40 protein-coding genes and 1 pseudogene are annotated in these 42,888 nt (G+C 66.9%); 12 read left to right on the top strand and 29 right to left on the bottom strand.

Features of this window, described 5'->3' with window-relative positions:
- Positions 1 to 121 precede the first annotated feature (121 nt).
- The 6 genes from AC3WOS_RS23820 to rfbB form a co-directional block, all read right to left on the bottom strand.
- Positions 122 to 430 carry an H-NS histone family protein gene (locus AC3WOS_RS23820; RefSeq protein WP_492719176.1) on the bottom strand — a complete coding sequence of 103 codons (309 nt, stop codon included), beginning with the start codon at positions 428 to 430 and terminating at the stop codon, positions 122 to 124.
- A 76-nt stretch (positions 431 to 506) separates the two neighbouring features.
- The gene (locus AC3WOS_RS23825; RefSeq protein ID WP_492719178.1) at positions 507 to 1,601 is read right to left on the bottom strand and encodes an MraY family glycosyltransferase; all 1,095 of its coding nucleotides are present in this window, start codon (positions 1,599 to 1,601) and stop codon (positions 507 to 509) included.
- Between the two features lie 205 nt (positions 1,602 to 1,806).
- Entirely contained in the window at positions 1,807 to 2,661 is an 855-nt protein-coding gene (rfbD, locus tag AC3WOS_RS23830) for a dTDP-4-dehydrorhamnose reductase (RefSeq protein WP_492719180.1), read from the bottom strand.
- Positions 2,658 to 3,203 carry a dTDP-4-dehydrorhamnose 3,5-epimerase gene (gene rfbC, locus AC3WOS_RS23835; protein ID WP_492719182.1) on the bottom strand — a complete coding sequence of 182 codons (546 nt, stop codon included), beginning with the start codon at positions 3,201 to 3,203 and terminating at the stop codon, positions 2,658 to 2,660. The genes rfbD and rfbC overlap by 4 nt, the downstream gene beginning before the upstream one ends.
- Positions 3,200 to 4,102 (bottom strand): glucose-1-phosphate thymidylyltransferase RfbA, encoded by a 903-nt coding sequence (gene rfbA, locus AC3WOS_RS23840; protein WP_492719184.1) that lies wholly within the window; start codon positions 4,100 to 4,102, stop codon positions 3,200 to 3,202. Before rfbA ends, rfbC begins: the two co-directional genes overlap by 4 nt.
- Positions 4,099 to 5,172 (bottom strand): dTDP-glucose 4,6-dehydratase, encoded by a 1,074-nt coding sequence (rfbB, locus tag AC3WOS_RS23845; protein ID WP_492719186.1) that lies wholly within the window; start codon positions 5,170 to 5,172, stop codon positions 4,099 to 4,101. Before rfbB ends, rfbA begins: the two co-directional genes overlap by 4 nt.
- A gap of 144 nt (positions 5,173 to 5,316) precedes the next feature.
- On the opposite strand from rfbB, the gene AC3WOS_RS23850 reads away from it, so the two are divergent.
- Positions 5,317 to 6,171, top strand: coding sequence for a symmetrical bis(5'-nucleosyl)-tetraphosphatase (locus AC3WOS_RS23850; RefSeq protein ID WP_492719188.1), 855 nt, complete (start codon positions 5,317 to 5,319; stop codon positions 6,169 to 6,171).
- A gap of 85 nt (positions 6,172 to 6,256) precedes the next feature.
- Here the strand turns inward: AC3WOS_RS23850 and AC3WOS_RS23855 are convergent, their stop codons facing one another.
- The 6 genes from AC3WOS_RS23855 to AC3WOS_RS23880 all read right to left on the bottom strand — a co-directional run bounded on the left by AC3WOS_RS23855 (position 6,257) and on the right by AC3WOS_RS23880 (position 11,055).
- Positions 6,257 to 7,036, bottom strand: coding sequence for a lysophospholipid acyltransferase family protein (locus tag AC3WOS_RS23855; RefSeq protein ID WP_492719189.1), 780 nt, complete (start codon positions 7,034 to 7,036; stop codon positions 6,257 to 6,259).
- Between the two features lie 138 nt (positions 7,037 to 7,174).
- Positions 7,175 to 8,485: a dihydroorotase gene (locus AC3WOS_RS23860; RefSeq protein WP_492719191.1), complete on the bottom strand. Its 1,311-nt coding sequence runs from the start codon at positions 8,483 to 8,485 to the stop codon at positions 7,175 to 7,177.
- Complete coding sequence (locus AC3WOS_RS23865) at positions 8,482 to 9,447, bottom strand: aspartate carbamoyltransferase catalytic subunit (RefSeq protein WP_492719193.1); 966 nt, start codon at positions 9,445 to 9,447, stop codon at positions 8,482 to 8,484. The genes AC3WOS_RS23860 and AC3WOS_RS23865 overlap by 4 nt, the downstream gene beginning before the upstream one ends.
- Positions 9,440 to 9,964 carry a bifunctional pyr operon transcriptional regulator/uracil phosphoribosyltransferase PyrR gene (pyrR, locus tag AC3WOS_RS23870; RefSeq protein ID WP_492719194.1) on the bottom strand — a complete coding sequence of 175 codons (525 nt, stop codon included), beginning with the start codon at positions 9,962 to 9,964 and terminating at the stop codon, positions 9,440 to 9,442. Before pyrR ends, AC3WOS_RS23865 begins: the two co-directional genes overlap by 8 nt.
- A 5-nt stretch (positions 9,965 to 9,969) precedes the next feature.
- Positions 9,970 to 10,356 (bottom strand): Holliday junction resolvase RuvX, encoded by a 387-nt coding sequence (gene ruvX / locus AC3WOS_RS23875; RefSeq protein ID WP_492719196.1) that lies wholly within the window; start codon positions 10,354 to 10,356, stop codon positions 9,970 to 9,972.
- Between the two features lie 39 nt (positions 10,357 to 10,395).
- On the bottom strand, positions 10,396 to 11,055 hold the full coding sequence (locus tag AC3WOS_RS23880) for a YqgE/AlgH family protein (protein WP_492719197.1): 660 nt from the start codon (positions 11,053 to 11,055) through the stop codon (positions 10,396 to 10,398).
- 210 nt (positions 11,056 to 11,265) lie between these two features.
- Between AC3WOS_RS23880 and AC3WOS_RS23885 the strand changes: the two genes are divergently transcribed.
- Positions 11,266 to 12,717 carry a cryptochrome/photolyase family protein gene (locus AC3WOS_RS23885; protein ID WP_492719199.1) on the top strand — a complete coding sequence of 484 codons (1,452 nt, stop codon included), beginning with the start codon at positions 11,266 to 11,268 and terminating at the stop codon, positions 12,715 to 12,717.
- Positions 12,718 to 12,738: 21 nt separating this feature from the next.
- On the opposite strand, the gene AC3WOS_RS23890 is transcribed toward AC3WOS_RS23885, so the two are convergent.
- The 6 genes from AC3WOS_RS23890 to AC3WOS_RS23915 all read right to left on the bottom strand — a co-directional run bounded on the left by AC3WOS_RS23890 (position 12,739) and on the right by AC3WOS_RS23915 (position 23,130).
- Positions 12,739 to 19,089, bottom strand: coding sequence for a hybrid sensor histidine kinase/response regulator (locus AC3WOS_RS23890; protein ID WP_492719201.1), 6,351 nt, complete (start codon positions 19,087 to 19,089; stop codon positions 12,739 to 12,741).
- A 34-nt stretch (positions 19,090 to 19,123) separates the two neighbouring features.
- Positions 19,124 to 21,436: a methyl-accepting chemotaxis protein gene (locus AC3WOS_RS23895; protein ID WP_492719202.1), complete on the bottom strand. Its 2,313-nt coding sequence runs from the start codon at positions 21,434 to 21,436 to the stop codon at positions 19,124 to 19,126.
- A 95-nt stretch (positions 21,437 to 21,531) separates the two neighbouring features.
- A complete protein-coding gene (locus AC3WOS_RS23900) occupies positions 21,532 to 22,089 on the bottom strand; it encodes a chemotaxis protein CheW (RefSeq protein ID WP_492719204.1) in 558 nt (185 codons plus the stop codon).
- A 1-nt stretch (position 22,090) separates the two neighbouring features.
- The gene (locus AC3WOS_RS23905; protein WP_492719206.1) at positions 22,091 to 22,456 is read right to left on the bottom strand and encodes a response regulator; all 366 of its coding nucleotides are present in this window, start codon (positions 22,454 to 22,456) and stop codon (positions 22,091 to 22,093) included.
- An 18-nt stretch (positions 22,457 to 22,474) separates the two neighbouring features.
- Entirely contained in the window at positions 22,475 to 22,885 is a 411-nt protein-coding gene (locus AC3WOS_RS23910; protein WP_492719208.1) for a response regulator, read from the bottom strand.
- 92 nt (positions 22,886 to 22,977) lie between these two features.
- Entirely contained in the window at positions 22,978 to 23,130 is a 153-nt protein-coding gene (locus tag AC3WOS_RS23915; RefSeq protein WP_128143240.1) for a rubredoxin, read from the bottom strand.
- Positions 23,131 to 23,226: 96 nt separating this feature from the next.
- On the opposite strand from AC3WOS_RS23915, the gene thiD reads away from it, so the two are divergent.
- Entirely contained in the window at positions 23,227 to 24,084 is an 858-nt protein-coding gene (thiD, locus tag AC3WOS_RS23920; RefSeq protein ID WP_492719210.1) for a bifunctional hydroxymethylpyrimidine kinase/phosphomethylpyrimidine kinase, read from the top strand.
- A 15-nt stretch (positions 24,085 to 24,099) separates the two neighbouring features.
- Entirely contained in the window at positions 24,100 to 25,389 is a 1,290-nt protein-coding gene (gene hemL, locus AC3WOS_RS23925) for a glutamate-1-semialdehyde 2,1-aminomutase (protein WP_492719212.1), read from the top strand.
- A gap of 75 nt (positions 25,390 to 25,464) precedes the next feature.
- On the opposite strand, the gene AC3WOS_RS23930 is transcribed toward hemL, so the two are convergent.
- Together AC3WOS_RS23930 and AC3WOS_RS23935 are read right to left on the bottom strand one after the other, a co-directional pair.
- The gene (locus AC3WOS_RS23930; RefSeq protein WP_492719213.1) at positions 25,465 to 26,775 is read right to left on the bottom strand and encodes an ABC transporter ATP-binding protein; all 1,311 of its coding nucleotides are present in this window, start codon (positions 26,773 to 26,775) and stop codon (positions 25,465 to 25,467) included.
- Between the two features lie 32 nt (positions 26,776 to 26,807).
- Complete coding sequence (locus AC3WOS_RS23935; protein WP_492719215.1) at positions 26,808 to 28,535, bottom strand: ABC transporter permease; 1,728 nt, start codon at positions 28,533 to 28,535, stop codon at positions 26,808 to 26,810.
- Between the two features lie 208 nt (positions 28,536 to 28,743).
- On the opposite strand from AC3WOS_RS23935, the gene AC3WOS_RS23940 reads away from it, so the two are divergent.
- Positions 28,744 to 29,241 (top strand): hypothetical protein, encoded by a 498-nt coding sequence (locus AC3WOS_RS23940; RefSeq protein WP_492719217.1) that lies wholly within the window; start codon positions 28,744 to 28,746, stop codon positions 29,239 to 29,241.
- A gap of 12 nt (positions 29,242 to 29,253) precedes the next feature.
- Here AC3WOS_RS23940 and corA read toward each other — a convergent pair whose 3' ends face one another.
- The 9 genes and pseudogenes from corA to mpl all read right to left on the bottom strand — a co-directional run bounded on the left by corA (position 29,254) and on the right by mpl (position 37,840).
- Positions 29,254 to 30,222, bottom strand: coding sequence for a magnesium/cobalt transporter CorA (corA, locus tag AC3WOS_RS23945; protein WP_492719219.1), 969 nt, complete (start codon positions 30,220 to 30,222; stop codon positions 29,254 to 29,256).
- Between the two features lie 106 nt (positions 30,223 to 30,328).
- Complete coding sequence (locus AC3WOS_RS23950; RefSeq protein WP_492719221.1) at positions 30,329 to 30,763, bottom strand: DUF4124 domain-containing protein; 435 nt, start codon at positions 30,761 to 30,763, stop codon at positions 30,329 to 30,331.
- Between the two features lie 41 nt (positions 30,764 to 30,804).
- The gene (gene mtgA, locus AC3WOS_RS23955; RefSeq protein ID WP_492719223.1) at positions 30,805 to 31,548 is read right to left on the bottom strand and encodes a monofunctional biosynthetic peptidoglycan transglycosylase; all 744 of its coding nucleotides are present in this window, start codon (positions 31,546 to 31,548) and stop codon (positions 30,805 to 30,807) included.
- Complete coding sequence (gene aroE, locus AC3WOS_RS23960) at positions 31,545 to 32,363, bottom strand: shikimate dehydrogenase (protein ID WP_492719225.1); 819 nt, start codon at positions 32,361 to 32,363, stop codon at positions 31,545 to 31,547. The genes mtgA and aroE overlap by 4 nt, the downstream gene beginning before the upstream one ends.
- Entirely contained in the window at positions 32,363 to 33,220 is an 858-nt protein-coding gene (locus AC3WOS_RS23965) for a TonB family protein (RefSeq protein WP_492719246.1), read from the bottom strand. Before AC3WOS_RS23965 ends, aroE begins: the two co-directional genes overlap by 1 nt.
- Positions 33,221 to 33,301: 81 nt before the next feature.
- A pseudogene (locus AC3WOS_RS23970) lies at positions 33,302 to 35,302 on the bottom strand (ribonuclease catalytic domain-containing protein); the annotation flags it as partial.
- Entirely contained in the window at positions 35,299 to 35,898 is a 600-nt protein-coding gene (locus AC3WOS_RS23975) for a chorismate--pyruvate lyase family protein (RefSeq protein WP_492719227.1), read from the bottom strand. The pseudogene AC3WOS_RS23970 and the gene AC3WOS_RS23975, both read right to left, overlap by 4 nt.
- Entirely contained in the window at positions 35,895 to 36,473 is a 579-nt protein-coding gene (locus AC3WOS_RS23980) for a YqiA/YcfP family alpha/beta fold hydrolase (protein ID WP_492719229.1), read from the bottom strand. The genes AC3WOS_RS23975 and AC3WOS_RS23980 overlap by 4 nt, the downstream gene beginning before the upstream one ends.
- The gene (gene mpl / locus AC3WOS_RS23985) at positions 36,470 to 37,840 is read right to left on the bottom strand and encodes a UDP-N-acetylmuramate:L-alanyl-gamma-D-glutamyl-meso-diaminopimelate ligase (protein ID WP_492719231.1); all 1,371 of its coding nucleotides are present in this window, start codon (positions 37,838 to 37,840) and stop codon (positions 36,470 to 36,472) included. The genes AC3WOS_RS23980 and mpl overlap by 4 nt, the downstream gene beginning before the upstream one ends.
- A 114-nt stretch (positions 37,841 to 37,954) precedes the next feature.
- Between mpl and AC3WOS_RS23990 the strand changes: the two genes are divergently transcribed.
- From AC3WOS_RS23990 to AC3WOS_RS24020, 7 genes are all read left to right on the top strand, one after another.
- Positions 37,955 to 38,614, top strand: coding sequence for a hypothetical protein (locus AC3WOS_RS23990; protein ID WP_492719233.1), 660 nt, complete (start codon positions 37,955 to 37,957; stop codon positions 38,612 to 38,614).
- Complete coding sequence (locus AC3WOS_RS23995) at positions 38,611 to 39,159, top strand: TlpA family protein disulfide reductase (RefSeq protein ID WP_492719235.1); 549 nt, start codon at positions 38,611 to 38,613, stop codon at positions 39,157 to 39,159. Before AC3WOS_RS23990 ends, AC3WOS_RS23995 begins: the two co-directional genes overlap by 4 nt.
- Before the next feature lie 84 nt (positions 39,160 to 39,243).
- Positions 39,244 to 39,681: a type II 3-dehydroquinate dehydratase gene (gene aroQ / locus AC3WOS_RS24000; protein WP_182153969.1), complete on the top strand. Its 438-nt coding sequence runs from the start codon at positions 39,244 to 39,246 to the stop codon at positions 39,679 to 39,681.
- 90 nt (positions 39,682 to 39,771) lie between these two features.
- Positions 39,772 to 40,239, top strand: coding sequence for an acetyl-CoA carboxylase biotin carboxyl carrier protein (gene accB, locus AC3WOS_RS24005; RefSeq protein ID WP_492719237.1), 468 nt, complete (start codon positions 39,772 to 39,774; stop codon positions 40,237 to 40,239).
- Between the two features lie 112 nt (positions 40,240 to 40,351).
- Positions 40,352 to 41,749, top strand: coding sequence for an acetyl-CoA carboxylase biotin carboxylase subunit (accC, locus tag AC3WOS_RS24010; protein WP_492719239.1), 1,398 nt, complete (start codon positions 40,352 to 40,354; stop codon positions 41,747 to 41,749).
- On the top strand, positions 41,746 to 42,684 hold the full coding sequence (gene prmA / locus AC3WOS_RS24015) for a 50S ribosomal protein L11 methyltransferase (RefSeq protein WP_492719241.1): 939 nt from the start codon (positions 41,746 to 41,748) through the stop codon (positions 42,682 to 42,684). The genes accC and prmA overlap by 4 nt, the downstream gene beginning before the upstream one ends.
- Positions 42,685 to 42,696: 12 nt before the next feature.
- Positions 42,697 to 42,888: MJ0042-type zinc finger domain-containing protein (locus AC3WOS_RS24020; protein ID WP_492719243.1), on the top strand; the 192-nt coding region annotated here is incomplete at its 3' end.

Below are 42,888 nucleotides of genomic sequence, written 5' to 3' on the forward strand. Positions count from 1 at the left end.
GGTGGGGTGGGGGCGCCACCCGACATACTAAGTGCGATGTCCGCGCCAGGCAAGCCCTGGCACAGGAACGGACGCGGGCGCGCAGGCCGGCCTGGCCCCGGGCGCCGGGCGCCGAACAGGCTTACAGGCGCAGCAGGTCGAGCGACTTGCCCGCGTCGACCCAGTCCTTGACCCACTTGGGCTGGCGGCCGCGGCCCGTCCACTGCTGGCTGGCGTCGGCCGGATTGCGGTAGCGCGGCGCCACGGTGCCCGTCTTGGCGCGCACGCCGCTGCCGATCAGTTCCTGCAGCGGCACACCCACGCTGTGCGCGATGGCCAGGATCTGTTCCCTTGCCTTGGCGCGGTCGGTATCGGCGCGCTGTTTCAATTCGCGCTTGATCTGTTCCTGCAATTGGCGCAATTCAGCGGCCGACAGATTTGATAAATCCATAGTTATTCCCTGTGAAATTAAATAAAGAATTTAAACTGCACGCATGCAGGGAATATACTACATTACAACAAATTTGCTAGTGCTTCTTATGCCGTATCATCCAGCGCGGCGCTTTAAAGCGGACAATCCGGACATACAACCAGACGTAACTGATAATGAATAAAATACAGAAACACATTAACACCCAGGTATAACGCCAGAATATCGTGGCCGGCACCACCGCCATCAGCGAAAACAACCACAGATAAGGCGAGGTGAGCGAATTGCGGCGCATCAGGGCGCGCGCATCCTTGCGCCCCACGGCCCATTGCACGATGCGGCGGAATATCAGGCTATGTAAATGGATACCGTCCGGCATGGCGGGAGACTTTCCACGAACAAACATTCTGCGATAAGCGGAAAACAGGGTTTCAAATGCCGGATAAATCAACAGCAAGGCCGCATACCAGGTCGACACCTGGGGATTGCGCATCACCAGCAGCAAGGCCAGTTCGCCCAGCATAAAACCGATGAAATAGGCGCCGCCATCGCCGAGGAAGATCAGGCCGACGGGATAATTCCACACCAAAAAGCCGGCCGTGGCGCCGGCCACCATCAAGGCCGCCACCAGCACGAACATGTCGTTGACTTGCAAGGCCACATAGCCGAGCGAGAGCAGCATGCAAATGGTGACCACGCTGGCCAGGCCGTTGAAGCCGTCGATGATGTTGACGGCATTGGCGATGCCGGCCACGGCCAGGATGGTCAGCGGCAAGGTCAGCCACATATACGGCAGCGGCCAGGCGGAAAACGCCCAGTCGATGCGGTCGATACGGGCGTCGAGCAGGAAATACCCGAGCAGGGCCGCCGCCATGGTCAGCACCAGGCGGCGCCCGGCGCTGACGCGGCCCGTGTAATCCTCCGCGATACCGCCAATAAATGCCACGGCCGAGCAGCCCAGCAGCGCCAGCAGCCAGTTGCCCATCAACGGCACGCGCCAGATGGAAATGCAGGAACTGAGCGCGACGGCGACAAAGATGGGCAAACCGCCGATGCGGGCCACGGAATGGACGTGGACTTTCTGCACACCCAGGAAATCGGTGTCGAGCGCCGGCCCGTGCAAGCGAGCTTCTTTGATGACCAGCAGCGTCAACAGCGTGGACGCGATGAAGCTCAGTAAAAAGGAGAACATGTATTTTTTTATCTATACGAAAATATCGGGTGCGCTCGATACCCGATACCGGCCGGGACGCGGCAATGCGCCCGGCCTGCCGGTAATGATCAGTACGCCAACGGCGACGATAGCGGCGATTGTACTGGATTACCGCGGGCGGACCAGATTCTAGCAAGGGGCGGCCCGTCCGGGGCCATCCCTTACGTCTGGATACACGGCCGCTCTATTGCAGGCACAGGCGCAGCGCTTCCTGCCAGTGCGGCAAGCGGCAATGGGCCAGCAGGCGCTCGGACGACAGCACGGAATGGGCCGGGCGCCGGGCCGGCACCGGATACTCGGCACTGGCGATGGGCAGCACGCGGCAGGCGATGCCGGCCGTGTCGAGGATGGCGCGGGTGAAGTCATACCAGGTGGTCTGGCCCTGGCTGCTCAAGTGATAGACGCCGCCATGCTGCTGCCACCACGGGCTGCCGCCGGCGCTGGCCTGGGCCAGCATCAGGGCCGTGGCGTCGGCGATGGTGCGGCTCCAGGTGGGCGCGCCATGCTGGTCGTTGACCACCCGCAGCTCGTCGCGCTCGCGCGCCAGGCGCAGCATGGTGAGCAGGAAGTTCTTGCCGCGCATGCCGTAGACCCAGCTGGTGCGGAAGATCAGGTGCCGGATGCCGGCCGCCGCAATCGCTTGCTCGCCGGCCAGCTTGCTGGCACCGTACACATTGAGGGGGCCGGTGGCGTCGCCTTCGCGGCGCGGGGCGGGATCGCTGCCGTCGAACACGTAGTCGGTCGAATAGTGCACCATGGCCGCGCCCAGCAGCTTCGCTTCCTGCGCCATCAGGGCCGGCGCGTCGGCGTTGATGCGGTGGGCCAGCTGCGGCTCGCGCTCGGCCTGGTCGACGGCCGTGTAGGCGGCCGGGTTGACGATCAGCCCGGGCCGCACGGCCCGGATCACATCGCGCACCTGGTCCAGGTCGGCCAGGTCCATGCGGGCGCGATCGACGGCCACCACCTCGCCGATGCCCTGCAGGCTGCGCTCGAGCTCGTAGCCGACCTGGCCCGTGCTTCCCGTCAGCAGGATCTTCATGCGAACACGTCCGCGTCGGCCAGCAGCTTGCCGGCCTGGTCCTTGCCCGACAGCAGGGGCGCACCGTCCAGCGGCCAGTCGATGCCGATGGCCGGGTCGTTCCACAAGATGGCCCGCTCGTGCTCGGGAGCCCAGTAGTCGGTCGTCTTGTAGAGGAATTCGGCCGCTTCGCTGGTGACGACGAAGCCGTGCGCGAAGCCGGGCGGTATCCACAGCTGGCGCTTGTTCTCGGCCGACAGTTCGGTGCCGTACCACTGGCCGAAAGTGGGCGAGCTCTTGCGCACGTCCACCACCACGTCGAACACGGCGCCGGCCGTCACCCGCACCAGCTTGCCCTGCGCTTGCTGGATCTGGTAGTGCAGGCCGCGCAGCACGTTGCGGGCGGAACGGGAATGGTTGTCCTGCACGAAGGGCGCCGTCACCCCCGTCAGTTCGGCAAAGCGGCGGGCGTTGTAACTTTCAAAGAAAAACCCGCGGTCGTCGCCGAACACGCGTGGCTCCAGCACCAGCATGCCTTGCAGCGGCGTGGCTATCACGTTCATCGGCGCACCACCTTGTCATCGAGAATCTGCAACAGGTACTGGCCATACTGGTTCTTCTTCAGCGGCTCGGCCAGACGGAGCAGCTGGGCGGCGTCGATATAGCCCTTGCGGTAGGCGATCTCCTCCGGGCACGCCACTTTCAAGCCCTGGCGGCGCTCGATGGTGGCGATGAACTGCGACGCCTCGAGCAGCGATTCGTGGGTGCCCGTGTCGAGCCAGGCCATGCCGCGGCCCAGCACTTCCACGTCGAGCCGGCCCGCTTCCAGATAGGCCCGGTTGACGTCCGTGATTTCCAGTTCGCCGCGGGCCGATGGCTTGATCGAGGCGGCGATGTCGCACACCTGGTTATCGTAGAAATACAGGCCCGTGACGGCATAGTTGGACTTGGGCTGGAGCGGCTTTTCCTCGATACTGACGGCCTGGTGCTCGCCGTTGAATTCGACCACGCCATAACGCTCCGGGTCTTGCACGTGGTAGGCGAACACGGTGGCGCCCCGGTCCTGTGCGGCCGCGTGGCGCAAGCGCGCTTCCAGGTCGTTGCCGTAGTAGATGTTGTCGCCCAGGATCAGGGCCGACGGGCCGTCGCCCACGAATTGCTTGCCGATGATGAAGGCCTGGGCCAGCCCGTCCGGCGACGGCTGCACGGCGTACTGCAGCTCGAGGCCCCACTGGCTGCCATCGCCCAGCAGGTCGCGGAAACGGGGCGTGTCCTGCGGGGTGGAGATGATGAGGATGTCGCGTATGCCGGCCAGCATCAGGGTGGTCAGCGGATGGTAGATCATCGGCTTGTCGTAGATGGGCAGCAGCTGCTTGGACACGCTCATCGTCACCGGATAGAGCCGGGTGCCGGAGCCGCCGGCCAGGATGATGCCTTTACGGTGTTGGATCGATACGCTCATTGGGCACCTTCGCGGTTGAAGTAATTGGTTGCCACCCAGCTCGCATAGCTGCCGGATTGCACGTCGGCCACCCAGTCCTGGTGCGCCAGGTACCACTGCACGGTCTTGGCGATGCCGCTCTGGAAGGTCTCGGCCGGTTTCCAGCCCAGTTCACGCTCGAGCTTGCGGGCGTCGATGGCATAGCGGCGGTCGTGGCCGGGACGGTCCTTGACGTAGCTGATCTGGCTGCGGTAGCTGGCGCCGTCGGCACGCGGCTTGAGCCGGTCCAGCATGTCGCACAGGGTATGGACCACGTCCAGGTTGGTCATCTCATTCCAGCCGCCCACGTTGTAGGTCTGGCCCGGGCGGCCGGCCGCCAGCACCCGGCGGATGGCGGCGCAGTGGTCGCTCACATACAACCAGTCGCGCACCTGCAGGCCGTCGCCGTAGATGGGCAAGGGCTTGCCGGCCTGGGCGTTGGCGATGATCAGCGGGATCAGCTTTTCCGGGAAATGGTAAGGGCCGTAGTTGTTGGAGCAGTTGGTGGTCAGCGTCGGCAGGGCGTAGGTGTGGTGGTAGGAGCGCACCAGGTGGTCGGAAGCGGCCTTGGAAGCCGAGTACGGGCTGTTGGGCGCGTAAGCCGTCGTTTCGCTGAACGGCGCGTCATCCGGTCCCAGCGTGCCATACACTTCGTCGGTGGACACGTGCAGGAAGCGGAACGCGGCCTTGTCGTCCCCTTCCAGCGCGCTCCAGTAGGCGCGGGCCGCCTCGAGCAGGCTGAAGGTGCCGTTGATGTTGGTCTGGATGAAAGCGCCGGGGCCGTGGATGGAGCGGTCGACATGGCTTTCCGCCGCGAAGTGGACGATGGCGCGCGGCCGGTATTGCTGCAGCAAGGCTTCGACCTGGGCCTGGTCGCAGATGTCGCCGCGCACGAACACATGGCGGTGGTCCTGTTTGAGCGCGGCCAGGTTGTTGAGGTTGCCTGCGTAAGTCAGCTTGTCGAAATTGAGAATGGGCTCATCCGATTGCGCCAACCAGTCCAGTACGAAGTTTGAGCCGATGAAGCCGGCACCGCCTGTCACAAAAATCATCGAGTAAATATCCTGTGCTGAGTACCACATTAGTCATAGACATGATTTTATGTGAAACTGTAATGGGCCGGGCGAAATTCGCTTGCCGGCCAAGAATTGCAGAATATACATCATCCTGCCGTGACGCGAAAGACTGTACACTTTATGAAAACCTATGTCATCGGCGATCTGCAAGGCTGCCACGGCCAGACCGTGGCCCTGCTCGAACGCATCGCCAGCCGCGAAGCGGACGCGGCCGAAGCGCCCGCCATCCTGTTCGCAGGCGACCTGATCAATCGAGGCCCCGATTCCCTGGCCACGCTGCGCCACGTGAAAGCGCTGTGCGAAGCGAGCGACGGCCGCGTCAACAGCGTGCTGGGCAACCACGACCTGCATTTGCTGGCCGTGGCCTACGGCATCCGGCCCGAGCATGCCAGTGACACCCTGGGCGCCATCCTGGCGGCGCCCGACCGCGAAGCGCTGATCGACTGGCTGCGCCGGCGGCCCCTGATGCTGCAGGCCGAAGGCCATCTGCTGGTGCACGCGGGCCTGCTGCCGCAGTGGAGCGCGCAGCAGGCGCTGGCGCTGGCCGACGAAGTGGCCGCCATGCTGCGCGGCCCCGACCTGGCCGCTTTCCTGGCCCAGATGTACGGCAACCAGCCGGAGCGCTGGGACGACAGCCTGCGCGGCGCCGACCGCCTGCGCTGCGTGATCAACGCCATGACGCGGCTGCGCTTTTGCACGGCCGACGGGGTGATGGATTTCAAACTGAAGGAAAGCGGTACGGCCGATCCGGCCTCGGGCCTGATGCCGTGGTTCGACGTGCCGGGCCGGCGCAGCGCCGACCACACCGTCATCTTCGGCCACTGGTCGGCCCTGGGCTTGCTGCGGCGGCCCCATTTGATCGGCCTCGACAGCGGTTGCGTGTGGGGCGGCCAGCTGACGGCCGTCTGCCTGGACGACCACGCCCTGCTGCAGGTGGATTGCCCGTCCTACCAGCAGCACGCGGGCAAGCAGTAAGGCGGCGCGCCCGGCGGGCGCGGGCTGCTTTCAGGCGCGACCAGTCGTCAGGCGCGGGCCAGGCGCCGGGTGCGGGACGCAGCCGTCAGGCGCGCGCAGTCGTGCCGGGCGCGTGCCCATCCGCTGCCGTGGCCACGCCCAGCGCGCCGGCCACGGCCCGGTGGGCCGCCTCGGCCAGTTCGCGCCGGTGGGCGCCCACGCTGGCCAGCGCCGGCAGCGCATGCACGCGCGCCTGCACGGGCGCGCCGTTCAGGATGGCGATGATGCTCTCCACAAAACTCATCTCGCCCACGAAATCGACGGACGGGTGGGATGCGCCCTGCCCGTCCACATAGGACAGGGCGAACGGCTGCACGGCCGCCTTGGCATCGATGGCCGCTTCGAACAGGTTGGCGTGGAACGGCAGCAGCGTGCCCTGGGCCGCCGTCGTCCCTTCAGGGAAGAAAGCGACGCGCTCGCCGGCCTGCAGGTTATGCACCAGCCCCTTGAAGATGTGGCGCAAGTCACGCCGGTTGCCGCGCGCGATGAACACGGTGCCGGCCTGGTGCGCCAGCCAGCCGGCCAGCGGCCAGGAGCGGATCTCGGCCTTGGCCACGAAGCGGCAGGGATAGAGGGCGTTGATGACGAAGATGTCCAGCCACGACACGTGGTTGGCCACCACCATTGCATGGTCGAGCACGGGCGCGCCGCCGGCGGCCTGTTCCACCGTCACATTGCACATGGCCAGCAGCTGGCGCGACCAGCGCCGGATATGGCCATTACGGGCCGGACCATCGATCCAGGGAAACACCAGTGCGCAGGTCGCCATGCCGGCCAACATATGCAACACCACCCGCACCAGGCGGAACACAAGCAGAATTTTCAAATAACACCGCGTCGTCAAAAGAGGCGAAGAAGCCATACCGCTTAAATGGTGTTACGTCCCCATTTTTTGGGTTGCCCGCCAATAAAATGGGGACGCAACAAAATGGGGACGTACCCCATTTTTTCGGAGCTTAGGCGCTTAGCGTGGGCCGCCGCGCTGGTAGGCCACGTGGCCGGCCACGATGGTGGCCTGCACCTGCCCGGCCAGCTCGTAGCCGAGGAACGGCGTGTGCTTGCCCTGGCTGGCCAGCGCCGCCGCGTTCACCGTCCAGCGCGCCGTGGGGTCGAACAGGCAGACGTCGGCCGCGCTGCCCACGGCCAGCGTGCCGCCGGCCAGGCCGGCCACGCGGGCCGCGTCGGCCGTGATCTTGGCCACGGCCCGCACCAGCGGCCGCACGCCGCCGTCGGGCTGGCCGGCCGCGTAGTCGTCGGCCCACTTGATGGCCAGGGACAGCAGCAGTTCCAGGCCCGTGGCGCCGGGCGACGCTTCGCCGAACGGCAGCAGCTTCTCGTCGTCGTCCACCGGCGTGTGGTCCGAGCACAGGGCGTCGATGGTGCCGTCGAGCAGGCCGAGGCGGATCGCGTCGCGGTCGCGCTGGCTGCGGAACGGTGGCGTGACGCGCGCGTTCGGATCGAAGAAGCCGATGTCGGCGTCCGTCAGGTGGATGTGGTGGGCGCCCACGTCGCAGGTGACGGGCAAGCCTTCGCGCTTGGCCGCGCGCACCAGGTCCAGGCCGGCGGCCGAGGACATGCGGCACAGGTGGACGCGGGCTCCGGTGGCGCGCATCAGCTCGAAAATGGTGTGCAGCGCGATCGTTTCCGACATCACGGGCACGCCCGACAGGCCCAGGCGCGACGCCAGCGGACCGCTGGCGGCGATGCCGCCGCGGCCGATGTGGGCGTCCTGCGGCCGCAGCCACACGGTGTATTCAAACGTCTTGGCGTACTGCAGTGCGCGCAGCAGCACGGTGGTGTCTTCGATCGGTTCCTCGGCCTGCGAGAAGCCGATGCAGCCCGCTTCCGTCAGCTCGGCCATCTCCGTCAGGGCCTGGCCCTTCAGGCCCACCGTCAGCGCGCCCAGCGGGTGCACGTGGGCCTGGTTCAGGGTCTTGGCGCGGTGCTTGAGCATTTCCACCAGCCCCGGCTCGTCGAGCACGGGGTCGGTGTCGGGCGGGCACACCAGGCTGGTGACGCCGCCCTGCATGGCCGCTTGCAGTTCCGATTCCAGCGTGGCCTTGTATTCGTAACCGGGTTCGCGCAGGCGGGCCGACAGGTCCACCAGGCCGGGCGCCACCACCAGGCCGGCGGCGTCGATGGTGCGGTCGGGGGTGAAGCCGTCCGGCGCGCGTCCCACCGCCACCACCTTGCCGGCGGCGATGTACAGATCGTTGATGGCGTCGATGCCGTTGGCCGGGTCGATCAGGTGGCCGTTCTTGATATGTAATTTCATCCTTGGGTTCCTGCCAAAATGCTCATCACTGCCATCCGTACCGCGATACCGAACGTCACCTGCGGCAAGATCACCGCCTGCGGGCCGTCGGCCACGGCCGAGTCGATTTCCACCCCGCGGTTCATGGGACCGGGGTGCATGACGATGGCGTCCGGCTTGGCCAGCGCCAGCCGCTCCGGCGTCAGGCCGTAGCTCTTGAAGTATTCCTGCGCCGACGGCAGCAGGGCCCCGCTCATGCGCTCGTTCTGCAGGCGCAGCATGATGATCACGTCCACGCCCTTCAAGCCTTCTTCCATGTTGGTGAAGGTGCGCACGCCCATCTGCTCCAGGCCGCCCGGCAGCAGCGTGTGCGGGCCGATGGCGCGCACTTCCGGCACGCCCAGCGTGGTCAGGGCGTGGATGTCGGACCGGGCCACCCGGCTGTGCAGGATGTCGCCCACGATGGCCACCGTCAGGTTGGTGAAGTCCTTCTTGTAGTGGCGGATGGTGTACATGTCGAGCAGGCCCTGGGTCGGGTGCGCGTGGCGGCCGTCGCCGGCGTTGACCACGTGGACATGGGGCTGGCGCGTGTCGATCAGGTGCTTGGCGATCAGGTAGGGCGCGCCCGACTGCGCGTGGCGCACCACGAACATGTCGGCGTGCATGGCCGACAGGTTGTCGATGGTGTCGAGCAGCGATTCGCCCTTGCTGGCCGACGACGCCTGGATGTTCAGGTTGATCACGTCGGCCGACAGGCGCTTGGAGGCGATCTCGAAGGTGGTGCGGGTGCGCGTGGAGTTTTCAAAGAACAGGTTGAAAACGGATTTGCCGCGCATCAGCGGCACCTTCTTGACATCGCGGTCGGAGATGCCGACAAAGGAGGAGGCGGTGTCCAGGATGTGGTTGACGATGGACTTAGGCAAGCCCTCGATCGTCAGCAAGTGCTGGAGTTCGCCGTGTTTATTCAGTTGCGGATTAAGCATGGTCGTCATCTATGGTTAGCGTAAATTGTCCGTCGCCGGCGCGCTGCAGCACCAGCGCCTGCTGCTCCTCGAGCGCGACGCTGGCGGCCACGAAGTCGGCCGCCACCGGCAGCTGGCGCCCGCCACGGTCCACCAGCGCGGCCAGCATGACGCGCGCCGGACGGCCGTAGTCGAACAGTTCGTTGATGGCCGCGCGCGTGGTGCGGCCCGTGTAGAGCACGTCGTCCACCAGCAGGATGGTGGCACCATCCACGTCGAACGGGATCTGGGTCGACTTGACGCCCACGTGCAGGCCCTTCTTGGCGTAGTCGTCGCGGTAGAACGAGACGTCGACAAAGCCCAGGCGGGCCGACAGGCCCAGGTCGTCGGCCAGCCGCTCGGCCAGCCAGGCGCCGCCCGAGTAGATGCCGACGATGGCCGGATCGGGGGCGCCGGCCAGGCCGGTTTTCACGTGCTGCAGCAACCTGGCGTACAGCGCTTCCGCATCGAGCTGCGGGGAGTTGGAGGTAGTAGGCATGGTGTTCAAAGAGCGTCGAAATATTGTTGCAGGATGATGGCGGCGGCGCGGTCGTCGATCACTTCGCCCCGTTTGGCCGCGATCACGGCGGAGGAATAGCGTTCATCGACCAGTTCCACGGGCAGGTTGAAGCGCCCGTGCAGCTGGTTGGCAAAGCGGCGGCAGCGGGCCGACATCTCGTGTTCCGTGCCGTCCGGATGGCTGGGCAGGCCCACCACCAGCCGCGCCGGCGTCCATTCCGCGATCAGCGCGCCGATGGCGGCGAACCGGGCCCCGTTGTCGACGGCGCTGATCACTTTTAAAGGCTGGGCCTGGCAAATCATGGTGTTACCCATGGCCACGCCAATACGTTTGATGCCGAAATCGAAAGCGAGGATGGTGGCCGCGCTCACAGCACCGGCTCCGCCCCGGCGACGGTGCAACGGCGGGCGTCACGCATGGCCGGCCTCGGAGGTGAGCATGAGGGGATCGATGCCGAGCAGCTTCATGGCCGCCACGTAGCGGTCCTCGATGGGCAGGTCGAACAGGATGTGGGCGTCGGCCCCCACCGTCAGCCAGCCGTTGCGGGAGATTTCCTCCTCCAGCTGGCCCGGGCTCCAGCCCGCGTAGCCGATCGACACCAGCATGCGCTGCGGGCCGGTGCCGGCCGCCACCGCTTCCAGCACGTCGATCGAGGTGGTGAAGGCCACTTCGTCCGTCACCGTCAGCGACGACGAATAGCGGGTGCCCGGCGTGTGCAGCACGAAGCCGCGGTCGTCCTGGACCGGGCCGCCGAACATGATGGGCTCGTCGATGATGGGCGCGCCGGGCGCCGCTTCCAGCTTCAGGTCGATGCGGTCGAACAGCACCTGCATCGTCATGTCCGTGGGCTTGTTGATGACCACCCCCAGCACGCCGTTCTCGTTATGCTCGCACACATAGACGACGGTGCCGCCGAATATGGGGTCTTGCATGGAAGGCATTGCAATAAGGAAATGATTCGCCAGGTTGAGGGCAGCACTGGCGCCGCCGCCGGTCTGGGCCAGCGGATCGGTGGCTTCTTGTATCATGCCGGGCAAAGCCAGAGTCTTGCCAATTTTGCTTTTTGTCATACGCGGTGCTCTCTCTGCTGGGCTGCTTGCGGGTCTTTCAAAGCGGTGTTTTGCTGTAACATTCGCACGGATAGAGCATTTGCCTGCTAAGTCTCAGATAGCGATAGTTTACACTGAATTGTCGCCGCAGCCATGCCTGGCCTGTTTCCCCGTGCAGTATCTTGATGGTAGGCACGAATTTCCACCGCCGCCTTGCGCCCCGACACGCCTATGCCACACAAGCCCGCCCTGGTCTGGTTCCGCCGCGATTTGCGCAGCTTCGACCACGCCGCCCTGCACCACGCGCTGCACGAACACGACACCGTTTATTGCGTCTTTGTCTACGACAGCACCATCCTGGACGCCCTGCCCCGCAGCGACCGCCGCGTCGATTTCATCCACGCCAGCGTGGCCGAACTGGCGGCCGGGCTGGAACAGCTGGGCGGCCACCTGATCGTGCGCCACGGCGACCCGGCCGTGGTGATTGCGCAACTGGCGGCCGCGCTGGACGCCGGCGCCGTCTATTGCAACCATGACTACGAGCCGCAGGCCATCGCCCGCGACGCCGCCGTGGCCGCCACGCTGGCCGCGGCCGGACGGCGCCTGCGCAGCTACAAGGACCAGGTGATTTTCGAGCGCGACCAAGTACTGTCGCAGGCCGGCACCGTGTTTTCCGTCTACACGCCCTACAAGAACGCCTGGCTCAAGCGGCTGCACGGCGAACCGGGCGCGCTGGCGCCCTACCCCGTCGATGCGCTGGCGGAGCGGCTGGCGCCCGGCGCGTCCGTGCTGCCCACGCTGGCGCAGCTCGGTTTCACGCCCAGCAACCTGGGCCAGCTGGCCATCCCCACCGGCATGGCCGGGGCGGCCCGCCTGTTCGACGACTTCCTGCCGCGCCTGGCCGGCTACGGCGCGGCGCGCGACTTCCCGGCCGTCAAGGGGCCGTCCTATCTGTCGCTGCACCTGCGCTTCGGCACGCTCTCGATCCGCCACCTGGTACGCACGGTGACGGAGCTGATGGCGCGCGGGAGCGGCGGCGCCGGCGCCCCCGTATGGCTGGCGGAGCTGATCTGGCGCGAGTTCTACGCCATGATCCTGTACCACCATCCGCACGTGACCACGCGTGCCTTCAAGCCGGCCTACGACGCCATCGCCTGGGAAACGGGGCCCGAGGCCGACGCCGCGTTCGCGGCCTGGTGCGCCGGGCGCACCGGCTATCCGCTGGTGGACGCGGCCATGGCGCAGCTGAACCAGACCGGCTATATGCACAACCGGCTGCGCATGGTGACGGCCTGCTTCCTGATCAAGGACCTGGGCATAGACTGGCGCCGCGGCGAAGCGTACTTCGCGCAGCAGCTGAACGACTTCGACCTGGCGTCCAACAACGGCGGCTGGCAGTGGGCCGCCTCGTCCGGCTGCGACGCCCAGCCTTATTTCCGCATCTTCAATCCCGTGACGCAGTCGGAAAAGTTCGACCCGGCCGGACGCTTCATCCGGCGCTACCTGCCGCAGCTGGACGCGCTCGATGAACGGGAAATCCACGCGCCATGGCTGCTGCCGCCCATGCTGCTGGAGCAGAAAGGCATCCGTCTGGGCCGCGACTATCCGGCGCCGCTGGTGCAGCACGACGCGGCGCGCCAGCGCACGCTGGCGCGCTACGGCGTCGTCAAGGCGCCGGCCTAGCCAGTCACGCCGGCCCGGCCGTCAGGACTGCAGCAGGCCGGCGATCGCGTCCAGCAGCACGGGCTCCTGGAACGGCTTGCCAAAGTAGGCGTTCACGCCCAGCTGCAGCGCGTAGTTGCGGTGCTTGTCGGCGCTGCGCGAGGTGATCATGATGATGGGGACGGCGCGCGTGCGCTCGTCGCCGCGCACGTTGCGGGTCAGGTCGAAGCCGTCCATGCGCGGCATCTCGATATCGACCAGCATCAGGTCCGGCACCTGGCCCTGCAGCTGTTCCAGCGCATCCACTCCGTCCTTGGCCAGCATCACGTGGTAACCCTCGCGCTCGAGCAGGCGCTGGGTCACGCGCCGCACCGTCATCGAATCGTCCACCACCATGATGACCTTTTCCCGCGCCTGCACCAGCCCGGCGGCCGGCGCCGCCTGGCGCGCCCGCACGTTCGGCTGGTGCGCCAGGTGCTGCGCCATCGCCACCGGGTTGAGGATCAACACGATCTCGCCGGAACCGAGCACCGTGGCGCCGGCGATGCCGGCCATACGGGCCAGCTGCGGCCCGATGTTCTTGATCACCACCTCGCGGTTGCCCAGCACCTCGTCCACCTGCACGGCCAGCCGCTCGTTGCCGTTCTTGAGCAGCATCACGGGGCTGGAACGCAGCACGGGCGGACGGCCCGCCGCCTCGCCCAGCAGTTCAGGCAGGTAGTGCAGCACGGCCTGCTGGCCCAGCATCGTCACATGGCCGTGGCGGTAGGCTTCGGCCAGCGGGCCCTCCTTCATCTGCAGCACCTGCTCGACCAGGATGGACGGCATGGCATAGGTACGGCCGCCGGCGCCCAGCAGCACCACCTGGGTCACGGCCAGCGTCAACGGCAGGCGGATGGTGAAGCGTGCGCCCCGTCCCCGCTCGCTGACGGTGTCGACCCGGCCGCCCAGCGCCTGGGCTTCGGAGCGGACGATGTCCATGCCCACGCCGCGCCCGGCCAGCTCGGTCAGCGCATCGGCCGTGGAAAAGCCCGGCTCGAAGATCAGCTCCACGGCCTGGGCATCGCTCACGTCCTCGTCCTCGCCCAGCAGGCCGTTGCTGCGGGCCTTGGCGCGGATGCGCTCCAGGTCCAGGCCGGCGCCGTCGTCGGAAAAGGCGATCACCACTTCATTGCCTTCCTGCGTCACCTGCACCAGCAATTCGCCCGTCTCGTTCTTGCCGGCGCCGGTGCGCGCGGCGCGCGGCTCGATGCCGTGCGCGATGGCGTTGCGCAGCAGGTGTTCGAACGGCGCGGCCATGCGTTCGAGCACGCTGCGGTCGATTTCCACCGTGCCGCCGCGGATGTCGAGGTTGACGCGCTTGTCCACTTCCTTGGCGCTCTGGCGCGCCACCCGGAACAGGCGCTCGGATATGCTGGCAAAGGGCACCATGCGCACCCGCATCAGGTCGCGCTGCAGGTCGCGCGTCTGGCGCGCCTGCTGGGTCAGGTCGCCGCTGGCGTTGTCCACGCTGCGCGTCAGGCTGTCGTGGAACGAGGCCACGTCGTTGACGCTTTCGGCCATCATGCGCGTGAGTTCCTGCAGGCGCGTGAAGCGGTCGAATTCCAGCGGATCGAATTCGCGCTCGCTGGAAATCGACATGCGCGAGGCGATCTGCGATTCGGCCTGCATCTCCACCTCGCGCAGCTGGCGTCGCAGGCGGGTGAGGTTTTCCGAAAAATCGAACAGCGAAGCGCGCAAGGTGGCCACCTCGTTTTCCAGCTTGGAACGCGAGATCGACACTTCGCCGGCCTGGTTGACCAGGCGGTCCAGGATGTCGGCGCGCACCCGCACCAGCGGCGACTTGGCGGCCTGCGCTTCCTCGTCGGCGCCGGCTGCGGCGGGCAGGGCCGGCGCGAGCGGTGCGGCCGGTGCCACCGGTGCCACGGTCGGCGCGGCCAGCGCTGCGGCGGGCGATGCTGTGGCGGACGCCGCGCCAGCCGTGGCGGCGGGTGCGGCGCCAGCTGCGGCGGCCAAAGCCTCTGCCGCTTCGGCCGCCGCCAGATCGTCCGCAGTCAGTTTTGCCGCTGCCTGGCCGGCAGCGGCCGGAGCGACGGCTGCCGGGGCGGTGGCCGCGACGGCCGCCGCTTCCTGCCATGCGGCCGGATTTTGCAGCTGCTCGAACAGCAGCAGCGCGTGGTCGTAATGGGCCAGCAATTCCTCGAACGCGTGGGGCGAAGCCGAACCGGCATGCACCATGTTTTCGATATGGGTTTCGATTTCGTGCGCATGCTGGCCCAGGCGCATGGCGCCAGCCATGCGCGCGCTGCCCTTGACCGTGTGCAGCACGCGTAGCAAGCTCTTGGCGTGGCTGGTGTCGGCCGGCGCATGCTGCCAGGCGCGCAGCGACTGGCCAACCTGCGGCAGCAGATCGGCGCCCTCTTCCAGGAACACGGGCAACAGGTCGGGGTCCAGCTCGTCGTGGAACACGGCTGGCGCGGCGGCCAGCAGTTCCGGTTCAGCCGGCGCGAGCGCGATGATTTCCGCTTCCAGTTCCGGTTCTGGCACTGGTTCAGGCGCCGACGCCAATTCGGGTTCCGGTGCTGCTTCAGGCTCCGATACCAACCCGGGTCCCGGTGCTGGTTCAGGCGCCGATGCCAGTTCGGGTTCCGCTACTGGCTCGGGCGCCAAGGCCAATTCCGGTTCTGCCGCTGGCATATCGGGCGGTGCTGGCGAGAGCAGTTCGGCCTTCGCCTCGGCTTCCGCCGCCATCGCACTATCGGCCGCTTCCGCCTCGGCGGCGACGGCGGCCAGCGCCTGCGCCGCCAGTTCGCTCTCCTCGTCGGATGGAAGCGCCGCTGCTGCCGGCGCCTCGCCGATGGCTGGCGCTGGCACCAACACCGGCTCAGCTTCCGGCTCGCCCAGCTGGGGCGGCGCCATCTGCGTCAGCGGCGGTTCGGCGAACGTGTCGTCGAAGGCGGCGTTGAACAAGTCGTCGATGTCGTCGGCCTGTGCCTCGTATTTCTTGCGCGGCGGCTGCGGCGCTTCGGCCGCTTCCGGAATGGTGCCGCTCAGGCCATCGTAGGCGTCGCGGAACAGCTGGTCGAGCGGTCCGGCATCGCCGGCCTTGGCCGGCGCCGTGCCGGCGGAGATGTTGTCCAGTGTTTCGGCCAGCAGCGTATCGAGACGGGCTTCGATGTCGTCGCTGGCGGCCGGCGGCGTGGCGGCCAGCACTTCGCGCAGGTCATGCAGCGCCAGGATCAGCTCCGGCTGGGCAGAGGGCATGTCGCCCTGCGCGAAGCTTTGCAGCATCTGGCGGATGCGTTCGATCGTAAAGTCCAGCAGGTCGTGCTGCACCTGGTCCAGGTGCGGCGCCGGCGGCTGCAGCGACTGCAGCGTCATTTCCAGCGCGTGCGCCAGTTCGCGCAGGATGCCGAAGCCGACCGTGCCCGAAGTGCCAGTCAGCGTATGGGCCGCGTGCAGGGCGTCGTGCGACACGGGGCGGCGCGGCTCGTGGCGCCACTCGCCGAAGTCGCGCGCCAGCAGGCGCACCAGTTCGTCCGTTTCGGCCAGGTAGATGTTGTACAGCGGCAGGGGGATATCGATGCCGCCGATGTGCTTGATGTTGTCGTCCGCCGGCACCAGCGGCGCGGCGATGGTCGGGAATTCGATCACGTTGCCCGTCATGGGCGCGCGGCCCGGCGCAGCGGCGCGGCGCGGCGCGTCGGCCCCGGCGCCGGGCGCGGTACTTTCCGGCGCGACGGTGTCTGGTGCGGTGGCAGTATCGGCTGCGATGGGCGTTTCCGCTTCCGCGCCGCGGGCCGCATCGCTGGCCGCTGCCGTGGCGTCGGCAGCCTGTTGCGCTTCCGCCTCCGCCGCAGCCGCCGCCATGATGGCTGCTTCTGCCGCTGCGGCGGCCTGCGCTGCCGCCGCTTCTTCCGCTTCGGCCGCCGCTTCGGCCGCCGCCCCAGCCTCTCCAGCCGCTGCGTCCACCTGTGCGTCAGGCGTCAGGGTTGCGGCGGCCTGTTGTTCCGCCGCCGTGTCGGCCGCCAGTTCGGCCGCCTCGATTTCTTCGGCCAGGCCGGTCGCTTCTGCCACGGCGGCAAATTCCAGCGCCTCCATCGAGTCTTCGGCCCGCTCCGCGCGCGCCGTCGTGCCGCCAGCTTCGGGCGCGACGGCCGGCGCTTCCGGCTCGTCGCCTTCGCGTACCCGGTCGGCGGCGGCGATCAGCGCCTCGCCGCCGCCGGACGGCGTAGCGCCGGCAGCCAGCTGTTCGACCCAGGCCCCCAGCTCGCGCGCGGCCCGCTCCAGCAGGGCAAACAGCGTCTCATTGGCCGGCCGCAGTTCGGCCAGCCATACGTTCATCACTTTCTCGATGCTGTGCGCGGCGTCGGCAAACCGGTTCAGGCCGACCATCCGGCCGCTGCCCTTGAGCGTGTGGAAGCAGCGCCGCAGCATGGTCAGGTTGTCCACCGCGCCCGCCTCGGCGCGCGGCAACGCCAGCGTGGTGTGCACGAACTGCAGCACTTCCTGCGCCTCGGCGATGAAAATTTCCAGCAGCTCCGCTTCGACCGCGGCTTCGCTGTCCGGCGCCGGCGCTTCGGCCACCGGCAGCGGCGGCGGCACGGGCGGCGGCATCTGCTCGTCCAGCACGGGAATCGATTCGGCCGCCGCCATCTTGCGGAACGGGACGGCGCGGAAGGTGCCATGTCCGGCGTCAAAGGTGAAGCGCTCGCGCGCCCCGGCCGGATTCTGCGCCAGCATGTCGACGAAGAAGCCGAGCGCGCCCACGTTCTGCGCAATGTCGTCGAGCGCCTTCGGTTCCAGCGCAGGATCGCCCTCGCCCTGGGCCAGCGCGGCGATCGCGCCCTGCACCTGGCCGGCCGCCTCCATCGCGTGGTCCTGGTCGAGGATGGCGAGCGCGCCATGCAGCTGGTGCATCACCCCCACCAGCTCGTGCAGCGACGGACGCCTGGATGGATCGACGTAATAATCGTCGAGCACCTTTTCCACCTGGCGCAGGCCGGTCTTCATTTCCATCGCCAGCGCCACCACCGTGTCGTCCTGCTGCATCTGGCGCGCCAGGCCGCCCTGCCACTGGGCCGGCGCGGGCGGCACCTGGCCCGAGACCAGCGCCTGCAGGCGCGCGCCTATGGTATCGGCGTGGGCCGCGAAGTCGCCCGTCAGGTGACGGATCTGCTGCAGGCCGTGTTCCGCGAACAGCAGCGCGGTGGTCATCTCCAGCGCCAGTTCCTCGCTGCGTCCGGCCGTCACCGCCCTGGCAGCCACTTCGGCCAGCTGGCGCAGCAGCACGCCCAGCGCGGGCAGGTTCAGGGCCGGGCATTCGTCGGCCGCCTGGGCCAGCGCGCTGCCGAAGGCGGCGTCCAGCGCCGGATCGAGTTCCGCATTGGCCAGCCGGTCCCAGCTCGCCTTGGCCTGGGCCATGGCGCTGCGCGCCCGTTCCAGCGCGGCCGCGTCGATCTGGCCGTAGCGCGGCGTTTCGTAATCGGCCGGCACCAGGCCGTCAAGCATGAAGATGCGGCGCAGGCGCTGGGCCAGCGGCGGCGCACTGGCCGCGTCCTGGGCCGCGATGAAGAACAGGGCGTCGCGCAGCATCGCTTCCGGCTGCGCCGCCTCGCCCTGGCTCAGGCGGCGGATCTGCAGGTTGATCAGGCCGAACAGCTGCTTGACGGGCACACTGCCGGCCAGCTTGCCCTCGGCCACCAGCTCGGCGAAGCTCTGCATGGCCAGCCAGAAGGCGCGCGCGCGCGCATCGTGCTGGGCGTCGGCCACCAGCACCACGGCATCGCGCAGGGCGGCCGCGTGTTCGCGCTGCTGCGCCGGGTCGGCGCTTTTCAGGTACGACAGCAGCGCCTTTTCATAGCGCTGGCGCCAGGCCGGATAGTCGGCCGGCGGCACTGTGGCCGCCAGCGGCATGGCCGGCTGGTGCGACAGGTCGGGGAAGAACAGGTCGGCCGGGTGGATGCGCTCGGCGCCCAGCATGCGCAGCAGGTCGCGGTAATACGGGTACAGCCGCAGCGGCTGCGACGGCGCGCCGTCCAGCAGCTCCTCCAGGTATTCGACCAGCGCCTGGTATAGCCGCGCCACCGCTTCCACATGGTCGGTGCTGCACTTGAGGGTACCGTCCTTGAAGCGGTCCAGCGCCAGCTCGGCCAGCGCCGTCAGCTTGGCCACGCCGTCCACGTCCACCATCTGCAGCGCGCCGTGGGCCTGGTGCAGGTGCGACTTGGCGTGCTGCAGCTGGGTGGCCTGGTCTTCCGCCGCCCGCCCGCCCGCCTCGAACAGGGCGGTCCGGGAACGCGCCAGCGCCTCGCGGATTTCCACCATGACCCAGGACAGCGGTCCGGTATCGAGTTGCGCGGTTGCTGCGTGCGGAAGATCAGTCATGCTCATGCTTGTCTCGGCCTTTCAATGGGGAGCGCAGGGGTCAGTGCGCGATACGGAAGCGCGACACCGAATTTTTCAGTTCCTGCGCCAGCACCGACAGCTTGTGAATCGATTGCGCCGTCTGCTGGGTGCCGTCCTGGGTCTGTTCCGTCACGGCCAGGATGTGCTGGATGTTCTGCGCCACGCCGGTGGCCGACGTGGCCTGCTGGCCGGTGGCCTGCGAAATCTCGGAAATCAGTTCGGCCAGCCGGTTCGACACCTGCGAAATGTCGTTCAGCGCGGCGCCGGCCGCGTCGGACAGGCGTGCCCCTTCCACCACGCCCTGGGTCGATTTTTCCATCGCCGCCACGGCGTCGTGGGTATCGGTCTGAATCGTGCGCACCAGCGCGCCGATCTGCTTGGCCGCCTCGGCCGAGCGTTCGGCCAGCCGCTGCACCTCCTCCGCCACCACCGAGAAACCGCGCCCGGCCTCGCCGGCCGACGCGGCCTGGATCGCCGCGTTCAGCGCCAGCACGTTGGTCTGTTCCGTAATGTCGGAAATGAGCTCGGTGATCTCGCCGATCTCCTGCGACGATTCGCCCAGGCGCTTGATGCGCTTGGACGTTTCCTGGATCTGTTCGCGGATCTCGTGCATGCCCTTGATGGCGTTTTCCACTGCCGTCGAGCCCTGGCGCGCCGCCGCCACCGACTGGCGCGCCACGTCGGCCGATTCGCTGGCAGAACGCGACACGTCGGTGATCTCGTGCGCCATCTTGACGACGGTGGCGCTGGCGTCCTGGATCTCGCGCGACTGCTGCTGCGATGCCAGCAGCAGGTCGCTGGAAATGGTCTGGGCGTGGGTCGAGGCGCGCGTGACCTGCTCGGCGGTGGTGGTGACGCGGCCCACCAGCCCGCGCAGCTCCTCCACCGTGTAGTTGACCGAGTCGGCGATGGCGCCCGTGATGTCTTCCGACACCGTGGCCTGCACCGTCAGGTCGCCGTCGGCCACTTCCTGCAGCTCGTTCATCAGGCGCAAAATGGCGGCCTGGTTCTGGTCATTCATGGCCTTGGCCTCCTCCTCCTTGCGCTGGGCCTGCTGGCGCATGGCTTCCGCTTCCTGGCGCCGGCGGTCGGCGCCGCGGGTGCGGTTGTAGGAATCCTGCAGCAGCACGCGGCCGATGGCCGCCGCCGACACCAGCGTCAGCATGCCGCCGGCCACCATCAGCCAGAACGTCAGGTCCAGCGCGTCCTGGTCGGCGCGGTAAGCCTGCTGCAGCGCGACCAGGCGCTGGCGCAATCCCTCGTTGTCGCTGAAGATCAGCTGCTCGGCGCTCTTGGCGGCCGTGAACTTGTCGAGCCGGTCCAGGATCGAGCTGACCAGCTTCTGGTATTCGTTGAACCGGGTCTGCAGGGCCGTCAGCTTGTCGCGCAGCTCGCCGTCGCGCGCGGCCGGCAGCCCCAGCGCGGCGCTGCCGTTCAGGAATCCGTCCAGGGTGTTGCGGAACACGGTGCTGTCGCGTCCCAGCTGGAACGCCGTCTCCGAGCTGATGCCGCCGGCCGTCATGAATTCGCTCACGCCGCGGCTCATGCGCTGGCTCAGCATGGTCAGCTTGCCGATGGCGGCCAGTTCGCGCGCGCTGCCGCCGTGCTGCACCTTGTAGGCCGAAATGTCCTCGGCCTTGGCCAGCAGTTCGGGCGACATGGCGTTGATGGCGTGCAGCGTCTGGTCCACGCCGCTCAGGTCCGCCTTGAGCTGCAGGATGGTGCCGGCCGCCTTGTCCGACGCGGCCCACTGCTTGCGCGCGGCCGCCACCAGCGGCCCCAGGCCGGAACGGGTGGCGCCGATGTCGCGCCCCTGGTAGCTGCCGCCTTCCTTCATCAGGGTGAAGTCCTGGTTCAGTTCATTGCGGCTCTGGTCCAGCTGGCGGAACGCTTCGGCGCTGCCCTGCACGGCGTTGGGCGCGGCCTTGCCGATGCGCTGCGAGTGCATCAGCGCGTCGCTGGCCACCTGGGTGCGGGTCGAGCGGCTGGCGCTGTTGATGGTGTTGAGGGCCACGAACAGCACGCTGGCCGCCAGGCTGACGGCCAGCGTGGTGCTCAGGATGCTGAGCTGGCGCTGGGGCGGCAGGTGGCCGATCAGGGGCAGCTTGAAACCGGGGCCGCTGTCGGCCGGCGCCGGCGCCGGCGCTGCGCCAGCGACGGCACCGCCGCGCCGGCGCAGGGCGTCGCGCAGGCGCAGCGGCGCGGCCGTATCGGCTTCGGGAGCGGCCGTGCCGGACACGCCGAGGAACTGCGAATCGCCGGCATCGGCAAATTCCGAGTTGGGCGCCAGGTCCTTGCCTGCAGCGGCCTTGTTGCGCGCGAATATACCCATGTTGAATCCCATACCGCCGTCTCCCGATTGCCTGAGTGTGCTGCCTGTGATGTGTTTGGTGTTGTCGCACCGACTTGTCGCCCCGGCTTGCGCCGCTATAGCCCCACTTGCAGGAAGCGCGGATCGCGCACCAGCTGGGCCAGGTCGACGCGGGTCCAGTGCTGCCCCTCGCCGTCCTGGAAGCGCTGGCCGCACCAGGGCGGCGCGCCGTCCGGCGTGGCGGCCGGCGTCATGTCGTCCAGCTTGCGCAAGCCCAGCACCCGCTCCACCAGCAGGGCGCAGTTAAATCCCAGTCCCGGCGCGAAGGTGACCATGCGGCTGTCGCTGCCGGCCGTCACGGCGCCCTGGCCACGGAAGCAGGCCAGGTCGATGATGCCCGTCAGGCCGCCGCGGATGCTGGCCAGGCCCAGATACCAGGGCTGGGCCAGCGGCACCGGCGTGACCGGCTGCAGCGGCGCGATCTCGCTGACCTGGGTCAGGTCCAGCAGACAGGGCTGGCCACCGAGCAGCACGCCCAGCTCGCGCCCGCCGGCGGCCGCGCCGCTCTTGGCCGCCTGCATCCGCTCGAGCAGCTGCACCTGGTACTGGCGCAACCGGCTGCGCCGCTCGGCGCCGCCTTCCGGGTTTTCGTGTTCCTGGCCGGGGCGCGCCATGTCAGCCCAGCGCCGCGATCTTGGCCAGCAGTTCGGCCGCGTCCACCGGCTTGACCAGGTAATCCTTGGCGCCCTGGCGCAGGCCCCAGATGCGGTCGGTCTCCTGGTTCTTGCTGGAGCAGATGATCACCGGCACATCCTGCAGTTCCGGGTCGCGCGCGATCGAGCGCGTGACCTGGAAGCCGTTCGCGCCCGGCATCACCACATCCATCAGGATCAGCTGCGGCTTGTCGGCCTTGATCCTGGCCAGCGCCTCCTCGCCGTTTTCGGCGGTGGAGACGGAAAAACCGTGCTTGACCAGGATATCGGTCAGGTAGTAACGCTCGGTGGGCGAGTCGTCGACGATCAGTATGCGTTGTATGGCCATGCTTCCCCCTGCTGCTTGCTAGGTGTTGGACGGGACCGGCGCCGCGCCGCCCGTGTGCTCGCGCACGGCGGTCAGCAGGCTGTCCTTGGTAAATGGTTTGGTCAGATAGGCGGCCGAGCCGACCATGGCGCCGCGCGCGCGGTCGAACAGGCCGTCCTTGGACGACAGCATCAGCACCGGCGTGGCGTGGAATTTGGCGCTCTTCTTGATCAGGGCGCAGGTCTGGTAGCCGTCCAGGCGCGGCATCAGGATGTCGCAGAAGATCAGGGCCGGATGGTGATCGTTGATCTTGGCCAGCGCGTCAAAGCCATCCTCGGCCAGCACCACCTGGTAGCCGGCCTGGGTCAGGAAGATCTCGGCGGAGCGGCGGATCGTGCTGCTGTCGTCGATCACCATGATTTTCAATGCGGTAGCTTGCGGCGTCGTCATAGTCTGTTCGCTGAAAAGTTGCTACACGATAACACACAGTAGCGGTACCTGGCGCACCGCGGCGCCGCCGCCGGCTAATTAGAGTACAGGATCTACAACGCCACCATTTCGAAATCGTCCTTGCGGGCGCCGCATTCGGGGCAGGTCCAGTTCATCGGCACGTCGGCCCAGCGGGTGCCGGGGGCGATGCCTTCGTCCGGCAGGCCGGCCGCTTCATCATAAACCCAGCCGCAGATCAGGCACATCCAGGTCTGGAACTCCTGCGTTGTTTCATTGCTACTCACGTTGCGTCACCCTTCAATCTAGTAAAATGCCGAATTAGGTATCTTAATCTACCCGCCGTGCAAAACCAAACTTCTCCCCTGATATTGAGCTTCGGCGCCTGCGACCCGGTCGGCGCCACCGGCGTCCAGGCCGACCTGGCCACTTTTTCCGCCCTGAGCTGCACCGGCCTGCCCGTCACCACCGCGTTGCTGATCGGCGACAGCGCCCGCATCGAGGACGTGCAGGAGACAGACCCCGACTGGGTCTGCGACCAGGCCCGCGTGCTGCTGGAAGACATGACCATGGCCGCCTTCAAGGTGGGCGCGCTGACCAATGTGGAACAGGTGGCGGCCATCGCCGAGATCCTGTCGGACTATCCGGACGCGCCCCTGATCCTCGACCCGTTCAGCTCACGGCTGCCGGCGCCCGGCGACGAGGCCCAGGAAGAACTGCTGACCGTCACGCGCCAGCTGCTGGTGCCGCAGGCCACGCTGCTGATGCTGTCGCAGGTGGAGCTGGGCCGGCTGGCCGAAACCTGGCGCGAAGGCGAGGACGGCACGGTCGACGCGGACGTCGAATACCTGCTGGCCCTGGGCTGCGAATACGTGCTGGTGACGGGCACCGCGGCCCGCGCCGGCCAGGCCGACGGCCTGTACGCCAACACCCTGTACGGCGCCGGCGGGCGCATCAGCCACGACCCCTGGCAGCACCTGGCCGGCCCCTACATCGGCGCCGGCAGCACGCTGTCGGCCGCCATCGCGGCCCACATGGCGCGCGGCGCCGAGGCGGCGCAGGCCGTGCAGGCAGCGCAGCACTACACCCAGGCCGCGCTGGCGCACGCCCAGCGCTACGGCATGGGCAAGCTGGTACCGAACCGATTTTTCAGCCTGAGCGCGGCCCCCGGCGCGCCCGGCCCTTCCCTCACCCTAGACTGACCTGACAGAGCCACCATGACCATCTCGCACAACGACCAGCTGTTTGCCCGCGCCCAGAAAACCACGCCCGGCGGCGTCAACTCGCCGGTGCGCGCCTTCCGCTCCGTGGGCGGCACGCCGCGCTTCATCACGCACGCCGAAGGCCCCTACTTCTGGGACGCCGACGGCAAGCGCTACATCGACTACATCGGCTCCTGGGGTCCGGCCATCGTCGGCCACGCCCACCCGGACGTGGTGCTGGCAGTGCAGCAGGCGGCCGCGCGCGGCCTGTCGTTCGGCGCGCCGACCGAGGCCGAGATCGACATGGCCGAGGAAATCTGCAAGCTGGTGCCCTCGATCGAGCAGGTGCGGCTGGTCTCGTCGGGCACGGAAGCGACCATGAGCGCGCTGCGCCTGGCGCGCGGCGCCACCGGGCGCGACAAGATCGTCAAGTTCGAAGGCTGCTACCACGGCCACGCCGACTCGCTGCTGGTGAAGGCCGGCAGCGGCCTGCTCACCTTCGGCAACCCCACCTCGGCCGGCGTGCCGGAAGACTTCGTCAAGCACACGCTGGTGCTCGACTATAACAACGTGGAACAGCTGGAAAACGCCTTCGCCGAAATGGGCGACCAGATCGCCTGCGTGATCGTGGAACCGGTGGCCGGCAACATGAACCTGATCCAGGCCAGCCCCGCCTTCCTGCAAGCGATGCGCGCGCTGTGCACCAAGCATGGCGCGGTGCTGATCTTCGACGAAGTGATGTGCGGTTTCCGCGTGGCCCTGGGCGGCGCCCAGCAGCTGTACGGCATCAAGCCGGACCTGACGGCGCTGGGCAAGGTGATCGGCGGCGGCCTGCCGGTGGCGGCCTTCGGCGGCAGCGCCGCGCTGATGAGCAAGATGGCGCCGCTGGGCGCCGTCTACCAGGCCGGCACGCTGTCGGGCAACCCGGTGGCGGTAGCGGCCGGCATGACCACGCTCAAGCTGATCCAGCAGCCCGGCTTCCACGAGCGGCTGGGCGCCACGGCCAAGCGCCTGGCCGACGGCCTGACGGCGGCGGCCAGGGAAGCGGGCGTGACGTTCTGCGCCGACGCCATCGGCGGCATGTTCGGCCTGTACTTCAGCGCCACGCCGCCGCACAACTACGCCGAGATGATGGCCGGTGACCGCGAGCGCTTCAACGTATTCTTCCACGCCATGCTGGACGAAGGCGTCTACTTCGCGCCAGCCGCGTTCGAAGCCGGTTTCGTATCGGCCCAGCACAGCGACGCCGTGATCGACGACACCATCGCCGCCGCCCGCCGCGTGTTCGCAAAACTGGCCGCCTGAGTCCGCGTCCCCAGAAAATGGGGTACGTCCCCATTTTCTAAAAAATGGGGACGTACCCCATTTTTCCCGCCTTGCTTAGTCGGGTGACGGCATGTCTTCCTTGGGGCGCTGGATCACGCCGGTGTTGAAGTTGTATTCGAACAGGTCGCCATAGCGGCCCCACTCGATCGCCACCCGCAGCGCGCGCTCGGCTTCTTCTTCGCTCAACGTGAAGCGCAACAGCTTGAGGAACAGGTCTTCCGGCAGGTCGCCCGACTTGTCCTGCGCCAGGCCGTGGCAGATGTAGGCCACCAGCGGCACGTGCTCGAGCAGCTGCTTGCCGAAGATGTCCTGGCGCTCCGTGTTGGAGGCGGCCACGTAGCCGCTGCCCAGCGCCGTCAGCAGGATGTCGCCGTTGGTCAGGTAGGCAAAGCCCAGCAGGATCAGGGCGTTCAGCACTTGCAGCAGCTCGTCGTCGGTCAGCTCCGTCTCTTCGGCCAGCTGCGGCAGGTCGGCGCGGCCCGAGAACGGTTCCTCGGCCAGCAGTTCCAAGATCGCTTCCATGTGCGAGATGTCGGCCTGCGGCAGGCGGTCGCCCAGCTGCAGCTTGACTTCCTTCTCGCTGATCAGGCCCGGACGGGCGGCGCCGGCCGTCATCAGCTCATATACCTTGTCGATCAGCTGCCGTACTTCCGGCCCGGCCGCCTTGCGCGGCTGCGGCAGCGAAATGGGCAGCTCGGCCCGCACCCGCCCCGGGTCGCTGGCGAAGATCAGCACCCGGTCGGCCATCATCACCGCTTCCTCGATGTTGTGCGATACCACCAGGATGGCCTTGGTGGGGATGCGGCCCGACTGCCACAGTTCCAGGATTTCCTCGCGCAGCCGCTCGCCCGTGAGCACGTCGAGCGCGGAAAACGCTTCGTCCATCAGCAGCACTTCCGGCTCCATCACCAGCGCGCGCGCGATGCCCACGCGCTGGCGCATGCCGCCCGACAGCTCGCGCGGCAGCGCGCCTTCGAAGCCGGACAGGCCGATCAGGTCGATCACCTTCTCGGCCCGGCGCGCCCGCTCGTCGGCCGGCATGCCCTGCGCTTCCAGCCCCAGCTCCACGTTCTTCTGCACCGTCAGCCACGGGAACAGGGCGAACGACTGGAACACCATGCGGATCCCGCGCGCCGTGCCATACAGCGGCATGCCGCGGTACAGCACCTGGCCGTCGTCGGCCTGGATCAGGCCGGCCATGATGCGCAACATGGTGGACTTGCCGGAGCCGGACTGGCCCAGCAGGGCCACGATCTCGCCTTCGTGCAGGGTAAAGTCCACGCCTTCGAGCACGGAACGGGCGGAGCCGTCGGCGCCGCGGAAATGCTTGCCGACCGCTTTCAGTTCGACGATGGGGGTGCTCATAGTGTCAGTCTCTCAAATCAGTCAATTCAGGGCTAGAAATGCAGCCGGCTCTCGGCCATCGTGTACAGGCGGCGCCACACGAAATGGTTGAAACCCATGACGAAGATGCACATCACGCCGATGCCCAGCGCGATGCGGGGGAAGTCGCCCTTGGCCGTCATCTCGGCGATGTAGCTGCCCAGGCCATGGGCCTGGACGGTGGTGTCGCCCCAGCTCACGTATTCGGCCACGATGGAGGCGTTCCACGAACCGCCGCTGGCCGTGATGGCGCCCGTGACGAAGCTGGGGAAGATGGCCGGCAGCAGGTAGCGCCGCCACTTGAGCCAGCCCGACAGGCCGAAGTTCTGGGCCGCGTGGCGCAACTCCGTCGGCACGGTGGAGGCGCCGGCGATCACGTTAAACAGCAGGTACCACTGGGTCCCGAGGATCATCAGCGGCGACAGCCAGATGTCGGGGTTGAGGTGGAAGCGCACGATGGCCACCACCGCCACCGGGAACACCAGGTTGGCCGGGAACGCGGCCATGAACTGGGCCACGGCCTGGGTGCGCGAGGCCCAGCGCGGATTCATGCCTATCCACACGCCCACCGGCACCCACACCAGGGCGGCCAGCGCCAGCAGCAACAGCACGCGCGACAGCGTGTACAGGCCCAGCACCAGCACCCGTCCCACTTCGCTCCAGCCCACTTCGGCGCGGATGAAGTGACCCAGCTCCCACAGCGCGTAGAACACGACGGCCGCGATCACGGCGTCCCACACCCGTTGCGGCCCGCGCGAAGCTTGCTGCGGCCGGGCGCGGATCGAGGTGCCGTCGTGCTGCAGGCGGAACATGGCGATCGAGCGGGCCAGCAGGGCGCCGCACATGGCCACCAGCTGCTGCGTGCGTTCGGTGCGGCGCAGCCAGGTCAGCAGCCACGATTGCTGCGCCGTGTCGCTGCCCGTTTCCTCGAAGCGGAACTTGTCGGCCCAGGCCAGCAGGGGGCGGAAGAACAGCTGGTCGTACAGCAGCACGCCGACCAGCATGGCGCCAATGGCCCAGCCGATGGCGCCCAGGTCGCGCTGCTCGATGGCCAGCGCGATGTAGGAGCCGATGCCGGGCAGCTTGATGTTCTGGTTCGACACCGAGATCGCTTCCGACGCCACCACGAAGAACCAGCCGCCGGACATGGACATCATCATGTTCCACAGCAGGCCGGGCATGGCGAACGGCAGCTCCAGGCGCCAGAAGCGCTGCCAGCCCGACAGCTGGAACACGCTGGCCGCCTCCGACAGTTCGGCCGGCACGGTGCGGAAGCCCTGGTAGGCGGAGAACGCCATGTTCCACGCCTGCGAAGTGAAGATGGCGAAGATGGCCGCGCACTCCACCCCCAGCAGGTTACCGGGGAACAGGGCGATGAAGGCCGTCACCGTGATCGACAGGAAGCCCAGAATGGGGATCGATTGCAGGATGTCGAGCAGCGGCACCAGCACCTTCTCGGCCAGCCGGTACTTGGTGGTGAGGGCGGCGAACACGCAGCTGAACACCATCGACGCACCGAGCGCGATAAACATGCGCAAGGTGGTGCGCAGCAGGTAGTACGGCAGGTAGTATGGTTCCAGCGACAGCGGCAGCGTCTCGCCGACGGCGTAGGGACGCACCATCTGCTGGCTGCCGTAGGCCAGCAGCACGAACAGGGCCAGCACGATGGGCAGCAGGGCCAGGTCCCAGCGGTTGCCGGCCTCGACGACCTGGCGTGGGAAAAATTGCCGTTTTTTTGTCATTGCGTGTGCTTTCTGTGGCAACGGCGCGCGCTGGGCGTGCGTAAAAATGCCGCTAGTGTAACTGATCAGCATGACCGCCCGGTGACGCCGGGCGCCATTCTACCGGATGGCGCCGGCGCAATTATTTTGCCTTCGGTGAAAGTTGGTGATTATTCAGCCCCGCCGACTTGTCATAATCACGACATTGCCAATAGATACATTAAGTTTCATGAAACTCATCGCCGAAAAACGTTCCAGCAGCGACCGCTACGACGTGCTGCGCATGGTGCGCAACAACGGCAGCTGCACCGAGACCCTGATGCCGCGCCAGGATGTGCTGCCGCATGACCTGCTGCATTATGTGGTGGAATCGGCGCTGCCGCTGCGCCACGGCTTTCTCAGCCAGCTGGCGCTGGGCCACGAGGCCGAGCAGGTCAAGCGCGCCGTGCGCGATCCCGCCAACGGCACGGTGGCGCCGGAAGCGGTGCAGACGGAGGCGATCGTGGAGCAGCTGCAGCAGCAGCTGTCGGCCGGCCGCTTCGACCTCGCCTCCTTCCTCGACAGCGCCGCCCGGGCCTGCGCCGTGCGCGCCCAGCCGCCGTTCGACTTCAGCCCCTACGACGTGCAAAGCTGCCTGTACGAACGGGCCCTGGCCCTGCACCGGCAATGGAGCACGGCGCCCTACTTCAGCACCCTGTCGCTGGAATTCAGCCCGCGCCTGCTGTGAGGCGCCGGCCATTTACTTGAGCCAGCCGCGCCGGCGGAAGTACCAGAACGGCGCGATGGCCGACGTCACCATCAGAAGCAGCGCGAACGGGTAGCCCAGCGACCACTCCAGCTCCGGGAACCAGCCGTGGAAGTTCATGCCGTAGATGGACGCGATCAGCGTCGGCGGCAGGAAGGCCACGCTGGCCACGGAGAAGATCTTGATGATCTTGTTCTGGTTGATGTTGATGAAGCCGACCGTGGCATCCATCAGGAAGTTGATCTTATCGAACAGGAAGGACGTGTGCCCGTCCAGCGACTCGATGTCGCGCAGGATCTGGCGCGCCTCCTCGAACTGGTCCACGTTGAGCAGCCGGCCCCGCATCAAAAAGCTGACGGCGCGCCGGGTATCCATCATGTTGCGGCGGATGCGCCCGTTCAAGTCCTCTTCCAGCGCGATGGCGTTCAGGGCGGCGGCCGCGTCCTGGTCGGTGAACTGCTTTTGCAGCACGCGCGTGCTCACCTCTTCCAGGTGCTGGTAGATGCCTTCCAGCGCGTCGGCCGAATATTCGGCGTCCGTCGCGTACAGGTCCAGCAGCACGTCCATGTAGTCGGCGATGGAGCCGGGCCGCGAACGGGCCCGCATGCGCACCAGGCGGAACACGGGCAGATCGTCCGTGTGCACCGAGAACAGCATCTTGCGCGCCAGAATGAAGGCCACGGTGACGATGCGCGACGGGCCGTCGTCCTCTTCCAGCAGGAAGTCGGTGCGCAGGTGCAGGTCGCCGTTTTCCGCCTCGTAGTAGCGGGCCGACGCTTCGATGTCCTTGACTTCGTCCTCGCCCGGCAGCGTCACCCCGTAGATGGCCTTGACCCAGGCCCGCTCGTCCTCGTTCGGGTCGGTCAGGTCGACCCAGACCGGCGCCACGTTCTCCAGATCGGTACGGGTGTCGATGGGGACCTGGTTGAGCCGGCCGTTTTGCAGAACGAAGACATTAATCATGGGCACTCTCGGACGACGGTGGTGGGGCGCGGCACGCCGCATCAAAACAGCGCAAGTGTACCCGCTCGCCCCGCCGCCGGCCACCCCGGCACGGCCTTTTTTCGCCTTAGCGGGTAGCTTTTTCTATCGCCCGGTCCTGCGCGGTGGGCGCGCTGTCGGCCGCCGGTTCCGGCTTGGGCACCTTGGGCGATTCGATGCCGCGCGTTTCGTGCACCTTGACGACAGTGCTGGTGGTATTGGCGTCCGTGCAGTCGACGTCCGAAAACACGGTCTTGCCGTCGATGACGCACTTGCGCAGCACGCCGGCCGGGCGGGCCGGCTTGGCCAACTGGGCCGCCGCCGCATCGGCCGCGCTGCCCGGCACGGCGCCAGGGACCACGGGGGCCGGCGCCACCGGGTGGCCCGTCAGCTTGCCCAGCGCTTCGGCGAACAGATTGCGCTCGCTGCGCATGGACATCATGGCCGCCATGGCGATGGCGGCCAGCGTCGCCATCACGATGGCTACCTGGATCAGGCCCAGGCCGCGCTGGTATCGGTGCATGTCTACTCCTTTGCTCACAGGGTGGAACAGGGGTGGAAACTTCAAGGCAGTTCGGCCGCGCCCATGCGGTGCAGGATCACGCCGGTATGGCGGGCCAGGTAGCCGGAATCGCGGTGCTTGTCGAAAAAGCGCGGATTGGGCAGCATCACGGCCAGCTTGGCGGCCTGCGCCGCGCTCAGGCTGGCGGCGCTGACGCCGTAGTAGTGGCGCGCCGCCGCTTCCGCGCCGAAGATGCCGGTGCCGAATTCGACCACGTTCAGGTAGATTTCGAAGATGCGCTCCTTGTCCATCACCGTCTCGAGCATGTAGGCGATGACCAGCTCCTGGCCCTTGCGCAAATAGCTGCGCGAACCGGACAGGAACAAATTCTTGGCCAGCTGCTGGGTAATGGTGGAACCGCCCCGCACCACCTTGTGCTTCTGGCTGTTCTTCTCGTAGGCTTTTTGCAGCGCTTCCCAGTCTACCCCGTCGTGCTCGGAGAAGTTGGCGTCTTCCGAGGCGATGATGGCCCGCTTCAGGTTGTTCGAGATGCGCCCGTACGGCACCCACAGCTGCTGGATATTGGCGTTCGGGTTCTTTTCCCGCAGCGCCGCCTGCTGCTCGCGCATGAAGCTGCTCATGCCGGGATTGTGGTCCACCCACCAGCAGATGTTGAGGAAGAAGTACAGCTGGACCAGCAACAGCAGCGCCAGCGGCCCGATCACCAGCCACTTGATCCAGCGCCGCCAGCCGGCAGTGCCTTCCTTGCGGGCCCCGCCCCGCTTGGCCTTGCCCGCCGCGCTCACAGGGCGGCCCGCAGCTGGTGCAGCACCTCGCCCGTGGCCGGATGCACGCCGCGCCACACGGCGAACGCTTCGGCCGCCTGCTCCACCAGCATGCCCAGGCCGTCGCGCACCAGGGCGCCATGCTCGGCCGCATACTGCAGGAAGACCGTCGGTTCCTTCCCGTACATCATGTCCAGCGCCAGCGTGCCGGGCGCGAATACGCCGTCCGGCAGCGGCGGCAAGTCGCCGTGCAGGCTGGCCGAGGTGGCGTTGACGACGATGTCGTACGGACCGCCCACCTGGTCGAAGCCGCAGCCGCGCACCACGTCCGCCCCGCCCAGGGCGGCGAACTGGGACGCCAACGCCTCGGCCGTGGCCACGGTGCGGTTGGCGATCACCAGCCGCGCCGGCCGGTGTTCCAGGATCGGCAGCACCACGCCGCGCGCGGCGCCGCCTGCGCCCAGCAGCAATACCCGCTTGCCCGTGATGGCCACGCCCGCGTTGTGGACGATGTCGGCCACCAGGCCGGCGCCATCCGTGTTGTCGCCGATGATGCCCTGCTCCGTGAAGTGCAGCGTGTTGACGGCGCCGGCCGCCTGGGCCCGCACCGTCAGGGCCTGGGCCAGCTTGTGCGCTTCCAGCTTGAACGGCACGGTGACGTTGGCGCCCTTGCCCCCTTCCGCGATGAAGGCATGGACGGCGGCGGCAAAGCCGTCCAGCGGCGCCAGCCGCGCCTCGTAACTCAGTTGCTGGCCGGTCTGGGCCGCGAACGCGGCGTGGATGGCGGGCGATTTGCTGTGGCCTATGGGATGGCCGAAGACGCAGTAACGGTCCATCACAGGGCACCGCCGCTCAGGTTAGCTTCCATCTTTTCTTCACGGGTAAATTTGAATCGGGTGATGATGACCCACAGGTCATCCTTGTCATTGGACAGCATCTTGGGCGGGAAGCGCCCGAACGGCTGCGCGCGCCGCACGATCTCGAGCGCCTTGGCGTCCAGCGCCGGATTGCCGGAACTGCGCTCGACGCGGGCGCCGCCATCCTTGGTGTAGATATAGCCATCCTGGAACACGGGGATGTAGACCACCAGTTCGCCATACAGCTTGCGCCCGTTCTGCTGGGGGAAGTTGAGCGTACCCACTTCCTCGATGCGGCGCTGCATGGTCTTGTAATACTCGGCATACCCCACCTCGCGCGTACTGGGCGTGATGAAGGTTTTCTTGGGCCGCTTGTTCTGGTCGTCGATGGTTTCGCTGATCTCGGCCGCCATGCGGGCGATGGCCTTGCTGCTGTCGAGCAGGTCGGCGCCCGTGGGCAGCGGATCGGGCTTGCTCTTCTCCGTCACGGGCGGGGCCGTGAACGGGCTGCTCTTGCTGACCTGGGTCAGCAGGTTGCGCTGCTGCTCTTCCAGCTCGGCGATGCGGCGCTTGCTGGCCTTGACGCTGTCGCCCATTTCCATCTTGCGCATGTCGGGCAGGGGCGACTTGGCGCGGCCCGCGTCCGCATTGCCGCCGCCATCCAGGTTGGCCTGGGCCAGGGCTTCGGCCTTGAGGGGCGCGCGCGCATGCTTGGCGTTGACCAGGATCACTTCCAGCCCGGGGTCGGTGGGCTCCACCTTGAAGGCCTTGGGCGCGACGAAATGCACCGCGAGCAACGCGCCGTGCACCAGCAGCGAGACGCCGGTCGCAATCATCAGGAAACGGTTTTCTTGGAGAGACTTCACGCTGTGCCAGGCTGCTGGGGTAACAAAGTGGGCTGATTTTAACCCGGAACCGGCGGGGGCCGCTTCGGCCTGCTCCTCGGCGGCCGTTTCCACGGCCGATACCTCGTCCTCGTCCTCGTAGTCCAGCTCGGCGTCGGCGGCCACCGTGGCGGCGGCCGGGATTTCCAGCAGCCGCGCCTCGATCGACAGGTCGACCTCGTCCCAGCGCAGGATGTCGAGCTTGACCTGGGCCCCGCGCGCCACCTGCGGCATGCCGGGCAGGCGGACGATGAGGGGAATGTCGACCAGGCGCAGCACTTCATCCTTGAGCACCACCGCTTCCACCTGGCGCGCCTGTTCCTGGCCCAGCCAGCGCAGGCACCAGTAGCGTTCCATGTTGGATTGGAAGTCGGCATAGGCCGCGTAGGCCGCGTCGAAGGCGGACACGATGGCGAACAGGTTGGCGTCCTTGGGCTTGAACGGGGCTACCAGCGGCGCCGTCACGCCATGCTCGGCGCAGGCCAGGATCTGCCACTGGTTGACCAGGTCGGTGTAGCGGCGCAGCGGCGAGGTGCTCCACGCATACTGGTCCACGCCCAGGCCCTGGTGAGGCGCGGCATGGGTCACCATGCGCACCTGCATCTTGGCGGCCCAGCCGCCCGTGCCGCCGCCCTGGCTGCGGTAGATGCCGGGCACGCCGTGCTCGTGCATCATCTTGCCCCAGCTGCTGTTGGCGAAGATCATCAGCTCGGCCACGATCTTGTCCAGCGGCGCGCCGCGCTTGCGGCGGCTGACGGTGACGACGTCGTCTTCCACGTAGAAGTTGAAATCGACCCGGTTGTTCTGCTCGGGCTTGAGGCCGAACGCTTCGCGCTTGGCCATGCGGCCCTGCTCGAGGTGCTGGGCCCACTGCCACAACAGGGCCAGCTCGTCCTTGTGGGCATACTCGCCCACGCCGCTGGCCAGGGTTTCCTCGTTGACCAGTTCGTCCAGGTCGTTGTGGCGCAGGTTGTTGGCGATCGGCACCAGCTCGGCCCGCGTCACGGTGGAGACGACGCTCCAGTCGGCCGGGTTCAAGGTGGCGTACAAGGACAGGGCCGGGCAGTTCTTGCCTTCGGCCAGGGTGAATGCTTCGACGATGCTGTCGGGCAGCATGGTGATCTTGTCGCCGGGCATGTAGACGGTGGACATGCGGGCGCGCGCCATCTTGTCGACGGCGTCGTCCGGCTTGATGCCCAGGCCAGGCGCGGCGATGTGGATACCGACCCGCACCATGCCGTCATCGAGCCGCACGACGGAGAAGGCATCGTCGATCTCGGTGGTGGTGACGTCGTCGATGGAGAAGGCTTGCACCTGCGCCAGCGGCAAGTTGGTGGGCGCCACCGGCAGCGGCACGTCCGGGAAGCCGGCGCCGCGGGGGAAGTTCTCGAACAGGAACTTGGACAGGTGCAGCTGCTTGGGCGAGGCGACGCCGCCCACGGCCAGCATCAGGCGCTGGGCGTTGGTGTGCAGTTCGTCGCAAGCCGCTTCCAGCGCCTTGTATTCGATGGAATTCTTGTCCGGCTTGAACAGCAGCTGCTGCACGATAGTCTGCATGGACGCGGGCAGGCGGTTGGCCTTCAGTTCGTCCACGTACTGGGCCTGGATGATGGCTTGCTGCTTCTTCTTCTCGATGCCGGCCTGGGCCGCGCGCAGCGACTGTTCCGGCGCCGCCTTGTAGCGGCCCCGGCCCTTCTTGTAGAAATAGATGGGCGCGCCATGCAGGCTCAGGATCAGGCCGGCCGCCTCGAACGGCAGCGGCGCGTGGCCGAAGTATTCGGCGCCCAGCTCGGCAAAGCCGAACTCCTCCTCGCCCGCCACTTCCCACAGGAAGTCCAGGTCGATGTCGGCGGCCACGGCCCTGGCCTGTTCCTGCAGCTCGGCCGGCGCCGGCTTTTCATACTGCAGCAGCACGTCCTTGACCTTGACCTTGGTGCGCTTGCCGCTGGCCAGTTCCACCTGATACGCCTCGCCCGCTTGCGACAGCACGGTGCCAACCTTGAAATCGCCGGATTCTTCGAAAAATAAGTTCATTGCTCTGTTCTATTCGTTATCGTTGTAATGGTTTTGCCCTGGAGCGCCAGCGCCAGCACGTCCGGCAGGAACACTTCCGTCACCAGCAGCGTGCCCTGGCGGCGCCGGTACAGGCAGCGCCGCGCATACAGTATCTGTGGCCCGTCCAGTCCCAGGGCGGCGCTGGCGCGCTGCATCAGGGGGTGGCCGGGGCGTAATCGTGCAAATTGCAATTCGCCGCGCCGCACCAGCGGGTCGCCGAACAGGGTCGAGCCCAGCGAGCGCTCGCCCAGCGCGCTGAACAAGGGCCAGTCCGCGGCCGTGGCCGACATGGGCACCACCGTGTGGCCGAACACCACGGGCGTATTATCACACCGCAGCAGCACTTCGCGTTCCCACACGCGGCCAGGGCGGTGCAGGCCAATGGCCGCCGTCTCGTCCGTCAGGCAGCGGGCCGGGCGCTGGTGCAGGCACTGCACGCGGAACGCCTGGCTGTGCGCCTTGAGCTTGGCCGTCAGCGAACCGCCGCCCGTGAGCCAGTGGCGCAGGCCGTGCGGCGCGTTGAGCGCGTTGACGTGGCCATACCAGTGCGCCTGCCGCAGGGTGGGCGCCCTCACCGGGCCGCCCCGATGCCGCAGAACGCCAGCACCGGCGCCACATAGTCGGCAAAGCCGGAAATGGCATGGTCGCTGCCGGCGATCACGTGCTGGGCCGCGCCCGCATAGTGGCGCACCATGTCGCGGTAGTCCAGCACTTCGTCGCCCGTGGCGGCCAGCAGGAAATAACGCTCCGGCCGGGTGATGCGGGGCACGGCCAGCGCCCGCAACTCTTCTATATAGTCGCGCTTGAATTCGAACGGTTCATCCGAGTGGAATTGCTGGCCTACGCCGACATACGGTTCCAGGTCCAGCATGGGCACGACGGCCGGGTTCAGCACAGCCGCCCGGCAACCGAGGCGCTCGGCCAGCCAGGTGGCGTAATAGCCACCCAGCGAGGAACCGATGACGCTCAGTTCGCCGGCCGGCACGCCCTCCACCAGCGCCAGCGCCAATGCCATGGCCGCCTTGGGCGAAGCGGGCAGTTGCGGGCAACGGTAGTGGGCGCCCAGGCCCAGCGCCGCCATGCGCTCGCCCACCAGGCGCGCCTTCATCGACTGGGGCGAGGAACGGAATCCGTGCAGATAGAGGATCATCGGGCCAGCGCCTGCAGGATCTTCTGGTGCACGCCGCCGAAGCCGCCGTTGCTCATCACCACCACGTGGTCGCCGGGACGGGCGGCGGCGGCGATGGCCGCCACCAGCGTGTCGATGTCTTCATAGGCGCCGGCCCGTTCGCCCAGAGGCGCGAGCGCCTCGCCCAGGCTCCAGCCCAGCGCCTGCCGGCTGCCGTAGCCGAACACCAGGTCGGCCTCGGCCAGGCTGCCCGGCAAGGCATCTTTCATGGCGCCCAGCTTCATGGTGTTGGAACGGGGTTCCAGCACGGCCAGGATGCGGCCGGACCGACCCAGCTTCTGGCGCAGGCCGCCCACGGTGGTGGCGATGGCCGTCGGATGGTGGGCGAAATCGTCGTACACGGTGACGTCGTTGACCACGCCGCGCACTTCCATGCGCCGCTTGACGCTCTGGAACGTGGCCAGCGATTGCGCGGCCTGGGCCACGGGCACGCCCACATGGCGGGCGGCGGCGATGGCGGCCAGCGCGTTGGCGCGGTTGTGCTTGCCCGTCAGCTGCCAGTGCACGGTGCCGGACGGCTCGCCGTTGAAGATCACGTCGAAGCTGCCGTCGCCATGTTCGCGCAAGGTCCAGTCCACGCCGTCGGCCAGGCCGAAAGTTTCGCGCTCGCTCCAGCAGCCCCGCTGCAGCACCCGTTGCAGCGACGCTTCGTCGCCGTTGACGATGAGCCGGCCGATGCCGGGCACGGTGCGCACCAGATGGTGGAACTGGGTCTCGATGGCGGCCAGATCGGGGAAGATGTCGGCGTGATCGTATTCCAGGTTGTTCAGGATGGCGGTCTTGGCGTGGTAATGGACGAACTTGCTGCGCTTGTCGAAGAAGGCCGTGTCGTACTCGTCCGCCTCGATGACGAAGAAGTCCGAATCCACACCGGGGCCGGACAGCCGGGCCGAGATGCCGAAATTGACGGGCACGCCGCCGATCAGGAAGCCGGGCGCGTAGCCGGCGTCTTCCAGGATCCAGGCCAGCATGGCCGAGGTGGTGGTCTTGCCGTGCGTGCCGGCCACGGCCAGCACCCACTTGTTGCGTAATATATGTTCGCCTATCCATTGCGGGCCCGACACATAGGGCAGGCTGCGGTTCAGGATTTCCTCGATCAGCGGATTGCCGCGGGTGACCACGTTGCCCACCACGTACAGGTCCGGCTTCAGTTGCACCTGTTCCGCCCCGAAGCCCTGGATCAGTTCTATGCCCTGGGCTTCCAGCTGGGTACTCATGGGCGGGTAGACATTGGCGTCGCAGCCGGTGACGCGGTGACCGGCCTGCTTTGCCAGCACGGCCAGGCCACCCATGAAGGTGCCGCAAATGCCGAGGATATGAATATGCATGTGATAACTAGGGTCGGAGAAGGTGGGAAATAGGGTAGGCAAATCGTCAGAGATGGGATTTTACCTGACGCCGGGGGTTTTTCCCCTTTTGCCTATTCAAGGTATCATCTGTATATGATGCCCAAGCCAAACGACGAAGCCCGCCAGCTGCGCGGGGAAATAGCGGCCGCCGCTGCCCGGCTGATCGCCCAGGACGGGGCGGAATACGACAACGCCAAGCGCAAGGCCGCGCGCCAGGTGCTCGGCGAGGCGCACGGCAATATTAATATGTTGCCCGCCAACTTGCTGCCGTCCGACACGGAAATCGAACTGGAAGTGCGGCTGTACCAGGCCCTGTTCCATGCCGACACCCAGCCGGCCCACCTGTTCCGCCTGCGCACGCTGGCCCTGCAGGTGATGGAAATGCTGGAAAAATTCAGCCCCTACCTGACCGGCTCCGTGCTCAACGGCACGGCCGGCCCCCATGACGACATCCACCTGCAATTGTTCGCCGACAGCGCCAAGGAAGTGGAAATCTTCCTGCTCAACCAGAACCTGAGCCTGGATTTCTCGGAAACGCCCCACTTCAAGGGTCCCCGCTACAACCCGGTGGAGACGGTCAGTTTCCTGTGGCAGCAGGAAGGGGTACACGCGGCCCTGTATGAACTCGACGATTTGCGCGGCGCCCACAAACTGCGCGCCGACGGCAAGACCGCGCGGGCCGACCTGGCCGCCGTGCGCACCCTCTTAATCAGCAGCACCCACCCAGACGACAAGATTGTCACCTCTATATGAAAAAGAATAACCTGATTGCCTATTCCGTCATTGCCCTGATGTTCGGCGCCATGGGCGCCTGGGTCGGCACCCACCCGAAAGAGACACCGCCCCCCATTACGGCCACCGTCGCCCCCGGCGTCACCGGCCCCGTCGATGCACTATATAAACAGTCGCTGCCCGACGTGACGGGCGCCAGCCAGGCCCTGGCCCGCTACAAAGGCAAGCCTTTGCTGGTCAATTTCTGGGCCCCGTGGTGCGCGCCCTGCGTGCAGGAGATGCCGGAGCTGTCAGCGCTGGCCGCGGGAGATGCCGGCAAGAAGCTGCAAGTTATCGGCATAGGCATTGATACGCCGTCCAATATCGCCGAATTTGCCGGCAAGTTCAAGATCGCCTATCCACTCTACGTGGCCGGCATGGGCGGCACCGAGCTGTCGCGCCAGTTCGGCAATACAGGGGGTGGCTTGCCATATACGGTATTAATCGGAGCGGATGGACAAGTTAAGAAAACCTATTTAGGCCGTCTGAAGTTCGATCAGCTGCGGGCCGATCTGGCCGCGCTGTAATAATTTCCATAAGTTTTTTTCTCTTGCCATCGCCCTCCGTTGGCGGCAAAATGCGGAACTTTCGCGGAAAATGGTCCTGAATCCATGGCACAACACCTCCTATTGCTCAACGGCCCCAACCTGAATTTGCTGGGGACGCGCGAGCCCGAGGTCTACGGCGCAAGCACGTTGGCCGATGTCGAACAGGCAGCCCAGGCGCAAGCCACGGCCGCCGGCGCGACGCTGTCTTGTTTTCAGAGCAACCACGAAGGCGCGTTGATCGACCGCATCCATGCCGCCAGAACGGAAGGCGTCGATGCCATCGTCATCAATCCGGGCGGACTGACCCACACCAGCGTAGCCTTGCGCGACGCCTTGGCAGGGGTGGCCATTCCTTTCGTTGAAGTCCATATTTCGAATATTTACCAGCGCGAAGCATTTCGCCACCATTCTTTCCTCAGCGCAATCGCAATAGGAACGATCTGCGGTCTCGGCATCGAAGGATATCGCTTTGCCATCGACTTCGCCCTTAAAAGGCGTTAATCTACGCGATCTGCGCGCAATTTTAGCGCGGCGTGGCCCACGAGGCGGCGCTGCACCCACTCAAAACAAGATAATTCCTGGGGGTTACACATGGATTTACGCAAGCTCAAGACCTTGATCGACCTGGTCGCAGAATCGGACATCGCTGAACTGGAAGTCACCGAAGGCGAAAGCAAAGTGCGCATCGTCAAGTCCTCGGCCATGGCCCAAAATCAAGTCGTGATGATGCAGCCGCAAGGCATGCAGCAGCATTACCAGCCGAGCGCCGCCCCCGTGGCCGCCGCTCCGGTAGCCGCTGCCGCCGTCGTGGCCGCCGAGCCTGCCGGCCACGTGGTCAAGTCGCCCATGGTGGGCACCTTCTATCGTTCGTCGGCCCCGGGCAGCCCGGCCTTCGTCGAAGTCGGTTCCACCGTCAAGGAAGGCGACACCCTGTGCATCATCGAAGCGATGAAGCTGCTCAATGAAATCGACGCCGACAAGTCCGGCACGATCACCCAGATCCTGGTCGAGAACGGCCAGCCGGTCGAATTCGGCCAACCGCTGTTTGTGATAGGCTAAGTCCGCTTTGCCGCCCCCCGCCCACGGCGGGGCGCGCCCGGACTTCCACCCCGCATTCCCCTCTACAGCAGTAGCCGGCTTGCCGGCTCTCACAGACAATCGCGAACCTATCATGTTTGAAAAAATCCTCATTGCCAACCGTGGCGAAATCGCCCTCCGCATCCAGCGCGCCTGCCGCGAAATGGGCATCAAGACGGTTGTGGTCCACTCGGAAGCGGATAAAGACGCCAAGTACGTGAAGCTGGCCGACGAATCGGTCTGTATTGGCCCTGCCCCCTCGACGCTGAGCTACCTGAACATGCCGGCCATCATCAGCGCGGCGGAAGTGACGGACGCGGAAGCGATCCACCCCGGCTACGGCTTCCTGTCGGAAAACGCCGACTTCGCCGAACGGGTGGAAAAATCGGGCTTCGTGTTCATCGGCCCCCGTTCCGATTCGATCCGCCTGATGGGCGACAAGGTCTCGGCCAAGCAAACCATGATCAAGGCCGGCGTGCCTTGCGTGCCCGGTTCGGAAGGCGCGTTGCCCGACGATCCCAAGGCCATCGTGCAGATTGCCCGCAAGATCGGCTATCCCGTCATCATCAAGGCGGCCGGCGGCGGCGGCGGACGCGGCATGCGCGTGGTGCACACGGAAGCGGCCCTGATCAACGCCGTGGCCATGACCAAGACGGAAGCGGGCACTGCCTTCGGCAATCCGGAAGTCTACATGGAGAAATACCTGGAGAATCCGCGCCACGTGGAAATCCAGATCCTGGCCGACGAGCACAAGAACGCCGTCTGGCTGGGCGAGCGCGACTGTTCGATGCAACGCCGCCACCAGAAAGTGATCGAGGAAGCGCCGGCCCCCGGCATTCCCCGCAAGCTGATCGAGAAGATCGGCGACCGCTGCGCCGAGGCCTGCCGCAAGATCGGCTACCGCGGCGCCGGCACCTTCGAGTTCCTGTATGAGAACGGTGAGTTCTACTTCATCGAGATGAACACCCGCGTGCAGGTGGAACACCCGGTCACGGAAATGATCACCGGCATCGACATCGTGCAGGAACAGATCCGCATCGCCTCGGGCGAGAAGCTGCGCTTCCGCCAGCGCGACGTGATGCTGGCCGGCCACGCCATCGAGTGCCGCATCAACGCCGAAGACCCATTCAAGTTCACCCCGTCGCCGGGCCGCATCACCTCCTGGCACACCCCGGGCGGCCCCGGCATCCGGGTCGACTCGCACTCGTATGCGGGTTATTATGTACCGCCGCACTACGATTCGATGATCGGCAAGGTGATCGCCTACGGCGCCACCCGCGAGCAGGCCATCCGCCGCATGCAGATCGCGCTGTCGGAAATGGTGGTCGAGGGCATCCAGACCAACATCCCGCTGCACCGCGAGCTGATGATCGACGCCCGCTTCATCGAAGGCGGCACCAATATTCACTACCTGGAGCAAAAGCTGGCCGACATGCCCGAGCTGCACAAACTGAGCCTGGGCAACAAGAACGACAGCAAGGGATCGCAATGAGCTGGACTGAAATCGTCATCGAAATCGCGCGCGACCACGCCGAAGCCCTGTCCGACGCCCTGATGGAAGTGGGCGCCCTGTCCGTTTCCGTCGAGGATGCGGACGAAGGCACGGACGCCGAGCGTCCCCTGTTCGGCGAGCCGGGCATGGAGCCGAAAGAGGCGGCATGGGAACACAGCCGCGTCGTCGCGTTGACGGAGCAGGATGCCGACCAGGCCGCCATCGTGGCCGCCGCCGCGCAGCAGATCAAGCTGGCCGCCGTGCCCCCGTTCACCACCCGCAAGGTGGAAGAGCAGGACTGGGTGCGCTTGACCCAGTCGCAGTTCGCGCCCATTCACATCGGCAAGAACATCTGGGTCGTGCCCAGCTGGCACGAAGCGCCGGACCCTGACGCCCTGATCCTGGAACTGGACCCGGGCCTGGCCTTCGGCACGGGCAGCCATCCCACCACCCGGCTGTGCATGGAGTGGCTGGAAGCCCATCCGGCGCCTGGCAAGACCGTGCTCGACTACGGTTGCGGTTCCGGCATCCTGGCCATGGTGGCCCGGAAGCTGGGCGCGCAGCAGGTGGCCGGCGTGGACATCGACCCGCAGGCCATCGAATCGGCCCGCGACAATGCCGTGCGCAACCAGTGCGAAGTCGAGTACTTCCTGCCCGACACGTTCGCCCAGTCGCAGTTTGCCAGCCAGCGTTTCGACGTGGTGGTGGCCAACATCCTGTCCAGTCCGCTCAAGCTGATGGCGCCCATGCTGTCGGGCCGCGTGGCCGACGGCGGCGCCCTGATCCTGTCGGGCGTGCTGGCGCGCCAGGCCGAAGAAGTGGCGGCCGCCTATGCGCCCTTCATCAAGCTGGGCGTGTGGGCCGAGCAGGATGGCTGGGTCGCCCTGCATGGCCGGCTCGGCAGCGACACGGTGCCGCCGGCGCGCAGCGCGTAAGCTACCGCAGCAATGGCGCTCGCCACTAAATGCCCCCACTGCAACACGATATTTCGGGTCGCCCATGACCAGCTGAAATTACGTGGGGGCATAGTGCGCTGCGGCGCCTGCAATGAAGTCTTCGACGGCAACGCGGCCCTGCTGGAGCCGCCGGTCCGTCCGGCGGCGCCCGCCGTGGCGCCCGCCCCTTCCCCTTTGCCCCAG

The organism is Rugamonas sp. FW305-51 (assembly GCF_058786935.1).

Excerpts from the sequence above, each read along its gene's own strand:
- AC3WOS_RS23820 (WP_492719176.1), bottom strand. The coding sequence starts at position 430 with ATGGATTTATCAAATCTGTCGGCCGCTGAATTGCGCCAATTGCAGGAA.
- AC3WOS_RS23995 (WP_492719235.1), top strand. The coding sequence starts at position 38,611 with ATGAAAAAGAATAACCTGATTGCCTATTCCGTCATTGCCCTGATGTTC.
- AC3WOS_RS23895 (WP_492719202.1), bottom strand. The coding sequence starts at position 21,436 with ATGGGTATATTCGCGCGCAACAAGGCCGCTGCAGGCAAGGACCTGGCG.
- AC3WOS_RS23950 (WP_492719221.1), bottom strand. The coding sequence starts at position 30,763 with ATGCACCGATACCAGCGCGGCCTGGGCCTGATCCAGGTAGCCATCGTG.
- AC3WOS_RS23990 (WP_492719233.1), top strand. The coding sequence starts at position 37,955 with ATGATGCCCAAGCCAAACGACGAAGCCCGCCAGCTGCGCGGGGAAATA.
- aroE (WP_492719225.1), bottom strand. The coding sequence starts at position 32,363 with ATGGACCGTTACTGCGTCTTCGGCCATCCCATAGGCCACAGCAAATCG.
- AC3WOS_RS23850 (WP_492719188.1), top strand. The coding sequence starts at position 5,317 with ATGAAAACCTATGTCATCGGCGATCTGCAAGGCTGCCACGGCCAGACC.
- AC3WOS_RS23900 (WP_492719204.1), bottom strand. The coding sequence starts at position 22,089 with ATGGCGCGCCCCGGCCAGGAACACGAAAACCCGGAAGGCGGCGCCGAG.
- AC3WOS_RS23905 (WP_492719206.1), bottom strand. The coding sequence starts at position 22,456 with ATGGCCATACAACGCATACTGATCGTCGACGACTCGCCCACCGAGCGT.
- rfbC (WP_492719182.1), bottom strand. The coding sequence starts at position 3,203 with ATGAACGTGATAGCCACGCCGCTGCAAGGCATGCTGGTGCTGGAGCCA.
- accB (WP_492719237.1), top strand. The coding sequence starts at position 39,772 with ATGGATTTACGCAAGCTCAAGACCTTGATCGACCTGGTCGCAGAATCG.
- AC3WOS_RS23880 (WP_492719197.1), bottom strand. The coding sequence starts at position 11,055 with ATGACAAAAAGCAAAATTGGCAAGACTCTGGCTTTGCCCGGCATGATA.
- prmA (WP_492719241.1), top strand. The coding sequence starts at position 41,746 with ATGAGCTGGACTGAAATCGTCATCGAAATCGCGCGCGACCACGCCGAA.
- rfbD (WP_492719180.1), bottom strand. The coding sequence starts at position 2,661 with ATGAAGATCCTGCTGACGGGAAGCACGGGCCAGGTCGGCTACGAGCTC.
- AC3WOS_RS23890 (WP_492719201.1), bottom strand. The coding sequence starts at position 19,089 with ATGAGCATGACTGATCTTCCGCACGCAGCAACCGCGCAACTCGATACC.
- AC3WOS_RS23825 (WP_492719178.1), bottom strand. The coding sequence starts at position 1,601 with ATGTTCTCCTTTTTACTGAGCTTCATCGCGTCCACGCTGTTGACGCTG.
- rfbB (WP_492719186.1), bottom strand. The coding sequence starts at position 5,172 with ATGATTTTTGTGACAGGCGGTGCCGGCTTCATCGGCTCAAACTTCGTA.
- accC (WP_492719239.1), top strand. The coding sequence starts at position 40,352 with ATGTTTGAAAAAATCCTCATTGCCAACCGTGGCGAAATCGCCCTCCGC.
- AC3WOS_RS23910 (WP_492719208.1), bottom strand. The coding sequence starts at position 22,885 with ATGACGACGCCGCAAGCTACCGCATTGAAAATCATGGTGATCGACGAC.
- AC3WOS_RS23885 (WP_492719199.1), top strand. The coding sequence starts at position 11,266 with ATGCCACACAAGCCCGCCCTGGTCTGGTTCCGCCGCGATTTGCGCAGC.
- AC3WOS_RS23930 (WP_492719213.1), bottom strand. The coding sequence starts at position 26,775 with ATGAGCACCCCCATCGTCGAACTGAAAGCGGTCGGCAAGCATTTCCGC.
- aroQ (WP_182153969.1), top strand. The coding sequence starts at position 39,244 with ATGGCACAACACCTCCTATTGCTCAACGGCCCCAACCTGAATTTGCTG.
- AC3WOS_RS23915 (WP_128143240.1), bottom strand. The coding sequence starts at position 23,130 with ATGTGCCTGATCTGCGGCTGGGTTTATGATGAAGCGGCCGGCCTGCCG.
- mpl (WP_492719231.1), bottom strand. The coding sequence starts at position 37,840 with ATGCATATTCATATCCTCGGCATTTGCGGCACCTTCATGGGTGGCCTG.
- pyrR (WP_492719194.1), bottom strand. The coding sequence starts at position 9,964 with ATGCCTACTACCTCCAACTCCCCGCAGCTCGATGCGGAAGCGCTGTAC.
- AC3WOS_RS23965 (WP_492719246.1), bottom strand. The coding sequence starts at position 33,220 with ATGATTGCGACCGGCGTCTCGCTGCTGGTGCACGGCGCGTTGCTCGCG.
- rfbA (WP_492719184.1), bottom strand. The coding sequence starts at position 4,102 with ATGAGCGTATCGATCCAACACCGTAAAGGCATCATCCTGGCCGGCGGC.
- AC3WOS_RS23980 (WP_492719229.1), bottom strand. The coding sequence starts at position 36,473 with ATGATCCTCTATCTGCACGGATTCCGTTCCTCGCCCCAGTCGATGAAG.
- AC3WOS_RS23860 (WP_492719191.1), bottom strand. The coding sequence starts at position 8,485 with ATGAAATTACATATCAAGAACGGCCACCTGATCGACCCGGCCAACGGC.
- hemL (WP_492719212.1), top strand. The coding sequence starts at position 24,100 with ATGACCATCTCGCACAACGACCAGCTGTTTGCCCGCGCCCAGAAAACC.
- AC3WOS_RS23865 (WP_492719193.1), bottom strand. The coding sequence starts at position 9,447 with ATGCTTAATCCGCAACTGAATAAACACGGCGAACTCCAGCACTTGCTG.
- AC3WOS_RS23940 (WP_492719217.1), top strand. The coding sequence starts at position 28,744 with ATGAAACTCATCGCCGAAAAACGTTCCAGCAGCGACCGCTACGACGTG.
- AC3WOS_RS23935 (WP_492719215.1), bottom strand. The coding sequence starts at position 28,535 with ATGACAAAAAAACGGCAATTTTTCCCACGCCAGGTCGTCGAGGCCGGC.
- corA (WP_492719219.1), bottom strand. The coding sequence starts at position 30,222 with ATGATTAATGTCTTCGTTCTGCAAAACGGCCGGCTCAACCAGGTCCCC.